This window comes from Methanosphaera sp. BMS, from assembly GCF_003268005.1.
GTDB lineage: Archaea > Methanobacteriota > Methanobacteria > Methanobacteriales > Methanobacteriaceae > Methanosphaera.
Map to the genome: position 1 here is coordinate 2018494 of NZ_CP014213.1, position 44007 is coordinate 2062500.

At 33.1% G+C, this 44007-nt stretch carries 39 protein-coding genes and 1 tRNA gene (1 of these 40 only partly in view); 30 read left to right on the top strand and 10 right to left on the bottom strand.

Features of this window, described 5'->3' with window-relative positions; translation table 11 throughout:
* From AW729_RS07375 to pyrB, 8 genes are all read left to right on the top strand, one after another.
* Positions 1-385 carry the 3' portion of an XTP/dITP diphosphatase gene (locus AW729_RS07375; protein WP_112124505.1) on the top strand. The gene continues 167 nt to the left of window position 1, outside the view, so 385 of the gene's 552 nt are visible here — the last part of the coding sequence; its start codon lies beyond the left edge, outside the window; the stop codon is at positions 383-385.
* A gap of 109 nt (positions 386-494) precedes the next feature.
* Entirely contained in the window at positions 495-896 is a 402-nt protein-coding gene (locus AW729_RS07380; RefSeq protein WP_112124506.1) for a 30S ribosomal protein S15, read from the top strand.
* A complete protein-coding gene (locus tag AW729_RS07385) occupies positions 862-2229 on the top strand; it encodes a DHH family phosphoesterase (protein ID WP_112124507.1) in 1368 nt (455 codons plus the stop codon). Before AW729_RS07380 ends, AW729_RS07385 begins: the two co-directional genes overlap by 35 nt.
* Before the next feature lie 12 nt (positions 2230-2241).
* Entirely contained in the window at positions 2242-3444 is a 1203-nt protein-coding gene (locus AW729_RS07390) for an aconitase X catalytic domain-containing protein (protein WP_335645348.1), read from the top strand.
* Between the two features lie 74 nt (positions 3445-3518).
* Positions 3519-3767 carry a DUF5654 family protein gene (locus AW729_RS07395; protein WP_112124509.1) on the top strand — a complete coding sequence of 83 codons (249 nt, stop codon included), beginning with the start codon at positions 3519-3521 and terminating at the stop codon, positions 3765-3767.
* 308 nt (positions 3768-4075) lie between these two features.
* The gene (locus tag AW729_RS07400) at positions 4076-6319 is read left to right on the top strand and encodes a DEAD/DEAH box helicase (RefSeq protein WP_112124510.1); all 2244 of its coding nucleotides are present in this window, start codon (positions 4076-4078) and stop codon (positions 6317-6319) included.
* A 43-nt stretch (positions 6320-6362) separates the two neighbouring features.
* Positions 6363-7097, top strand: coding sequence for a tRNA (adenine-N1)-methyltransferase (locus AW729_RS07405; RefSeq protein ID WP_112124511.1), 735 nt, complete (start codon positions 6363-6365; stop codon positions 7095-7097).
* 20 nt (positions 7098-7117) lie between these two features.
* Positions 7118-8032, top strand: a complete 915-nt coding sequence (pyrB, locus tag AW729_RS07410) for an aspartate carbamoyltransferase (protein ID WP_112124512.1) — start codon at positions 7118-7120, stop codon at positions 8030-8032.
* A 123-nt stretch (positions 8033-8155) separates the two neighbouring features.
* Here the strand turns inward: pyrB and AW729_RS07415 are convergent, their stop codons facing one another.
* The gene (locus AW729_RS07415) at positions 8156-9307 is read right to left on the bottom strand and encodes a Cdc6/Cdc18 family protein (RefSeq protein WP_112124513.1); all 1152 of its coding nucleotides are present in this window, start codon (positions 9305-9307) and stop codon (positions 8156-8158) included.
* 841 nt (positions 9308-10148) lie between these two features.
* Between AW729_RS07415 and AW729_RS07420 the strand changes: the two genes are divergently transcribed.
* The 3 genes from AW729_RS07420 to AW729_RS07430 all read left to right on the top strand — a co-directional run bounded on the left by AW729_RS07420 (position 10149) and on the right by AW729_RS07430 (position 13271).
* Entirely contained in the window at positions 10149-11111 is a 963-nt protein-coding gene (locus AW729_RS07420; protein WP_112124514.1) for a cobalamin biosynthesis protein, read from the top strand.
* A 183-nt stretch (positions 11112-11294) separates the two neighbouring features.
* Positions 11295-12281: a cobalt-precorrin 5A hydrolase gene (locus AW729_RS07425; RefSeq protein ID WP_112124515.1), complete on the top strand. Its 987-nt coding sequence runs from the start codon at positions 11295-11297 to the stop codon at positions 12279-12281.
* Between the two features lie 735 nt (positions 12282-13016).
* Complete coding sequence (locus AW729_RS07430) at positions 13017-13271, top strand: UPF0147 family protein (RefSeq protein WP_112125259.1); 255 nt, start codon at positions 13017-13019, stop codon at positions 13269-13271.
* Here the strand turns inward: AW729_RS07430 and AW729_RS07435 are convergent.
* Both AW729_RS07435 and AW729_RS07440 read right to left on the bottom strand, forming a co-directional pair.
* A complete protein-coding gene (locus AW729_RS07435; RefSeq protein ID WP_162685844.1) occupies positions 13261-13833 on the bottom strand; it encodes a class II aldolase/adducin family protein in 573 nt (190 codons plus the stop codon). The genes AW729_RS07430 and AW729_RS07435 overlap by 11 nt on opposite strands.
* A gap of 13 nt (positions 13834-13846) precedes the next feature.
* A complete protein-coding gene (locus tag AW729_RS07440; protein ID WP_112124517.1) occupies positions 13847-15313 on the bottom strand; it encodes a DNA-directed DNA polymerase II small subunit in 1467 nt (488 codons plus the stop codon).
* A 143-nt stretch (positions 15314-15456) separates the two neighbouring features.
* Between AW729_RS07440 and AW729_RS07445 the strand changes: the two genes are divergently transcribed.
* Together AW729_RS07445 and cobJ are read left to right on the top strand one after the other, a co-directional pair.
* The gene (locus AW729_RS07445) at positions 15457-16059 is read left to right on the top strand and encodes a hypothetical protein (RefSeq protein ID WP_112124518.1); all 603 of its coding nucleotides are present in this window, start codon (positions 15457-15459) and stop codon (positions 16057-16059) included.
* 197 nt (positions 16060-16256) lie between these two features.
* Positions 16257-17354: a precorrin-3B C(17)-methyltransferase gene (gene cobJ, locus AW729_RS07450; protein ID WP_112124519.1), complete on the top strand. Its 1098-nt coding sequence runs from the start codon at positions 16257-16259 to the stop codon at positions 17352-17354.
* A 181-nt stretch (positions 17355-17535) separates the two neighbouring features.
* Here the strand turns inward: cobJ and AW729_RS07455 are convergent, their stop codons facing one another.
* The 4 genes from AW729_RS07455 to AW729_RS07470 form a co-directional block, all read right to left on the bottom strand.
* Positions 17536-18318 carry a DUF362 domain-containing protein gene (locus AW729_RS07455; protein WP_236951216.1) on the bottom strand — a complete coding sequence of 261 codons (783 nt, stop codon included), beginning with the start codon at positions 18316-18318 and terminating at the stop codon, positions 17536-17538.
* 201 nt (positions 18319-18519) lie between these two features.
* On the bottom strand, positions 18520-19398 hold the full coding sequence (gene dapF / locus AW729_RS07460) for a diaminopimelate epimerase (RefSeq protein ID WP_204355175.1): 879 nt from the start codon (positions 19396-19398) through the stop codon (positions 18520-18522).
* Positions 19395-20684 carry a diaminopimelate decarboxylase gene (gene lysA / locus AW729_RS07465; RefSeq protein WP_112124521.1) on the bottom strand — a complete coding sequence of 430 codons (1290 nt, stop codon included), beginning with the start codon at positions 20682-20684 and terminating at the stop codon, positions 19395-19397. The genes dapF and lysA overlap by 4 nt, the downstream gene beginning before the upstream one ends.
* Before the next feature lie 159 nt (positions 20685-20843).
* Positions 20844-20919 (bottom strand) — tRNA-Arg (locus AW729_RS07470).
* A 575-nt stretch (positions 20920-21494) separates the two neighbouring features.
* Here AW729_RS07470 and AW729_RS07475 point away from each other — a divergent pair.
* The 10 genes from AW729_RS07475 (at position 21495) to AW729_RS07515 (ending at position 32933) form a co-directional block, all read left to right on the top strand.
* Complete coding sequence (locus tag AW729_RS07475; protein ID WP_112124522.1) at positions 21495-21938, top strand: hypothetical protein; 444 nt, start codon at positions 21495-21497, stop codon at positions 21936-21938.
* Positions 21926-22069: a hypothetical protein gene (locus AW729_RS11300; RefSeq protein ID WP_162685845.1), complete on the top strand. Its 144-nt coding sequence runs from the start codon at positions 21926-21928 to the stop codon at positions 22067-22069. Before AW729_RS07475 ends, AW729_RS11300 begins: the two co-directional genes overlap by 13 nt.
* 10 nt (positions 22070-22079) lie before the next feature.
* Positions 22080-22535 carry a hypothetical protein gene (locus tag AW729_RS07480; protein ID WP_112124523.1) on the top strand — a complete coding sequence of 152 codons (456 nt, stop codon included), beginning with the start codon at positions 22080-22082 and terminating at the stop codon, positions 22533-22535.
* 170 nt (positions 22536-22705) lie between these two features.
* Positions 22706-24355: a dihydroxy-acid dehydratase gene (ilvD, locus tag AW729_RS07485; protein WP_112124524.1), complete on the top strand. Its 1650-nt coding sequence runs from the start codon at positions 22706-22708 to the stop codon at positions 24353-24355.
* 135 nt (positions 24356-24490) lie between these two features.
* The gene (locus tag AW729_RS07490) at positions 24491-24898 is read left to right on the top strand and encodes a signal peptidase I (RefSeq protein ID WP_236951276.1); all 408 of its coding nucleotides are present in this window, start codon (positions 24491-24493) and stop codon (positions 24896-24898) included.
* Between the two features lie 17 nt (positions 24899-24915).
* Positions 24916-26598, top strand: coding sequence for an arginine--tRNA ligase (gene argS / locus AW729_RS07495; protein WP_112124526.1), 1683 nt, complete (start codon positions 24916-24918; stop codon positions 26596-26598).
* Positions 26599-26931: 333 nt separating this feature from the next.
* Positions 26932-29565, top strand: a complete 2634-nt coding sequence (locus tag AW729_RS07500; RefSeq protein ID WP_112124527.1) for a PEP/pyruvate-binding domain-containing protein — start codon at positions 26932-26934, stop codon at positions 29563-29565.
* 247 nt (positions 29566-29812) lie between these two features.
* Positions 29813-31654: a threonine--tRNA ligase gene (locus AW729_RS07505; RefSeq protein ID WP_112124528.1), complete on the top strand. Its 1842-nt coding sequence runs from the start codon at positions 29813-29815 to the stop codon at positions 31652-31654.
* A 170-nt stretch (positions 31655-31824) separates the two neighbouring features.
* On the top strand, positions 31825-32601 hold the full coding sequence (locus tag AW729_RS07510) for a ParA family protein (RefSeq protein WP_112124529.1): 777 nt from the start codon (positions 31825-31827) through the stop codon (positions 32599-32601).
* The gene (locus tag AW729_RS07515; RefSeq protein WP_112124530.1) at positions 32601-32933 is read left to right on the top strand and encodes a hypothetical protein; all 333 of its coding nucleotides are present in this window, start codon (positions 32601-32603) and stop codon (positions 32931-32933) included. The genes AW729_RS07510 and AW729_RS07515 overlap by 1 nt, the downstream gene beginning before the upstream one ends.
* Before the next feature lie 68 nt (positions 32934-33001).
* On the opposite strand, the gene AW729_RS07520 is transcribed toward AW729_RS07515, so the two are convergent.
* Entirely contained in the window at positions 33002-34129 is a 1128-nt protein-coding gene (locus AW729_RS07520) for a radical SAM protein (RefSeq protein WP_112124531.1), read from the bottom strand.
* Between the two features lie 108 nt (positions 34130-34237).
* Here AW729_RS07520 and AW729_RS07525 point away from each other — a divergent pair, with 108 nt between their 5' ends.
* From AW729_RS07525 to AW729_RS07540, 4 genes are all read left to right on the top strand, one after another.
* Positions 34238-34795, top strand: coding sequence for a LemA family protein (locus AW729_RS07525; protein ID WP_112124532.1), 558 nt, complete (start codon positions 34238-34240; stop codon positions 34793-34795).
* Positions 34796-35013: 218 nt separating this feature from the next.
* Entirely contained in the window at positions 35014-36690 is a 1677-nt protein-coding gene (locus AW729_RS07530; RefSeq protein WP_162685846.1) for a DUF2207 domain-containing protein, read from the top strand.
* 132 nt (positions 36691-36822) lie between these two features.
* Complete coding sequence (locus AW729_RS07535) at positions 36823-38577, top strand: DUF2207 domain-containing protein (protein WP_112124534.1); 1755 nt, start codon at positions 36823-36825, stop codon at positions 38575-38577.
* A gap of 329 nt (positions 38578-38906) precedes the next feature.
* Positions 38907-40682, top strand: a complete 1776-nt coding sequence (locus AW729_RS07540; RefSeq protein ID WP_112124535.1) for a DUF2207 domain-containing protein — start codon at positions 38907-38909, stop codon at positions 40680-40682.
* Between the two features lie 67 nt (positions 40683-40749).
* On the opposite strand, the gene amrS is transcribed toward AW729_RS07540, so the two are convergent.
* Positions 40750-41703, bottom strand: coding sequence for an AmmeMemoRadiSam system radical SAM enzyme (gene amrS / locus AW729_RS07545; protein ID WP_162685847.1), 954 nt, complete (start codon positions 41701-41703; stop codon positions 40750-40752).
* A 27-nt stretch (positions 41704-41730) separates the two neighbouring features.
* On the bottom strand, positions 41731-42741 hold the full coding sequence (gene thiL / locus AW729_RS07550) for a thiamine-phosphate kinase (RefSeq protein WP_112124537.1): 1011 nt from the start codon (positions 42739-42741) through the stop codon (positions 41731-41733).
* Positions 42742-43321: 580 nt separating this feature from the next.
* On the opposite strand from thiL, the gene AW729_RS07560 reads away from it, so the two are divergent.
* The 3 genes from AW729_RS07560 to AW729_RS11305 are packed head-to-tail and all read left to right on the top strand — an operon-like array spanning position 43322 to position 43984.
* Positions 43322-43627, top strand: coding sequence for a nucleotidyltransferase domain-containing protein (locus AW729_RS07560; RefSeq protein WP_162685848.1), 306 nt, complete (start codon positions 43322-43324; stop codon positions 43625-43627).
* Positions 43620-43823, top strand: coding sequence for a HEPN domain-containing protein (locus AW729_RS07565; protein ID WP_162685849.1), 204 nt, complete (start codon positions 43620-43622; stop codon positions 43821-43823). Before AW729_RS07560 ends, AW729_RS07565 begins: the two co-directional genes overlap by 8 nt.
* Positions 43820-43984: a hypothetical protein gene (locus AW729_RS11305; RefSeq protein ID WP_162685850.1), complete on the top strand. Its 165-nt coding sequence runs from the start codon at positions 43820-43822 to the stop codon at positions 43982-43984. The genes AW729_RS07565 and AW729_RS11305 overlap by 4 nt, the downstream gene beginning before the upstream one ends.
* The last annotated feature ends 23 nt before the right edge of the window (positions 43985-44007 follow it).

Consider the following 44007-nt stretch of genomic DNA (forward strand, 5'->3'; position numbering starts at 1 on the left):
TGATAAACCGGTTATAGTAGATGATACTGGCCTATTTATACGTGCCCTTAATGATTTTCCAGGTACATATTCATCATATGTCCAGGATACTATAACAAATAAGGGTATAATAAAATTACTTGAAGACAAACAGGACAGATACGCCGAATTCAGGTCATGTATTGGTTATTGTGCACCCAATTGTGAACCCGAGACTTTTTTAGGCACTGTTTCTGGAGAAATTTTATCAGAAGAAAAAGGTAACAATGGATTTGCATATGATCCACTCTTCTATGTCAAAAAATACGATAAGACATTCGGAGAGCTTACTACTGATGAAAAGAATGAATGTTCACATAGAAGAATATCAATGGAGAAGTTTGCCAAATGGTATTCTGATAGATAGAACGTTTAAAATAGAATAAATTGTTATATTATATGCTAATAAGGTTATTTAAACTGATTTTTTAATGTATAATATAAAATACTCAAATAAACTAATGGAGATAAAAAACATGGCAGAAGCACCAAATTGGGTAGAACAAAGCCCTGAAGAAATTGAAGAAATCATTACAAAATTATACAAAGAAGGACAAAGTACCAGTCAAATAGGTATTACATTAAGAGACCAATATGGTATTCCAAGTACAAAAGTAGTAGTTGGAGAAAAAATTACAGACATATTAAAAAGAAATGGTGAAGACTTCGAATATCCTGAAGACTTGCTTAACTTAATTAAAAGAGCTGTAAACATAAGAGAACACATGGAAGAAAACCCTAAAGATCTTCACTCAAGAAGAGGTTTAATGAAAATTGAATCTAAAATCAGAAGACTTGTAAAATACTACACCAAAAACAATGTTCTTCCTGAAGGATGGAGATATGATCCAAAAACAGCAGCACTCCTTGTTAAATAGGGCTGATGATGCTTGTGATCTTATAAGATCACATATTGAAAAACAGCACGTTGTGAGAATTATCTCTCACAATGATGCTGATGGACTGACATCTGCCGGAATACTGGCTAATGCCATTACAAAGGCAGGTGGTAGATTCCATGTTACGATATTACCACGTCTTAGAAACAGTAACGTTAAGGAACTTACTAAGTCAAGGTATAAATTATTTATTTTCTCAGATATGGGTAGTGGATGCTTAGATAGTATATCAAAGTTAAAGGGTGATGTTGTAGTAGCAGATCATCATCAGGTTCCTGATGGTGGTGACTATGAGATAGAATCCGAGAATAATACTATGATTCATGTAAATCCGCATATTTTTAACATAGATGGAACCAAGGATGTTAGTGGTTCAGGACTATCCTACTTATCGGTACATGGCTTTGAATATTATGAATTAGCCGGTCTTGCACTAACAGGTGCATATGGTGATATGCAATTTAAGAATGGTCCAACAGGTATTAATAAACTTATTTTAGATGAAGCCGTCGAACATGATACGATGACTGTTAAGGATGACTTGAAATTGGCATATGCTAATAGTCAGAATTTACAGAAATCTCTTTGTTATACATATACGCCTGTTTTAAATGAATTATCAGGTGATATGGACAAGTGTGGTGAATTTTTAGATAATTTGAATATTCCTAGGGATAAACTGTTAAGTCAATTATCACAGGATGAATATGATAAACTTAAGAGTGAATTAACCAATATCAACGAGGACATCTATGGCAAAGTGTACCATATTCCCAACATAAGGAAAGAACTATCAAATATTGAAGAATACTCTAATTTATTAAACGCTTGCGGTAAGAACAAGGAGTATACCGCTGCCATAAGTATTGAATTGTCCAAGTATAATCAGATGGATTATGCACTTAGGTTACTATCCGATTATGCAAATACCATGCAAAAGGGTATTGAGTGGATTAAGCGTGAAGGAAGTGTTGAAAAAAGTCATATTCAATACATCTACACAGAGGACAAACAGCAAAAGCAGGTGGCAAGTGCCGTTAGCAGCATAGGTATTGAATTGGGTATACTGCCGGATAAGCCTATTCTAAGCTTGATGAAAATGGATAATTTAGTTAAAGTTTCATCCAGAACTACTGACAATATGGTCAACAAGGGAGTTAATTTAGGTCAAATAATGAACCAAGCATCAAATAACTTTAACGGTTCAGGTGGAGGTCATAACATAGCCGCCGGTGCAACTATACCATTTGACCAGATGGATAATTTCATTAACCTGGTTAATGAAATGGTTGAATATCAAATAAAACAATAACAAGTGATTATTATGCAACTTACTAAGTATGAAGAAGATATGATAAATGGTGAATATGGAGAAGCTAAAGCAGAGTGTATGGAAATTCTTGTAAGTTTAGGAAAGATTTATGATGCTGAAAAAATGATTCCGATTACATCAGCTCAGGTATCAGGAGTAAGCTATAAGACAATTGGAGATGCAGGTCTTGATTTTGTAGTGGATTTAGGAAAAAAGGCTGATATCTGCCTTGAATGTATGCTAAACCCTGCAGGTGTAGACATTGAAAACTGGAAGGAACTGGGCTTTAGTGAAGAATTTACTAAAAAACAGATTGAAATTATAAAAGGATATGAAAGCATAGGAGTTATGAGCACCTGTACATGTACACCATACCTTATAGGAAATACACCTATGTTAAACGATCATATAGCATGGAGTGAATCATCCGCAGTATGTTACGCCAATAGTGTTATTGGTGCACGAACAAACCGTGAAGGTGGACCAAGTGCACTTCTTGCCGCTATAGTAGGCAGAACACCATATTACTCCAATCATATCAAGGATAACCGTAAGGCGGACATGATATTTAATGTAGATTATGATTTTAAGAATGAATCTGAAATCGGTGCATTGGGCTATTATGTAGGTCAAATTGTCAATGATAAAAAACCATACTTTAAATTAAACAATAATCCGGGCAGAAATAACCTTAAATTATTAGGTGCAGCACTTGCATCCAGTGGTGCAGTGAGCATGTATCATGCAGAAAACATTACCCCTGAATATGAGTTTGCCAAAAATCATGATAACTTTGATGAACTGGAAGTATTTGAAGTTGATGAAAAAATCATCAAGGACAACATTGAACAGTTGACCACTACCGATAAGACACCTGACCTGGTTTGTCTAGGTTGTCCTCATGCATCCATCACCGAAATACAGAAGGTTGCAAAACTTCTTAAAGGTAAAAAATTATCCAAGGATTTATGGATATGTACATCAAAGGCCATCAAATCAATAGCACAGCAATGCGGATACCTTGACATTATTGAAGAAGCAGGTGGAAGGATAGTATCTGATACATGTATGGTTGTTGCACCTGTTGAGGATTTAGACTATGAGGTTATCGGAGTAAATTCTGCAAAGGCTGCAAATTATGTCCCAAACATGTGCAAATTGGATGTTGTCTATGACACATGCGAAAATTTAATTGATAAAATTATCAAACAATAATTATTCTAAAATTATGCAAAATATAAAAGTAATAAAAGATATATCTATAAATATCAATTTTGGGAGGTAAGCATATGGCTGATGAAGTACATAAAGAAATTCTAAAAACTATATCTGTCCTTATGACTACTGCATTTGCTTTTGTAGCTGGTTCTGCTTGGAATGGAGCTATTGAAGCATTAATTACACAAGTTATTGGAGAATCAGGTTCTGCAGTTACAGGAATGTTAATTTATGCTGTTGTTGTAACTATAGTTGCAGTTGTAGTAACCTTATTCATAGGTAGATTAGTTGGTAAAGCAGGAATCGATATAGACGAATAAGTCTATTCAATTCTTTTTTTATTTTACAAATGAGTATGCAACAACCAGGAATATATGCATACTTGTATTTTTAAGCTATTTTATTATTTTAGTATCAGATTCTATTTTTTTTTAAGTTAAACTAGTACTATTTTATTTTTTACTCCATTTAATACATTTTATCATATTTTATTCCGTTATCAGTGCTTGTTGTATTTTAGTATTTTTATAATTCATTATGATATTTCCTGCATTTGTTTGTATTTGTTTATATGTATGCAATTTCATAACATCAAATTAATTAAGTATTTACAACAAAGAAATTAATAATGAATAACTGGATTGAACATAAATACATAAACAAAAATACTATAGAAGGCAGACGCTATCAGCAAAATTTAGCTATGAGTGTGCTTAAAAAAGGAAATACGATGATTATAGCACCTACAGCTATGGGAAAAACTGTTGTAGCTGCACTTATAAGTGCTGAAAGATTAAAAAACTATGAAAATAGTAAAATACTAATTTTAGCTCCGAGCAAACCATTGACATTACAACATGAAAAAAGCTTTAAAACTTTTTTAAACACATCAGTTGTAAGCCTGACAGGAAATGATAAGCCCAACGACAGAAAACAGTTATGGAATGACAATCAGGTAATATGTGCAACCCCACAGACAATAGAGTCAGACATCATCTCCAGATTATATGACTTCAAGGATGTATCGTTAATAATATTCGATGAATGTCACCATGCGGTAGGATCATATTCATATGTTTATTTAGCACAGAAATATGTTCAACAGGCAAAAAATCAGCTGATTTTAGGTTTAACAGCTTCTCCAGGCTGGGAAGAAAAGAAGATAAAGGAAGTATCCCACAACATCTATGTAAATGAGATAATAATCAAGAGTGAAGATGACCCTGATGTTGCCCCATACTTTAACCAGATAGAGACAAAATGGATTAAAGTAAAACTGACGCCTGAATTACAAGAAGTTAAAAAGTTAATGGATGAAAGTCTTAAGTTAAGATTACAAACGCTAAAAAAGTTAGGCATAATAGATTCCATTGCAAAGCCATCCAAAAGGGAAATACTAGTAGAGCAGTCAAGACTTCAGCAGAAAATTGCATCAGAAAGCATGCCTAAAAAAGAATATTTTACAGGTATTTCACTTTTAACAGAAGTAATTAATATAATGCATTCAAAAGAGCTTCTTGAGACCCAAACATTGAAAACATTAAATAATTACTTTAAAAGACTTGAAAAGAAAAAGACGAAGGCTTCAAGATCACTTAAAAATGATTTCAAATTTAATAAGGCTGTTATGCTGGTCCGTCGTTATATCGATGAGGGCAAAGACCATCCAAAGATAATCAGATTAATCCAACTGATAAATCAGATAATGAAAGAGGACAAGACAAACAAGATAATAGTCTTCAGTCAATTCAGAGATACGACAAAAACGATACATGAATACTGTAAGGAAAATGATATTAAATCATTACGTTTCTATGGTCAGGCTTCCCATGATAATGATAAGGGATTAAGCCAGAAAAAGCAGATAGAAACTATTGAAGCATTCAAACATGAGGATTATAACGTATTGATATCAACCAGTGTAGCAGAGGAAGGTATAGACATACCATCGGTAGACTATGTCATATTATATGAACCAGTACCGTCGGAAATCAGGATGATACAAAGAAAGGGTAGAACCGGACGTAAACATGAGGGTGAAATGTTCATCCTGATGACTAAGGGTACTCTTGATGAATCATACTACTGGTCCAGTCAAAGAAAAGAACGGGCAATGAAAAACAATGTATACAATTCATACAGAAAAAATAATATTACACTTGAAAATCATGTTGCAGATAAAGAGGACGTGACTCCATACAAGCAGGAATTTACAACAGAAGATGACGCTGAAGTTGTAATCTATGTTGACTACAGGGAAAAGAATTCAAACATGATGAGGGAATTGGATAAGATTAAATGTGAAATCCGTGTAAAGAATATGGGTGTAGGTGACTATCAGATAACCGATGACATAATAATAGAAAGAAAGACTGTTGAGGACTTCTCAAAATCAATAACGGATAAACGATTATACCAGCAGGCAAAGGAATTAGTATCAAATTGCAATCATCCGTTAATGATAATAGAGGGAGAAAACATTTATCATACATTCCTACATCCAAACGCAATCAGAGGTGCATTGGCGGCTATAACAATAGACTTTAAGATTCCTGTAATACAGACACAGAATGAGACGGACACTGCATTCATGTTAAAAAGAATAGCTCTGCGTCAGCAGGACAAAGATTCTAAAAAAGAGGTCAGTGTAAGAACAAGTACCAAACCGGTTATGCTTCCGGAACAGCAATTGTTTATCGTGGAAAGCTTCCCATCAATAGGACCTGTCAATGCCAAGAATTTGCTAAGACACTTTAAAAGCATAAAGAATATGATAAACGCCAATAAGAAAGAGCTGAAAGAAGTTGAAGGCATAGGTGAAAAGACTGCAAAGAGTATCATCGAAATATCACAAAAAGAATTTAATGAATAAAGTATTAAAAATTTAAAGAATAAATTTATTAGTAGGTCATAGCATGAAGATGATTATAGATAAAAAAAATAGAAAATACATAATTCAGGATGAGGAATTTCATTGTGAAAAGGGAGTAATACCTAAAGAGGATATAGTCAATGCTGATGTGGGAGACGTACTCCAAACGCATATGGGTAAGAAGTATAGGGTTATTAATCCAAACATCAATGATTATATTGACTTGATGAAAAGAAACTGTTCAATATTGTTACCACAGGACTTGGGATTGATTGTGGGATTTACAGGGGTTGGTTACTCATCAAAAATTGTTGAATCAGGAACAGGTGCAGGTAGTAGCTTATTGTTTTTTGCAAATATAGTCGGACCGGAAGGACATGTCTACAGCTATGAAATAAGGGAGGACTTCGTTAAGATAATACGGGAAAACATTGACGGAACTGATTTTGATAATATAACATTAAATCATCAGGATGTAACTGAAGGATTTAATGAAGAGGATGAAAGCATTGATTTGGTATTTCTGGATCTGCCAAGTCCTCATGAAGTCATTAAGGATGCATATAGAATTTTAAAGGTCGGCTCTTTTATTGCCGTTTACACCCCATATGTCGAACAGTTCCAAAGGGTGTTTAAGGAATTGGAAAGGGCAGGATTTAAGGATATTAAAATAAGAGAAGGTAATGTAAGAGAATTGGAAATCAAAAAGGGCAGAACAAGACCTAACAGTAGAATGGCTGGTCATACGGGTTATATTACATTTGCAAGAAAGATATAAACATAGAAGGTTGTGTTATTATGAGTTTTAATTTGAAAGATATTATATCAATCAGAGATTTTAAGAAAAGTGATGTTGACTATATATTAAATTTGGCCGAGGACATGGAACCTATAGCTAAAAGTCAAAAAGTAAGCCATTTGAAAGAGGGAAAACTATTGGGTGTTATGTTCTATGAGCCATCAACACGTACAAGATTATCATTTGAAACTGCTATGAAAAGATTGGGTGGTGATGTTGTTGGATTTAATCAGAAACAGGGAACAAGCGTTCAAAAGGGTGAGGTATTATATGATACCGCACAGATAGTATCACAGTACTCCGATGCACTTGTATTAAGACATGACATGGAAGGGGCTGCCAGGTTTGTAGCAGATAATGTGGATGTTCCTGTTGTTAACGCCGGTGATGGTGCCGGTCAGCATCCAAGCCAGACATTGCTTGACTTATATACCATTAAAAAATCATTAGGTAAACTGAATGATATCAAAATTGCCATTGTTGGTGATTTGAAATATGGTAGAACTGTTCATAGTTTAGTATATGCCCTTGCGATGTATAACGTTGAGATAATTTTCATATCTCCGGATCAACTTAGAATGCCTGATGAGATATTGGATGACTTGAAAAAATTAAACTGCAAATTCAGTATTGAATCATCATTAATTGAGAATATTGACAATGTTGACGTTATTTATATGACCAGAATTCAGAAGGAAAGATTCCCTGATCATAAGGAATACATGAAAGTAAAAGGTCAATATACGATAAATAAAAAGAATTTGGAAAATACTGATACGATAGTTATGCATCCACTTCCAAGAGTTGACGAAATAGATTTCAATGTGGATCAGTTAGATAATGCGATGTACTTTAAACAGGCATTCAATGGTGTACCTGTTAGAATGGCATTACTTGATTCTATTATAAAATAAACCCACATTTAACTTTTTTTAAAATGATAATTAATTTATGAGTAATTATAATGAAGCATAAGATAATATTATAAATAATTAGAAATAAATCTTGATTAACAGTATTTAAAAAAAGGAGGGAATTTAAGTTCTGTAACTTAAAGCATTGTCGATCAAGTCAGTATCACATTGTAATGTGATGACATTGGTTCTTCCACGTCCCCTTCCACGTGAAACGGTATTTGCAGAGATTAAGCCTAATAATTCCAGTTCATTGATAAAGTCAAATAGTCTTCTATAGGATACTTTGTCATTTTTAGCCAAATCCTGATATTTTTCATATAATTTACCAGATGTTATTTCTTCTCTTGACTTTGTTAAATCAGTTATGGCTTCCAGTACTTTTTGTTGCTGTAAAGGCAATGTCATTATAACATCAATGATTTTATTATGTTCGATACGGTCTTTAGCTTCCTTAACATAACTTTCTTCAATTATATCAGATTCCTTTTCATCAGCGATTTCACCAGAAGTCTTAAGTAAATCAAGAGCGTATCTAGCATCACCCTCTTCTTTAGCAGCTAATGCTGAACACAATGCTATTACTCCATCAGAGACTGTTCCTTCATTAAAAGACAACTCAGAACGTTCTTTCAGGATATCTATTAATTGTTGTGCATTATATGGTGGGAATACTATTTCACGGTCACGTAAGCTGCTTTTAACTCTAGGCTTTATGAATTTTTTGAAATCAACGTAGTTACTTATGGATGTGATTGATACATTATCAGTACGTGTTAACGTGTATAGAATGTTGTCACCATCATTTTTGAGAATAACATCTATTTCGTCTAATATTACAATTAAAATTAAGTTTTCACCAAGTATGTTCTTTTTAAACAATGCTCTGAATGTGTTTACGACTTCTGCTTTCGTCCATCCGCGATATGGTACCGGTTTTCCTAATTGTTGACATAATCTTGCCAGTATCTGATATTCTGTGTTGTAGTCTGTGCAACGTATGTATTCTATTTTTATGTTAAGGTTTTCTTGTGCTGCTATTTCTTCAAGTTGATTTTTAACGTAGCTTACAACGGCTGTTTTACCAGTTCCTGTTTTTCCGTATATTGTAACATCTGGTGGTGTTATTTTTTTTAATGCTTCAACCCAATATTGTGCTATTAATTCAAATTTTTCTTCTCTGTGCGGTAGTTTTTCTGGTACAAAACGATGATCAAGAAATTCTTTCGTTTTGAAAACTGATTTTTTATTGCTTAATTCTACAAATATGTTCATTGCTGTCATCTCAATAGTTTTTTGTTGTATTTCAAGTAAAAAATTAATTGTAATATTAATAATTCAAGTGAAAAAATTCGATAATATTATATTATATTTCATAGTATAAAAAGCTTTAGAGAGAGGGACGTCTATTTCAAGTGTAAAATATATTAGGGTACCCCTGGAATTTTTTGGATAATACGAAAAATTATTTTTATAAACACAATTAAATTAAAAAATAAATGTTTATTAATCGTAAAATAATTAAATAAAGAATGTTATTTGATATAATATATAAATAATAAATATATAATAATATAATAATTAAATAATAATAATAAATAAATATAATAATAAATAAATAAATATAATATAATAATAATATAAAATAATAAATATAACTAATTGTTTTTAATTTTTAATTAATTTAATTAATTTTAAAAATTAATATAAAAAGTAATACAAAAATAACTTAACATATTATTTTATTACTTTTTCAATTATTATCTATACATTTTACACTTGAAATTTATGTCTATACTTTAAATTGTAATTGTAAGTTCAAAATTTTACACTTGAAATTAATGTCTTATTTTTTTCGATGTGATATATTTTATTTTTACACTTGCAATATACCTCTCATACTAAAAATTTTCCACATACTTTTTGGTTACACTTGCAATATACCTCTCACTATTTGATTTTTTAAACGACTTAAACGTTTACACTTGCAATATACCTCTCACTGTTTATGATTAAATTAAAAAACAGTATTTACACTTGCAATATATGTCTTACTATTTCATTTAATAATATTATTGAAAAAATTTTAATATTTAAAAAATCAAAGATAACATTAATGATATCTGAAACTTTAATATACATACTGTCTATTATTGTAATTTCTGTAATTATTGATATGATAATTGGAGAAGTACCCGATAAAATTCACCCAGTAATATTCATGGGCAACATGATTTCAAAACTCAAGGATATACTTCCTCCAACAAAATTTTCAGGACTGCTAATTGTTTTAACGACAATATTTACATTTTCCGCAATTACAGTAATTATATTAATGATAACATCAATGATAAACACTCTGCTATTTATTGTAGTAGCATCAATAATACTATCCACGACATTTTCAATCAATTACTTAATACAAACTGTCAAAGGAATACAAAATGACTTAAAAGAAGATATAAATAAAGCCAGAAAATCAATGTCATATCTGGTAAGTAGAAATACCGAAGAATTAACTGAATCCAGGATAACCTCTGCAGCTATAGAAACTTTAACCGAAAATATAACTGACAGTGTGGTCAGCCCATTATTCTACACATCTATATTTGGACTATTTCCCTATGGATTAATAACATCCATAGTTGTGGCTGTAATATATAGAGTATCAAATACCATGGATGCAATGTTAGGCTACAAAACAAAGGAATTGGCTCAGATTGGTTATATTCCGGCGATGTTGGATGACATTTTAAATTATATTCCCGCTAGAATAACAGGCTTATATGTGATATTGGCAGCATTCATTTTAAGATATGATTATAAACAATCATTTGATGTCATGAAAAAGTATGCTAGAAAAACGCCAAGTCCAAATAGTGGTTATTCAATGTCAGCAGCTGCAGGTGCATTGAATATTACACTAGTTAAAGAAGGAGTTTATAAGTTAGGTTACGGTGATGATGAATTAACCAGTGATAAAATAACAGAAGCAATATCATTGACTAAAGTTACTTCATTACTATTTATATTGACAATAGTATTCGTTTATATAATATTGATCTTTTTATTGTTATAATAAACAGGATACTGTTTTTCTTTTTTTATTGTTTTCAGAGTCAATATTTAATTTTAATCATGTAACAGACACCCAAAAAAAGGTTTAATTAATTACCCCTATCCATCAATACATTTATACAGTATTTTAAAATAAATATCAAACATCAATACGTTTTACAATTTTACATAACGAGGTTTAACAATGAATATAGCAATAATATCCGTTACAAATCAAGGAAAAGAAATATCCGATAAATTATGTGAAGAATTATCTGAAAATCCGACGATATTATCAGTTACACAATATCATAAAAATGTTTTCAAGTCAGTTGATGAAACATTCGACAAATGTGATTGTATCATCGGCATTATGGCATCAGGAATCATGATAAGGGCAATAGCTTCACATGTAGAATCTAAACTGTCCGATCCTGCGGTACTTCTTGTTGATGATAATGCCAATTTTGTAATCAGTTTACTTTCAGGCCATATGGGTGGAGCAAATGATCTGACACAATACATATCATCCATTCTTGATTCGACTCCTGTCATAACCACATCCACCGATGTCAATAATAGAGTTGGTATAGATTCTATAGCTAAACGATATTATTTCAACCTTGAAAATCCCAAAAACATCAAGTTTATAAATAAAGCATTGGTAAACAATCGTTTGGTAAATTTAACACTACCCCATTCATTGGATTATATCATTGATGATAATTTAAGAAAGTCATATAACATAATACTTGATAATGATATTAATTATGTCATTGCAGAAATTGACGGTCATGAAGTTATATTACGTCCAAAAAAGCTTGTCATGGGAATAGGTGCCAGACGTGACATACCAACACAAAAGGTATATTACGCTATAATACAGGCATGTGAAATATTGAAAATACCACCAAATAGGATTGACTTTTTTGCTACTGCTGATATTAAATCAAATGAAAAAGGCATTTTGGATAATGTGGATAGATTTAACAAGGAACTTATTATAATAGATATGGATAGGATTAAGAATTTTGACAATAATGAATGTTCCCATTCTGATTTTGTCATGAAACAATTTGGAGTAAAAGGTGTATGTGAACCCGCATCACTTTTGGCAAATGATAACAATTCGCATTTAATCTTTAGAAAAACGGCTTATAATGGTGTTACAATAGCGGTATCAAGTAATTAATTATTTCTTTTTCATTATTTTTGTTTGAGGTGGAAATAATATAAAATAGTTAACAAAATAAGTCAAAAACTTTAAATTATACATAGAATAATCAAACATCTTCATTTCCATCAAACTTAATAGCATTGATTTATTAACTAATAATGTTATAACAAATGAATACACAAACCAGACCTTAAACTATCTAAGTAATTACCGTACCTATGGTAATATATCAAGTACTCTAATCAGAACATATCCCCAAGACAGGACAATTCTCACTACATTAATAACATTGGCAAGCTGATCAATATGCGAATTACCTGACATATGCATATAATTTAACAACCATTAGAAGTGAGGAAACATTAATCATTGTTGGAATAAACTATGACATGATTAACCACATACAATATAATGATTTGGAAATGATTATTAAACACTGAAAACACGTCAAATAAATACTTATTTAATATCCAATCCTGACAAAATTACCAGAAATGGCAAGAATATGCTTAAACGAAAAGAATGAAAGAAACAAAAAACGAAGAAGGTTTACTTGAAAACCTCATCTCCCACAATTTTTTAAACTGTCTTTTTATCAAATAGTAAAAATATATAACATATTTCAAATAAATATATGTATACTATTAAATAAATTTACGAATAAATAATTTTCACATTTAATGGAAAATCAAATCATATTTATCATTTTAACAGAAAAATAAGGGAAGTGGGATTATGGCAAATGAGATTATGAGTAACCAACAAATATTTGATAATTGTAAGGAAATATTATCACAGATAATTAATGATAATAGTGTACCACGTAACATTAGAAAGGCCGCTGAAAATTCAAGTGCATTACTTGATAAGGATGAAGAAGACACCATCAAGGCAAGTACTGTAATATCCATATTGGATGATATAAGTAATGATCCAAACATACCAATTCATGCAAGAATTTTAATTTGGAACATACTTAGTGAACTTGAAAGCGTTAAAGATTAAGTACATGAGTAATATATTGTGTTTTAGCTATTCCTTCTATATATTCACATAGAAGTGTAGCTTCATCAATATTTTTTCCAACACATATGACTCCATGGTCTTTCAACAGGACTGCATCCTCATTTTTAAGCATATTGCTGGCATTATCAGCTAATTTTTTACTACCAGGTGGGTAATAATCAACTTCTTCTATGTATTCACTTGTTATTTCACCAAATCCTTCCAGTCTAATCAATCTTTTATTGCTGAAAGCGAATGCTGTTGCATATGGTGAATGTACATGAACGACACTTTTTATGTCATCTCTTTTTTTATATATTTCGGTATGTAATGTTGTCTCCATTGATGGCTTCTTGTCATCATTTGTAGTATATGACAAATCTTCAATCTTTACCTTTATTATGTCCTCATAGCATAATGATTTAAAATCGGTTCCTGAAGCCGTGATATAAATGTAATCCCCATCCATGATGCTTATGTTTCCGGCTTTTCCTATTATCATATCCTTATCATAGATATGATGTGCGGTATTTACTATATCTTCAATTATTTCATTGTTCATTTTTATCAAACTCCTATTCATTAAAATCTAACAGTTGCAGTGCTCCATGATTTATCACGGGTATTTGTCCACATGTCGGTACAATGTTATATATCTTCTGGAACTCGGTTTGCTTCTGGAATGTTCCGGAGTTAATCATGTGAACTCCCTTATATTTTGTATGTGAATTTATATGAACATGACCTGTATGTAATATGTCAGGAACATCTTCAATTACCATATAATCCTCAAATTCACTTGCAAGTGGTGTTCTTTCACCATATATAGGTGCAAGATGTCTTTTTTCCAGCAATAGTTTCATTATCTTATCCGTATCTGCATGTGTATATCCGTTGAGTGCCATTACAATGTCGTCAAAACTTCTTCCATGGTATACCTGTACTTTAATGTTATCCAAATTCATGATACATGGATTGCTTACCATTTCAATGTTTTTCTGATTACATAAATCTTTAGCATACTTTTCTGTTATAGCAGGCTGCGGTTCTGCAAGTCTGGTAGCATCATGGTTTCCCGGCGATAATATTATGGGTATGTCACTTACGTCTCCAAGTAATCTTGCGGCTTCTTCATATTGCTCATATATGTCTTTTATTTTCAATTCCTTTTCCTGGTTAGGATAAACTCCTATTCCATCCACTAAGTCTCCACCGATTACCAGGTATTTGACGTCATTAGCTAAATCCTGTTGTTTTTCATCACCATAATTACCGTTTATCCATTTTATGAATCTGTTAAATGCCTTTTCATCAAACATTTTACTTCCAATGTGTACATCTGATATGAATACTATTGAAAAGTCCATTGGCTTATCCACTATTCTTCTTTGTATGCTTGGATGAACTATTTCATCAGCCCTTATCAGGGAACCGTTACTGCTTCCTGATACGCCAATGACTTCATCTTTAACCAGTGTTGATGAACTTTCATACAAATCTTCCATATCCTTAAGTATTAAAACCGTACCTGTACCTGTTGGGTCTTCTATTTCAAGTATTCTATGTCCGTTTTTTGTATTGTTTATATTGTTTATTATTCCTATTGAATTCAGGTTTTCTATATTTGCCTTTGCATTTTTCAAGTCAGTTATCTGTTTGAATTCTGGATTTTCCTGTATTATTTTCTTTAGTTTTGTAAATCTGTCGTTGAAGTACTTGTTTAAGTCGTTGATGTCTCCGTCGGTGTATGATTTATTACTCACATCCAATAATATTTCGTAAGGGGTTTCTTGATTGGCTCTTATTTCTCTTGTTTTGGGATTTTCTTTAATCTCTTCATGTATACGTTGTTTTTCATTATCCTGGTAGTCACGTATCGTTTGTGTTGTAATCACATACTGATCGTTTTCATTCTCTTCAACATATTCAATCAATTCGCTAATAAGATAATCATAATCATTATTACCTTTTATTTCTGAAAATGCATTGTTATTTATTAGTAATTCGGCTTCCTGAAATTTTTTTATTATTTCGTTTGACATAAAGATAACCCCTATTTTTTTAGTATATTATTTTGTTTATACTTAATCATTATTAATTATATATTAATATATTATGTTAAACTTAAATTAATATAGGATAAAAAAAATTTAACGATAAAATTATTTATATAGTTGGTGAAGTAATGAGTAGAATATTAAAAATACTTCTTTTTATTATAGCTATCTTAGCGTTCTTTGAAGTAGGATTGTTTGTTTCATATACTGTTATTGCATCTGAACCGGTTAATCCTGTTGATATAATATCCATGCAACTTGATCAGGGTTCTCGTTTTATCAATTCGTTAACTGGTGAAAAAAATTTGAATCAACAGGATACATTAAACATAACTAATAAGGAAAATGTTGCATTGATTTTAAATAATCAAACTGGTTTAAGTGTTAATTTGGATTCGTTAACTGCTAAGGTTTCAACTAGTCAAACAGGTAATCAGACAGTTACAATTAATGCTATAGCTTCAAAGGATTCTCAAAGTACTGGTGGAGGTGCAATAGTTATACTTCCTGAACAGACTTACAGTATATCTGCGATTGCTACAGGTGAGGTTTATTCCAATGGAAAAGTTAAAATAAACACCACTACCATTGAATTAAAAGAAAGAATTGTATTGTATAATCAAAACAATGTAACATCATCAAAAAATCAGTCAATTGAATCTTTGGTTAATTATACTAATAATTTAACTAACAACACTACAACTAGTAACCAATCAAATAATAGTCGATAAGACTATTTTTAAATTTTTTTTAATCAATAATTAAATTTTAATTTACTATTTTTACAGATTTTTAAAATGAATTTTAGATAATTAATAAATATTATTAGCAATACATATTTATTAAGGAATAAAATAACTCAATATTAATTTTTTCGTTTATATGTAATAAATCATAATAAAATATCTTTAACATAAGGGGAAATAGCATGATAAGTTTAATAGGAATAGGTTCAAAAAGAGAACACATAACATTAAAAGCAGTAGATAAAATAAAGGAAGCTGATGTAATCATATCATATCATCCATATTTGGAAAACATACAGGACTTGCTTGAAGGAAAAGAAGTATTAAGTCGTGGTATGGGGGATGAAATGGAAAGAGTGGAATTGGCTATAGAAATGGAAAAGGAAGGAAAAAAAGTAGCAATAATAAGTTCAGGAGACCCTGGAATATATGGAATGGCCAATGTATATTTCCAAATAATAGACAAATACAGCGACCTGGAATTTGAGGTTGTCCCAGGTGTAACAGCGGCAACATATTCAGCCAGTGCACTAGGAGCACCATTACATGACTTGGCAATAATAAGCCTAAGTAATTTATTAACTCCACTTGAAGAAATCCAGCGTAAAATAAAACATGCAGCCATAGCCGATTTGGTAATAGCATTCTACAACCCAAAAAGTAAAACACGTACTGTTCCATTTGAAACTGCATGTGACATATTGGTTGAAAACAGAAACCCTGAGACACCCGTAGGTATAGTAAAAACGGAAGGAACCGATACAATAACACAGATATGCAAACTTAAAGACTTAAAGGATCAGGATATACACATGTCCACAACGATAATCGTAGGTAACTCAATGACCTATGTCAAAAAGGGAAAAATGATAACTCCACGCGGATATAAAATGAATGCAAAGTTACCTGAACAAACAGAAGCCTTCTATGAAAGATTCTTCAATGGTGACATTCAGATAGGTAAAAACCTGGACTGTGAATACTTCCCATGTCATGAAGACCAGGAAAACTGTACATTCTGTTACTGTCCATTCTATCCATGTGCCGATGGATCAACAGGTGGAAAATGGATTGAAGACAAAAACATATGGAACTGTAAGGATTGTAACTGGATTCACAAGGATGACGTAGTCGATTTAACACTTGACTACATTAAAGAAAACGTAAAGTCAATGGACGACTTTGATAAAAAGAAAAAGCAATTATTAAAATTCCGCAGAGCAACAATCTACAAAACAAGAAATTTGGATTTCCAACGTAATTATGATCTGGAAGAATAATCCTTCCTTTCATAATCTATTTTTTTAGTCTTTGACAAAACATAAAACTATAAAAAATTATATTCGCTCATGACCCAACTGGTGGGTCTGAACAAAATTCAACCTTAAAAAATATTCAAAACCTATTTTCACAGACTCATTCTTTAAAAAATAATACACTTGAAATGTATGTTTGAAAAATTCATTTGTCATTGATTTTCACAAGACTGTCAATCTTATTCAAGACACTTTCAACATCTACATTTTCATAGTTTAATCTCAAAGCATTTGTAGGACATTTCAATGTGCACTGACCACAGCCAATACAGACATCATGATTGATACTTATTTTATTGGTATAACTTATGGCATTTGAAAAACAAACATCAATACATTTTTTGCATGATATACACTTATCGTAGTCCATTGATATTGATACGCCAGGAAGTTTATAGAAATCTTTCTGTATGCCATCACTTAAATTAGGATAGACCTTCCATAAGCAGCAACAAGGACAGCAGTTACATATCGTCAACAGCTCATCACCCGGTCTTACGTTCATCCATAAACTATCCATCTTATTTCTGCCGACAATATGGACAAGACCCTCTTCATCACATTTATCAATATGATCTATGGCTTCCTGTTGACTAACAGGCCTGCAATGTCTACGTGAAATCTTCCTGGTGGTCTTACCAATGAAAATACATCCCAAATCTATAGGATAATCCTCACAATTCGTACTACGTCTACATAGACACTTGTTCATAATCACAATGTCATCCGATTGTTTGATTATGTTTTTTATAATGTCCGTGGGTGTGATGACCTTATCCACTATCTGAATGTTCTTGTTAATTTCAATAGTACTGACGGTGGTCTTATTCTTATTTGATTCAATGTTTTCTTTAGTCATAGACTTATCGTTAGGCACAAAATATGTTCCGTCACCCTCAAAAACTACTTTTGAAATAATCTTATCCATAATTTTCGATTTTCTGGATAAAGCGGCTACCTTGAATCTGAGACCGAAAATATATTTCACGACAAATATACTAACATCTATAAACCTGATTTTCATAGTTATCCTTAATATTTTTTTAATACAAGTGCATTCTTAGTTTACTATATTTATTTCAATATAAATGTATTTTATCTTTTAAAAAATAAAAAAAATTATTGGAGGTTATAATTCAACATTCATCTTTGCTTCATAAACTGTTATGGCTTCTCCTTTCATAACGGCCGTTAAATAATCTCCACAATCCGTTACCGTAATATCCAAGTCACCGCCTGATAGGTGAGCATGTACATGTTCGTTGAGCAATCCCTGTTTATATCCTAGAAGTACACAACTGGTTGTACCTGTACCACATGCATAGGTAAATCCTGCTCCACGTTCCCATGTCAATATGTCAATCTCTTCAGGACTTAAAATATTTACAAAGTGAACATTAACCTTTTCAGGAAATGCTTCATGACATTCTATACGTGGACCATAAAAGTCAAGGTTAATATCATCAATATTTGTATCTGTAAAACATACTGCATGAGGGTTTCCAACACTTACCGCACTCATTCTTATCTTTTCACCCTCAACATCAACCTCTTCATCTATAAATTCCGTAGTATTACCGCTAGGTGCAACGGCAGGTATTTCTTCAGGTATGAAAAATCCTTTTCCCATGTCTATTTCAATGTCTTTGACAGTATCATCTACAACGGTTAATCTTGCCTCTTTTATATCTTCCATTGTCTCTATTTTCATTACATCCTTTTTAACAATGTCCTTGTCATATACAAATTTGGCAAGACATCTGATACCATTTCCGCACATTTGTGCTTCACTACCGTCACTGTTGAATATGCGGAATCTTATGTCGGCCTTGTCTGACTTACATGCAAATACCACTCCATCTGCACCGACGTTAAATCTTCTTGTACAGATAACTTCACTTAACTTATTTTTTGATTCTTCAGGTATAACCTCATCAATGCTTTCGTCAATTACTATATAATCATTACCCAAAGCATGCATTTTTGTAAATTCTATTTCTTTAATCATTTTAATAACCTTGTTGGTACTTCCTGTCCTATTAATAGGTCGTTGAAGTTTTCTCTTCTTCTTATTATATCTGATTGATCTTTATTTACCAGTACTTCTGCCGGTCTTGGCCTTGAATTGTATTGTGATGCCATACTGTAAGCGTATGCTCCTGCATTTAATATTGCAAGCAAGTCTCCTTCTTCAAGTTTAGGCATAGGCCTGTCTCTTGCAAACAGATCTCCACTTTCACATAGGTTTCCGGCGATGTCTATTTCTTCGGAGTTTTCTTCGTTCATTTTATTGGCTACAACTATGTGGTGGTATGATCCATACATTGTTGGTCTAAGTAGCGTTCCGAATCCACAGTCTACCCCTGCAAATTTACGGTAGCTTTCTTTTATGTTGTTTACCCTTGTAAGTAACACTTCACTGTTTCCCACTAGGAATCTTCCAGGTTCAATGTAGAATGATGGACTTCCCATATCATATTCATCTAATTTTGCTTTGAATAATTTGATGATGTCAGTGGTAAACGTTTCAAGGTCCAGCTCGTTTTCTGTAGGTTCATATGGTATACCAAATCCTCCACCGAAATCTAGGAATTTAAAGTCAATACCAACTTCCTGGTGTACACGACCGGCTATGTCCATCATGGTTTCTACTGCTAACATGAAGGGTTCTGATTCAAGTATTTCTGATCCTATGTGTGAATGCATACCTATAGGTTTAAATCCTAAATCTATAGCTTTTTGATATACTTCCACGGCTTCATCTTCCCTTATACCAAATTTACTTTTTGGTCCACCTGTGATACAGTGTTCATGATGGCCTGCTTCAACCATAGGATTTACTCTTATTGATATTTCTTTACCTTCGCTTCCTTCAATTTTACTTAATCTTTCCAGGGCTGAAATACTATCTAGGTTTATTGTAACACCGGTTTCATGTGCATATTTTAATTCTTCGTTTGTTATGTTATTTCCTGTATAAACAATTCTGTCCGGTGTAAATCCTGCAAGTAATGCGGTGTATATTTCACCAGGACTTACTGCATCAATGTAGCTTCCCTCATCGAGTAATATTTTTAAAACGGCTAATGATGTATTTGCTTTAGCTGCATAACACATGTGTAGATTTTCATATTTGCTGCTGAATGCCTGGTATAATTTTTTGTAATTATCCCTAATTTTTTGTTCATCAATCACATATAATGGTGTATTATATTTTTCTGCTAAATCATTAGCATCAATATCACCTATCATAAGATGATTGTCTTTTGTTTTTAAATTAAAATCGTATGTCATAATATTGATTCCTTAATTAGTTGATTATTATATTAGTTTAAAAAAAATAGTATTCACATACTCAAAAAAAGTTCTTTTTTAATAATATGATTTTTATCTTTAATATAGTTTTTCTTATTTTTTTTCATTTTAAAAAAATGATGTTTGAAAATGATATTACGAGCCCGGGGGGATTTGAACCCCCGACCTTGGGATCCGAAGTCCCACGTCATAATCCTGGCTAGACTACGAGCCCAATTTAAAAATAGTATTCTTATATAACAATATATGTCATAGCTTATATAATTATTTTATTGATTTATTATTTTGACTAATTCACCATATTATTGTTTATAAACTTATTATTTAGATATATGTCCTTGATTTAATAAATAACATTATTAACACTATTGTTTTTTCAAAAGTTTCATATGTATCATGCATTGTCTTATTTAAGTAAATTAAGTCATTTAATCATTTTTCCTATGAATGTTATCTTGACTGGATAGTGTCAACATCTGTGGGTATGAATTTCATATTACAATTTAGTTATAAAAGTATGAAGTTAGGTTTGATGTTATAAATTTCTTTTTTATCGCCCCTCGCGGGCGTACTTAAAAAAAATAGCTCATAAATAGGTTTATATAGTAAAAAGGAGAGATATTATATTATGAAATTCGAAAATAACTCTCCTATTAATATTTATGAATTACAACAATATAAACTTGACGGTTATTTTGATGAACTACATGAACAGAGTAGCCGAAAAGAATATATAGAAGATAAAATTGAGAAATTAGATTCTAATTTAATAGTCTGGAAAGTAATAATATGTATCATTTGAAACAGAAACGGGTTTATTGTCCTGAATGTTATTCTAAATATATAAATGAAAAAGGATACTACTCTAGAAGTTTATTACTTATGGATTATGGTCTTGTTGATTGTAAAATTAAAAGATATAAGTGCAAACATTGTAGAAAAGATTTTTCAGCAGACATTTCTTCTATTGTAAAACCTAATTTTACCGTGTCAAATGAAGTAATGAACATTGTAGAAGAATATTACTCAATTGACTTTACAAGTGTTAGAAAAATCAGAGAATTCTTTGAAAAAGTACATGGGATCAATATTTCCCATCAAGAAATTCAAGACATTCTAGTTGATTATCATATCCATTTTAATCCAAATATCAAAGAATACTCAGGATATTATGCATTTGATGCGTTATGGATAAAAATAAAAGAGATAATGATAAATACGTGTTTTTATTAGCATTAGTAGATGTATGTCACGATACTATTGTAGCTTATAAAGTTGTAGAACATGAAACGGAAGAAGAAGTACTGAATTTTCTCAAAGAAGCCACATCAAATCAAGATCGAATAGCCATTACAACAGACTAAACCAGAATATATGTCCCCCATCAATGCTTTAGGATTTAAACATCAATTTTGTAAATTCCATTTTAAACAAAATAACAATAAAATTATTAGAAAATACGTTAAAGATAACAATCTACCTATTGAAAAAATAAAAGAATGTAAAAAGTTTTTACCAGAATTATATGAAATATATGAAGTAGAAACTCAAACAGAAGTAGAAAAAATCGTGAAAAATCTTAAAAAGAAAATAAATGAGTTTCCAGAAGTTATTCAATATATTATTAATGAAAAATTAGCACCTTATTTTAAAAACTTAACATATTTCCTTGAAAATACAAAAATCGAAAGCACAAGTAATATTATTGAAAGAATTTTTGAAGATCTTGCTCAAAAGCATGTGAAGAAATATTATAAAACTTTAAATGGATTTTTATCAAGATTTAACTTAAAATTAAAGCGATGGGATGAGAGAAATGCGATTTACTAAAATGATGTGAAAATATCCACACATCTTGACACCACCCTTGACTGAAGTAAATATATTTTAACTTAAAATGACAGATAATATATAGTGTAATGTTATAATTTAATTATTATTAAAATTACAAAGCATTAGAATTATATGATAATCGATAAATTTACAGGACATGATTTTTAATGAGAAGTGACAATATTAAAAAAGGAATAAACAGAACTTCCCACAGGTCTTTACTTAGAGCTTGTGGACTAGATGATGATGACATGAAAAAACCATTTATCGGAATAGCAAACAGTTATACTGATATAGTACCGGGACATATCCATTTAAGGGGATTGGTTGATGTTGTTAAGGAAACAATCCGGGCCGAAGGTGGAGTTCCATTTGAATTCAGTACAATGGCCGTATGTGATGGAATTGCAATGAACCATGAAGGTATGTATTTTTCCCTTCCGTCAAGGGAAATAATAGCAAACACGGTTGAAAGTATGACGATGGCACATCAATTTGATGCGTTAATCTTAATGCCTACCTGTGATAAGGTCGTACCTGGTATGCTTATGGCAGCTGCCAGATTAAACATACCTGCAATTGTAATTACCGGTGGACCAATGATGCCCGGTAAATTCCATGGGGAAATAGTTGACTTCATCAACGTAACAGAAGCGGTAGGTGCAACCCAATCTGGTAAAATGTCAGAAGAAGATTTGTACGAACTGGAAAGATGTGCTTGTCCGGGTGCAGGTTCATGTGCAGGATTATTCACGGCAAATACCATGGCATGTCTTACGGAAACATTAGGTATGAGTCTTCCTGGATGTGCAACGGCTCACGCAGTTAGTGATAGAAAAGTTGAAATAGCTAAACAATCCGCCAAGGCCATATTCAAGTTATTAGAAAAGGATATTAAACCACAGGATATAATGACACAGCAAGCTTTTGAAAATGCAATCATTGTAGACTTGGCATTGGGAGGGTCAACCAATACAACCCTACACATACCGGCAATAGCTCATGAAATAGCCGATCTTGATGTAAGCATTGACTTATTCGATAAGTTAAGCCATGAAGTACCATACATTTGCAGTATACGTCCTGGTGGAAACAATCATATGATTGATGTTGAAAACGCCGGTGGTATTCCTGCGGTAATGAAAAACTTGGAATCCAAACTACACACAGATTGTGTTACATCAACTTCAAAAACCATACGAGAAAATCTTGAAGAAGTAGGTGACATAAACTATGATGTCATTCACACGATTGATGACCCTGTACGTACTGAAGGGGGAATAGCAGTTTTATATGGTAACATAGCACCAAACGGCTGTGTAATAAAACAGGGAGCCGTTAACAAGGACATGCTTGTACATTCAGGTCCATGTAAGGTATATAACTCCGAAGAGGAATGTGTAACTGCAATAGAAAACGATGAAATAGTCGACGGCGATGTGGTTGTTATAAGATATGAAGGTCCTAAGGGTGGTCCTGGTATGCGTGAGATGTTAAATCCTACAGCAGCCATAATGGGACGTGAATTATATCATGTGGCACTAATTACCGATGGAAGATTCTCCGGTGGTAGCCGTGGACCATGTGTAGGTCATATATCACCTGAAGCAGCAGAATTCGGACCAATTGCAGCCATAGAAAATGGTGACGTGGTATCAATAAACGTACCGGAAAGAAGCATAACACTTGAATTGACTGATGAAGAAATAGAAAAACGTTTAGCTGACGTAAAACCGGCAGAACGTAACTTAAAAGGATGGTTAAGACAGTATCAACAATTGGCTACATCCGCTGACAAGGGTGGAGTACTAAAATAGATGGAATAATATTATTCCATATATTAATATTTTGGGGGTGTGTTCTTGTCAAAAAAACGTAAAAACAGGGAAAAAAGGCAGAAAAAACAAAAGCAACAAGAGGCAAATAAAGACAATACTAGTTTAGCAAGGGAGATAGCTAGTTATGCAATTATAGTAATAATAGCGGTATTGCTAGCGGCACATTTAAATGTAGTTGTTTCAGGTAGTATGGAACCGTCATTTTATAGGGGAGATATAGTAGCTACAGTTAATACAAATACCTATGGAATACAAGAATTCAACCCGGAAACTGATGTGAATGAAGGCGATGTTGTAGTGTATAATGCAACGTGGTATAAGGAACCTGTAATACATAGAGTGATAGATGTCCAGATGATTAACGGATCGAAATATTTCACAATAAAGGGAGATAACAACAATAAAGAGGACCCGTACCTTGTTCAGCCAAGTCAGATACGTTCAAAGGTAATAACTGTGGGGGGACATCTTGTTGTAATTCCAAAGATAGGATATGTTACTTTGTTATTTAGAGGTCTATAATTTCATGGAGGTAAAAGATGTATTCAAAATTAAAATTAGAAATAATAGAGTGTATAGAAGAAGCTTTAGTAAAGATGAAGATTAAATTGGATGATGAATTAGTATTGGAACAGCCACCATCACCTGATATGGGTGATATATCAAGTAACGTGGCATTCTTATTGGCACGTAAACTTAAGAAGTCACCGGTTGAAATAGCTGCAGAAATAAAGGATAATATACAATTGCCGTTATATTTCAAGAAAGTTGAATGTCAGGGTCCATACTTGAATTTCTTTATTGACTACACGTTATTTACCACTAAAATTCTTAATTACATAGATAAGGGTTATGGTGAATTACCTGAAAAGGATGAGACGATACTGCTTGAACATACCTCGGCGAATCCTAACGGTCCGTTACATGTAGGACACCTGAGAAATGCCATTCTTGGTGATTCATTAAAAAGGGTGCTTCAGCATGCCGGTTATAAGGTTGAATCACAGTACTACGTTAATGATATGGGTAGACAGATTGCCATTATAGTATGGGGTATGGATAAGTTCCATTTCAAATTGGATGAGGATAAGAAAATAGATCATGCCATAGGTGAAGTATACTATAAAAGCAATAAAAAGCTGGAGGAAAACCCTGATTATAACAGTCAAATCGATAATATACTAAGAAAATATGAGGAAGGTACTGATCAAAAGTTGATTGACTCCTTTGAATCTGTCGTTGAACATTGTCTTGATGGTATTAAACAGACATTAAAAGAGTTAAACATTAAAATGTCATTATATAAATGGGAAAGTACATTCCTAAGAAACGGTTCTGTGGACGATGTGCTTGAAAAGCTACAGCCATTTACCATCAAAAAGGACGTATTGTACCTGCCCCTTGAAAATTATGGCATAGACAAGGAGTTGATTCTAAGACGTTCAAACGGTACAAGCTTATATGCTACAAGGGACTTGGCATATCATCAATATAAAACAAAAAACAGCGACATTACTCTTGACATATTAGGTGCTGACCATAAGCTGGCTGCCAGTCAATTAAGTCAAGCATTAATATTAAGCGGTAACCGGGCACCTGAAGTGGTATTCTATGAATTCATAGATTTACCTGAAGGTTCAATGTCCACAAGGCGCGGAGTATTCATATCGGTTGATGAATTTATAGAAGAATCAATCAATCATGCCAAGGATGAATTAATCAGTCGTGATTTGGGCTTAACCGATAAACAGATTGATGAGGTATCAGAAAAAATTGGTGTTGGTTCAATAAGATTCTATATCAATCAGATATCACCTGAAAAAAGCATCACATTCAAGTGGGAAGAGGCATTGAGCTTTGAAAGGGGTTGTGCATCCATTCAATATGCCCATGCAAGAGCATGTAAATTACTCAATAAATCTGATTATGATGAGTATGAGGATGTAAGATGTGATTATAAATTGGAGGCTGAGGAACAGGAATTGGTACGTGAATTGGCAAGATTCACGGAAGTTATCAGACAATCGGCTAAGGAATACAGGGTACATCATTTAACCGAATATACCTTATCATTATCCAAGGCATTTAATAAGTTCTACAAATCACAGCAGGTTATTGGTTCAGATCATGAAAAGGTTAGGTTAAAACTTGTCGACGCTAGTAGAATAACACTCAAAAACTCCTTGAAATTACTTGGAATTAAAGCTCCTGAATACATGTAGTGATATTATAATCATTTACATCATCCTTTTTTTATTTTTTGTCATTTTTTTTATTTTTTATTTTTTTCTCGGAATCATTTTATTTTTCATTATACGTCGGAAGTATACTTCCGTTATATATAAAACAATATATATTATTTTCACATTTTTATTTAACTTTTTTTAGAATTTTTTAATTTCCACTATATGATTTCACACACTTTTAAAAATAATATTGTATATTTTTAATCATTATTATTAAAAATTATTCAATAACTATTTATATTAAATTAAACAAAAACACAAAATAACTTATAAAATTGTATAATAAATGAACAATATGGAGTTAATATCATGGTAGCATTTGAAAGAACAAAATGTGGTATTGAACAACTGGACGAAACCTTGGATAACATACGATTAGGAGACAATGTAGTTTGGCAGGTATCCAACCTAAAGGAGTTTTCATACTTTGTAAATCCATTTATCAAACAAGCATTAAATGATAAAAGAAATCTCATATACATCCACTTCGGAAAACATGAACCTATTATACCAATGACAGAGGATGATATAAATAAACTAAAACAGGAAAAAATCAATTCAACCACTGAATTTACAATGATAAAACGAAACGGGATAAAAATTTACGATGTAGACCCGAAACAATTCGAATCATTCACCTTGGAAGTACACAACATCATCAAAAAAGAGGGATGGGATGCATTCTACGTATTTGACTGCTTATCGGACTTGCAGGAAATATGGTCAACAGACTTGATGATGGGAAACTTCTTCAGAGTAACATGTCCATACCTATTTTCACTCGATACAATAGCATACTTTCCAGTAATACGAGGAAAACACTCATTTGAAGCAATAGCAAAAATACGAGAAACAACACAGTTATTCTTAGACATATATTCAAATAATAATGATGTATATATCCATCCAATAAAGGTATGGAACAGATACTCAAAGGAAATGTTTTTGGGACACAAATATGATCTTAGAACAAAAGAGGTAACAGCACTAACCGATGGAATGGAAGTAAGTAAATTTTACAAGGTAATCAACTCATCCAACATGAATGAACAAAATACGGATAGTTGGGAAAGATTTTTTACAAAAACAGAACTTCTGCATGAGAGTGGAGTAGACATATCTGACAAATGTGACATGATGTGTAGCATGATGATGGCCAAAGACAAAAAGATGTCGGACAAAATCAAGGAATACTTTGACTATGAGGACTACATGGCCATATACAATAGACTCGTCGGAAGTGGGATGATAGGTGGAAAGGCATGTGGAATGCTACTTGCCAGAAAGATAATAGAAAAACAGAAACCGGAAATATTTGCTAACTTTGAACCTGACGATTCATTCTACATCGGCTCAGACTTGTTCTACACATACATAGTATCCAATGATTTGTGGAATATACGCGTAAAACAAAGAAGTAAGGAAGGATACTATGAAGCAGGTAAAAAATTGGAAGAAGGACTTAAAAACGGAACATTTTCAGATGATATAAAGGATAAGTTCATAAGAATACTTGATTATTATGGACAAAGTCCTATAATAGTCAGATCAAGCAGTTTTCTTGAAGATGGATTTGGAAATGCATTCGCTGGAAAATATGAGTCAGTGTTTTGTGTAAACCAGGGAACACTGGAGGAAAGATTAGCGGCATTTGAAGATGCTGTAAAAACAGTATATGCCAGTACAATGAACATATCCGCACTTGAATATAGAATATTAAACGATTTGGATGATAAGGATGAACAGATGGCATTGCTTGTTCAAAGAGTATCCGGATCATATTATGGCGATTATTTCTTCCCAACAATAGCGGGTGTAGGATTTTCATATAGCCCATACTCTCCAACGCCCGGAACAAATCAAAATGATGGAATGCTTAGATTGGTAATGGGATTGGGAACAAAAGCGGTTGACAGAACACAAAAGGATTATCCGAGAATAATAAACCTGAATAAGCCGCATGCAATAGACCGCCCCGATATTGCCGAAAGACACAGGTACTCACAACATTACTTGGACGTGCTTGACATAAAAGACATTTCAATACATGAAATTGCAGTTGATGAGGGATTAGAGGTACTGCCAAGATATGGAAAAAACACGGTTATAGAACATGACTGGGATGCTGAAAGTAGACTAAAGGAAAGAGGCCAGTACAGGGATGTTGTATTTGTAAACTGTAACGGAATAGTAAACAATGACGAATTTATCAAAACGATGAAGATAATACTCAAAACACTGGAAACGGCCTATGACTATCCTGTTGACATTGAATACACGGTAAATATAGGTCAGGATAAGTCATTTGTAATAAATCTGTTGCAGTGCAGACCACTACAGATTTCTACCACGAATGAAACTATTGAAATTCCATCTGATAGGGGAAAAACGTTCTTCCATATAGAATCAGCATCCATGGGTCGATCCAGGATGGAAAACATAGAGACACTGGTATATGTCAATCCACATGACTACTACCAGTACCCATATGCTAAAAAAAGTTCAATAGCAAGAATAATCGGTCAAATCAATGAATACTGTAAAGAAGGTAATAAAAAATCAATGTTGATAGTACCCGGACGAATAGGTACATCATCACCTGAGCTGGGAATACCGGTGGCATTTGCAGAGATAAGTCAGTTTTCTGCAATATTGGAGGAATCATATAGTCAGGTAGGATATGTGCCTGAATTATCCTTTGGAAGTCACATGTTCCAGGATTTAGTCGAGGCAGATATCTATTATGGAGCATTATTCGAGGATGAAAAAACTTTATCCTATAATAAGAATCTTCTCGATGATTTTGCAAATAAATTACCTGAAATCAACACAGAATTGGACGATGAAATCTATGACATGATTAAGGTAATTGAATTTGATGACGAAGACCTTGAATTCTATCACGACATGAAAAAAGATGAAAGTAAATGTATACTACTTTAATTAACCTCCTCTTGTTATTTTTTTCTAAGGATATCCTATAGCTTCTCATGCTATTTGAATAATACTATGATTTTTACAATTATGATTTATTTTTTTTGCAAGTCTCTTATTTATAAAGAAGTTAATATATTATTAACTACATAATATAAATTACTAGATAAAATATTTTTTATAAAGTAATTTTTTATTAATCATTGTATTTTATTTATAATGGAATTATCTACTAAATAAATGGAGGAAAATTTAAATGCGAACGTTAATGATACATTCTGATTATTTACGTTACAAAACTAGAAGTAAAACTAAAATAGCCGAAGATATCGACGATGAAAAAAGAGACACTGGTGTAGATGATGCATTAGTAGCATTTATTGCCGTGGAAAAAGAAGATGAAGAAAATCCAGAAATCATCATAAAAAAATCCGTAAAAGAAATACTAAATGTTCAAAATAAGGTTAATGCTAAGAATATAGTTGTATATCCATATGCACACCTAAGTTCTTCATTATCCAATCCGGATGTAGCTCAATTGATATTAAAAGGTATTGAAGCAGAACTAATATCTAATAATGAAGCAGTAATGAGAGTACCGTTCGGATGGTATAAGTCATTTGAATTATCATGTAAAGGACATCCATTATCAGAGTTATCAAGAACAATCACAACGGAAGTTGATGAAGAAGAAGATGAAGTTGAAGAAGAAAAACAGCCATCCAAATTCTACATATTGGAAGAAGACGGTAAACAATATGATGTCGATGACTATAACTATCAAAACAAAACGTTAAAACAGTTAGTTCATCATGAACAGGGTCTATCACATGAAGATTCAGGTAAACAACCTCCACACGTAAAGCTGATGAAGGAAAAAGAATTGGCCAGCAATGAACCATCAGCTGATGTGGGACATATCAGATGGTATCCTAAAGGAAAACTCGTTAAGGATTTACTGGGTGACTACGTATATAACCTCGTAACAGAAAGAGGAGCTATGCCTGTAGATACACCTGTAATGTATGACTTGGCAGATCCCGCTATAAGAGAACATGCAGCTAAGTTTGGTGAAAGACAATACAGGTTAAAAACAAAACATAAGGAATTGATGTTAAGATTCGCATGTTGTTTTGGAGCATTCAGAATAATGGCGGATTCATTTTTAACATGGAAAAACATGCCTGTAGGTATATATGAATTATCACAACTAAGTTTCAGATTTGAAAGACAGGGAGAAGTGGTTGGTCTTAAAAGACTAAGGGCATTTACAATGCCTGACTTCCACAGTGTATGTTTGGATGACAATCACGCCAAAGAAGTCTTTGAAGGACAAGTCGACATGTGTGCACAGACTGAAACAGACTTAAACGTACATTATGAAGTAGCCTTCCGTGTAACGGAAGAATTCTATGCTGAAAATGAGGACTGGGTTAAAAAAGTCGTTAAGCAAAACATTAAAAAACCAGTACTTCTTGAAGTTATTCCTAAGATGAAACACTACTGGAATGCAAAAGTCGACTTTGCAGCTATTGATGATTTGGGCAGACCTATAGAAAATCCTACTGTACAGATGGATATTCAAAGTGCCAGAAGATTCGGAATCACATACCTTGATGAAAACGAGCAACAACAGTACCCTACCATATTACATTGCAGTCCAACAGGCAGTTTGGAAAGAGTAATCTGTAGTCTACTCGAAAAGACATCCACAGATAAGGGAAATAAACCATCACTTCCATTATGGTTATCACCTACACAGGTTAGAATAATACCTGTTACAGATAATCACTTGGAATATGCTGAGGATGTATATTGTAAATTAAGAAGATTAAACGTCCGTGTGGATGTTGATGACACTGCAGAAAGATTAGGTAAGAAAATCAGAAATGCCGGTAAGGAATGGATTCCATACACCATAGTTGTAGGTGACAATGAGGTGGAAAACAATTCCATAACAGTCAACAGACGTGACGATGACAGTAAACAAGAAGTCACAGTCGAAGAATTGGCCAATGAAATACACACAAAAACTGATGGAATGCCATTTAGACAATTACCTTTACCTTACAAAGTATCTAAACGTGTAAAATTCTAGGATTATTAATTTATTCCTCTATTTTTAATTTTTTTTGCTTCGTTTGCTTATTCATTTATTCTATTCTCTACTGTTTTTATTATAACTTTTAACTTATAACTTTAAATATTAGTTTCATGATAAATATTAATAATCAACAATTATTTTAATACTAATTTAGGAGATATTCAATGACAGAAGTTATTACAATATTAAATCAAAAGGGTGGTTGTGGAAAAACCACTACAGCAGTAAATCTTGGAGCTAGCTTAGCAAAACTTGGTAAAATGGTATTGGTTATCGATATGGATCCACAGGGTAATGCAACTACCAGTATGGGAATTGAAAAAAATCAGATTGAGACTACAATATATGACCTTATAACAGGCAAGTGTACATTAAACGAATGCATATATCAGACGGAATTGGAAAATTTACACAGCCTACCAAGTAACATATCATTAAGCGGGGCTGAAGTGGAGCTTAGTAAGGAAATAGGTTATCCATACATCTTGAATGAAAAACTGGAAAACCATGTAGATGCATATGATTACATATTCATCGATGCCCCTCCATCCTTGGGAATATTAACATTAAATGCCCTGGTGGCATCAGACAGTGTTATTATACCAATACAGGCAGAATTCTATGCTTTAGAGGGAATGCTTGACCTATTGCAAACAATCAAGTTGGTCGAGACAAGACTTAAAAGTCCATGTCCTATAAAGGGTATATTAATCACCTTATATGATGGCAGAACCAGACTGGCACGTGACGTTGTTTTCAGTGTCAAAGACTTCTTTAAAGATGAAGAACACATATTCAACACTAGAATTCCTAGAAATGTTAAATTGGCCGAAGCACCAAGTTATGCTCAGCCTTGTATCTTATATGATCCAGACTGCAGCGGAACAAAAGCATACCTGAAATTGGCTAAGGAGATTATTAAATTGGAAGGTGAACAGTAATGGCTGAAAGTGCATTAGGCAGAGGATTGGATGCTTTAATTCAAAATCAGGATGATAAGAAAACAACCAGAAAGGCAAAAAAGGCAAGTAGAAAAAACAAAACATCTAATGATTCATTCATGGTTTTGAGTCAGGAAAAGATTGATGAAATCAAACAGGAAGTATCTGATAATCCTAGAATAAGTTTATGGTCTGTTAAATCAGCATCAACATTAAGATACCTTAAAAAAACAGTTCCAGAATTTAGTATTAGTAACGAAGCTTCAATATTACTGGAAGAAGCTATCAGTAAGAAATATCCGGAAATATGGGAATTATTTGATGAAGAATAACTCTCATTTAAATTTTTTTTAAAAATCCACTATTTTTTTTTAATTTAATGATTAAACACATTTTAGGATTATATTAACGTGCTTTGATAGGCTTTTCCCGTTTTTACGAATATTTTGCATTTGTTTATGTTGGCTCCCAGGTCTTGGAGCTGTTTGAGGCTTGTAATCTTTTTGTTTTCTTTTTGCATGTGTGTTATTCTTCTTGCCGACTTCAGTCCAATGCCGGGTACTCTTATCAATTCCTTGTATTTGGCGGTGTTAACGTCTATTGGATATAGGTCCATATTCTCGAGTGCCGCCATGTATTTTGGATCTTCGTTCAGGTTCAGGAATCCATCGTCGTCAAGTATCAAATCATCCAGTTTATAGTTGTACTGTGTAAAGAGATATTCTGCCTGATATAATCTTCCCGTTCTACGTATGTCCGGTTGCTCGTGATTTTCCAGCGGTGTACCTTCCAGTGGCTTGAAGCTACTGAAGTAATTATACAAGGTGTCATATTTATTGGATAGTTTATAAACCTGTTTTAATATGTCTTCATCGCTTTCCTCATTTGCACCTACAATTATCTGGGTGGTATGTCCACTGCTTGCAAGGTTATGGTCACGTCTATGCAAGTTACTTATCCAGTCAAGCCTTTTCAAAATATCCTTGTCATAATTTTTTGTACTTGACAAGTCACCCAGACCATCCTTCGTTGCGGCCTCAAGGTTTATGCTGACTCTGTCGGCCAACTGCATTGCATGTTTTATATGATCCTTGCTTGAGCCGGGTATGATTTTCAAGTGAACATAACCCTTGTATGAATACTTGTTTCTTAGAATGTGCACGGCTTCAATCATTTCTTCCATTGTGGTGTCGGCATCCTTAATGATGCCGGAGCTTAAAAACAATCCTTCCACACTATTTTTATTGTAGAAGTCCATGTATATTCTTGCCAGTGCATCCGGACTTAGCCTTGCCCGCTGATAGTTATGTGCCTTGCAATTGGTACAGTATGCACAGTCATTGTTGCATTGATTTGTAAGCAGCACCTTAAAAAGGGGTACCTCCTGGCTGCCACGCTTTGCATAGTATATCCCATTTTTGATTTTATCTGTTTCTTTGAGTACATTGTCAACGTTATAGTTGACATAGTTACACCTGTCATAGTATGCCGCGTCGGATAACAATTGCAAATCCCTATATGTACTCATACAAAATCACTTCTTATAAATTTGGATAAAGTTTTTATACTAATATAATGTATAATATTAATTAATTATTTAATTTATTACTTTATAAAAATTATGGAGGTATAAAATATGAGCATGATTTTAATCATAATAATAGTGGTAATAATTCTTATCATTGTGGGAATTATCATTAAATTCTATAATAACCTTGTAAATGCTAGAAATAGGGTTAAAAATGCTTGGAGTCAAATTGATGTACAACTCAAAAGACGTAATGATTTAATTCCAAACATTGTGGAAACTGTTAAGGGTTATGCCGGACATGAAAAATCAACATTTGAAGAAGTCACAAAGGCAAGATCAAGTATCGCCAATGCTACAACTGTTGAAGAGGTAGCACAAGCAGATAACCAATTAACAGGTGCATTAAAAAGCTTATTTGCAGTAGCAGAAGCTTATCCTGAACTTAAGGCTAACCAGAACTTTATAGAATTACAGCAGGAGTTATCTGATACTGAAGATAAAATATCCTATTCAAGACAATTCTATAATGACACGGTACTAAAATACAATAACCTATGTGAACAATTCCCAAGCAATATAATTGCAGGATTATTCGGATTCAAACAGTCCGAGTTCTTTGAAGCACATGAAAGTGATAGGGCTGTACCTAACGTACAATTCTAGATATTCTTTCAAACAATTTTCCTTTTTTTGTTTTTTATTATTTTTGATATTTTTACTTATGACTGTCGTTAATTTTAGCTTTTAAGTAAGCAAGGATGATTTCAACACATATTCAATAGCATTCTTTTTTTGATAACTTTCCATGCAATATCTCTTCTTCATTAACTATAATTAATTATTCATATAAAGATAATATTATCGCTTTAAGGATGTTAATCATGAGTACTTTTAAATTAAATACCATCATTAAATTGTCAAGTATATTCATCATACTTCTGTTATTATTAACACCCATATATTCTATTGGAGAAAATGATGAAGTACATGCATATACAGTCCCCGTCGTGGTGAACTTTATAAACATCAGTGATGATGGACAATGCTTTTATAGTGATGAAGTGACATACACCCTGGATGAATCCGGCAACGTGGTATATTACACAATCGACAAGTCATCAAATGAGGTCATAGACAACATATCACTTGAATGTGAAGGCATTTACTATGATATCAACATAAACGATACTAAAAATCATACCAATATTAAACTATCATTATATACGGATGAATCCAAGAAAAATAAGCTCACCAACAGAAGCGTAAAAATAATATATCATTATACTAGCATAAACGCAGTAGATTTATACAATGACGTCGCGGTATTCAACTATACTCCATGGGCTGATTCAACAAGCACGGTCTCAAAGCTTGAAACATACATAACATATCCTGCCACACGTGATGACATAAAAATCTATGACAACCCTCCATACCTGATAAGCAGCCATTCATGGGTAAATAAGCATAGGTATGAGACAAGATATAAGCAAATATCACCGGATTCCAATCTAACTCAAGTAGTGCTAATGCCAAATGATGCATTCAAGTCAAACGAATACACCAACAATATAAATCAACTGCAGAAAGAGGAAATAACAAAAAATCAGGATGATTATGCAAAAGACGTGGCATTCAATAACACTATGGGATACTTGCTCATAGCGATATCTGTACTGTTAATGCTGACGCCACTTGCCATATCAATCAACTACTTCAAAAAATCTGGCGTAGATGATGCCGGTCATGATGCTATCTTTGATTTAAATGATAGCTATATTAAGGCCAACATGATATTGAATGATAAAAAGGATACGGTTAATGCTGATGCATTATATGCAACGATATTGGAGCTAGTAAACAAGAAATTAATCAACGTGACACACAGTGATGATGAATTATTCATACGAATAGCCAAAGATAAAGACAATAACCTTGAAGATCATGAAAAAATCTTATACGATGCATTGTCCGAACACATTAACAAGCAAAAAGCACTTAATGAAATATACAATGGCATTGATAAAACGGAAGTAAACAATCTCTATGAAAAATTCAAACAGGTATGCAAAAAAAGTTATTCAATAACAGAATATTTCACCGATAAAACATCCAAATTATTGAAATACTATTCATTTACGACAATAATATATGTATTGATAGCATTCATCTTGATAAACATGTTAAAACCTGATGTTCCAATATTTACGTGGACATTCAGATGTCTGATAGTTCTTATTCCAATAATAATATTTGCCTATGTAATTTCATCAAAAATAAGCAATAACTGGAACAAAAATGGCCGGATTCAGCACCAACATTGGAAGCAATTCGAATCTTATTTGAATGATTACAGTAAAATAGAGAACAATCCCCCTGAAACAGTTTCAAATTGGGCTGATTATATAGTATATTCGGCTACATGTGGGGTTGACCTGTCATTCAGACAGAACATGATTAGATACATCGACAAACACAATAGGAAAGAACTGCTTGATAATGATTTGATAAAGTTATTCTACCATGATGCAAACAGAAGCCTGTATCTGGTAGATTAAACCATACTATTTTTTTCAATTAATATTTTTGATTTTACATTACTGATTCATCATATAATTTTTAGAAAAGATTATATATTTATATAATTATAGTATCTTATTATATGATAATAATCCAATTGGGGGTATTTTATGAATAATAAAATAAGGAAGCTTTCGGTACTTCTTGTAATCTCATTATTTCTACTGTTGCCGGTGGCATTTGCAGATGATGGTGATTATACCATACCAGAGGCTACTGTCAACGTATACCTATCTGATAATGGAACGACAATCTTTACAGAAAGCATTACACAGGATATAGAAGGTAGCGTTAATGGGGTATACAGGGAAATACCATTAGCATCCGGTCAAAGCATAAGTGATGTTGAAGTGGAAACTCCGGGCTATTATAACACGCCCGAGATAATTACAAACAATGACAATGTAAGAATAAAGGTATGGCTGTATAAGGACGCGGCCAAGACACAGAAAATCTATGATGAGAAGGTAACGGTTATCTACAAGTATAAGTTCAATAAAGGAGTTAAGATGCATAATGATGTTGTTGAGTTACAATTTAAGCCATGGGGAAAACAGTGGGATAGCAGGGTGGATAAACTAACCACATACATAACAGTTCCAAACAGGGAAGGTGTTCAATATTGGAACAATCCATCTGATTATGTTGAAGAATCCACATGGATAAACGACACAACACTTAAGACGCAGCTAAGTGACATACCCTCACACACTGAATATGAACAAAGACTGATAATGCCGAAGTCATACTTCAAGCCGGGTGATAACTTCATAACAACCGGCCTGGATGCCAAAGATCAAATAATAAAGGATCAAAACAAGTACGCCTCTGATAGGGAGTTTCAAAAGACTCTGGGCTCAATTGTAAATTCAATACTTGGATTATTGTTATTTGTACCCCTTGGTATTTACGCATTGTTCGGCAGAGAACCAAAGATTGACTATAAAGCCGAGTATGAATATGACACGCCAACAGATGACTCGCCATTATTTGTAAATAACGTGGTGGTGGGTGATGTAGGTGAATTTGATGTAAACGCATACAATGCCACCATACTGAATCTGATTGAAAACAAGTATTATAAGATTATAGCAAGCAATAATGATGACACGATAATAAGAAGAACAGATAAGGACATAACAGGTCTTAAAAAGTATGAATTGGACATAATCAATTTCCTTAAGAAATTTGAAAGAAACGGGGATATCTCATTCAATCACATCAAGGACAGCTGTGATCCTACGGAGTATACTGCTTTCATATCCGGCTGGAAGGAAACGGCCAAAAGTGAAATATCCCAGCAGAAAGTGGACTCCTACTTTGAAGATAAAGGCTCGGACATTCTTAATCTTATAAGCGGATTCATGGTAGTGTTGGCCATAATACTGTTTATATACACAATGTTTACGGATTCATCATTCTTCAATATAATTATCGTCATACTGCTGTTTGTTGTTGGGGTAATGTCATTTTCAATACCTAACACATTCGCTGGAAGATGGACACCTGAAGGAAAGACATTCCATGACAAGTGGAAAGCATTTGAAAATTACGTAACCGATTACAGTATGATTAAGGATTATCCTCCCGCATCCATACAGGTATGGGGCAGATACCTTGTTTATGCAACAGCCCTGGGTTGTGCTAAGGAAGTATCGGACAACATGTTCAAGTACTTTGAAAGCGTTAATGTAAATGAGGATTACCTATATCAATCAGATATAGTCTGGTTTACGTATTATGGCGGATTAAACAACATGACCTCGTCATTTTCACATCTGGAATCGGAAGCTAACTCATCATCATCTGGTGGAATATCATCAGTAGGCGGAGGATTCGGTGGAGGTGGAGGTGGAACCTTCTAAAATCCACCCATATTTCCATTTTTTTGTTACTATTTTTATTTAATTCTATTCGTATTTAAACAGTCTTTTTAATCATATTTTCATAAATGGGAGTATGTGTAATTTAGTTTAATCTGATGCTATTTATTTTTCCATAACTAGCCTAACAAATTCTTCAACGTATCTTTCAAGGTGAACAATGAAATATCACTGCTTTGAAAATGACAACATCTGTAAACAATTTTATAAACATAGACACAATACACAACATAATTATTTATTTTCAGAAGTGAATATATTAAATCAACAAGTATATCTTTACTTAATAAACAGGAAACGGAGGGCTTACGATGAATAATCATATTAAAAAATCTATATTGCTATTGTTAATCATATTGTTCATTACAATTCCACTATCCTATTCATCAAGTTCACAGTACTCCTTGGATAACGTTAACAAGGACATAGTGATAAAGGATGATGGTGCATGTGTTATAACGGAGGATATATCATACAATATACATGATAATATAAACGGTGTCTATAGGACTATACTACTATCCGGTGCTCAAAGCATTGACAATATATCAGTAGAGACACCCGGCTACTATAACACCTTGGAAGTAGTCAATTCAACAAACAACGTCACATTGAAGGTATGGCTATACTCCGATGAGGCCAAGACCAGACAGGTAAATCCAGGCCTTGTAAGGGTAATCTATCATTATAACTTCAACAAGGCAGTTAAAGTATATAATGACGTAGCTGAATTCCAGTACATGTCATGGGATAAGTACTGGGATACGGACGTTGATAATCTAACCGAAAGTATTCACATACCCGGCAGTAATCGGGAGGTTGAGTACTGGAACAATCCGCCACACAGCGTAAATGAAAGTACATGGACAACCGACAACACGCTTACAATCAAATTCAATAAGATGGACTCAAATCAGCAATCCGAACAAAGAATACTAATGCCAAAGGATTACATAAAAAGTACACAAAACGCTGATGTAATAAACAAGGATGCTAAAAGTCAGATTGAACAGGATCAGCAGTCATACTTATTCAAGGAGTCTATCGGTGATAACTTCGGCTACATCGCCGCTATAATTTCAACAGTACTAATGGCCATACCATTGGCCATATATCTAAGGTTTGGCAGAAACAAGAATTCAATATATCATAATCAGGAAGAAAGTCAGATACCAACAGATGATAAGCCATTGCTTGTAAACATGCTTCTAAACGGTCAGGTCGGCGAGGTCAACGCTGACGGATACAACGCCACACTACTTGACTTGATAGACAAAAAATACTTTAAGCTAATACACTCGGACCAAACAGATACGATAATACGGCCAACAGATAAGGACTTGTCCGGTCTAAGAAGATATGAACTTGACGTATACGACTATGTATTATCCTTTGGGGATGAAAATAATCATATCTCATTCAAGAATATGCTAGCTGATTCCTCGTCATTTTCAAAGTTTATGAACGCTTGGATTATCGATACATCTCATGAATTCTCAAGCCTTGATATAAGAAGATATTATGATGACAAGGCCTCAACATATACTGCATATTGTAGTTATGCATCATTTGTAATAGCTATAATACTGTTGTTCTTGGCAATATTCGTCTTCAAGGGAGGACTTACCAATCTGATAGCAATAGTCTTTGCCGGATTGTTGCTTGTAGTCTCTGTAGTGCTCTTTATTATGCCTAACACTATAATGGGATGTTGGACAAAAGAGGGAAGCATATTCCATGACCGTTGGACTAACTTCAAGAAGTACCTCCTGGATTACAGTCTTATAAGGGAGCGTCCACCGGCATCCATTCAGGTATGGGGTAAGTATCTGGTCTATGCCACAGCCCTCGGATGTGCAGATGAGGTACGTCAGAACATGATAAAGCACTTTAACCAGACGAATGTGTCAAGTGAGATGCTGACAGATTTACCTGTACTGTATCTTGCCAACAACTATGGATTTGGACACATGTTCTATTATGGAATACCCGGTCATATTGACACGCCCGATATCGGCGGATCATTCGGTGACATCGGAGGTCCAGGCTCCGGCGGATTCGGTGGAGGTGGAGGTGGAGTATTCTAGACTCCACTAAAAATACTTCAATCCCCAATTTCTTTTTTTAAAAATAAAATCATAATCATTTATTGCATTATTCGAGTATGATATCCGTTTTATGATTGCAGTTTCTGCATGCATTCTGTCTGCTTATGTTTACTTTAACGTTGTAACCTTCACGCTGTACAAGAAGGTGTCTGCAGTTTCTGCAGTATGTATTGTCCTTATATGATGGAGATGTATTTCCAGGATAAACGTATTTCAAGCCCAGATACTTTGCCAAGTCCAATGCCTTATCAATTGTCCTGTCCGGTGTTATTTCAACGTCCTGCATCTTAAACTGCGGATAGAATCGTGTAAAGTGCAGTGGAATATATGTTGATACTCCTTTGACATAGTTAATAAGTTCTCGTATACTGCTTAAGTCGTCATTGTATCCGGGAATAAGCAGGTTTGTTATCTCCACGTGGACTTGATGTGAATGGTAGAATTCAATGGCATTCAAGACATGTTCGACTCTGCCATGACAGATTTTCTTATAGAAGTCATCATCAATACCCTTAAGGTCAATATTAACGGCGTCAACATACTCGACCAGATTGTCCAGGGTTTCTTGGCTGTTGTATCCGTTTGATACGAGTATTGTTTTAAGATTGTTTTGTCTGGCTATTTCAGCGGTTTTAATTATCCACTTTGGATGTATTGTTGGCTCGTTGTATGTCCATGATATGCTGGGGGTTTTCTTGTACTTTGCCTGTCCCACTATGTCGGATGGTGAGTATTTCTGTGTAAATACGCTTTTAACATCACTTGGCTGAGCTATGTGGTGATTTTGACAGTTTAAACATTGGAGGTTACAGCCCACTGTGCCCACGGACAATGTTTGTGTACCCGGTAAAAAGTGGTATAACGGCTTTTTTTCTATTGGATCTACCGCTACGCCACTGGTGTAAATCATGTTTTCGTTATCAAGTGTTGGTTTTTGTCCACATATTGTATTGTTGTTTATGTTGCAGTGATTTGGACATATATTGCAAATGTTACTCATAGTCATTCCTTCTATTGTTAGATTTTTTTATAATTCTTTCAGGTGTTCATATCCTTTTGGTGTTATGGAAATCTTTTCAGAGTCCTTGGTCATGGTAATTTTGCCGGTATCATCGCATTTACCTATGATAAAGAGTTTGTCTGTGAATATTTCCTTGTATTCATTGTATTTGTCGGAGTCTAATGTCATAAGTAATTCAAATTCTTCGCCGAAGTGTAGAATGTAGTCAAGAATACTTTTTCTGTTGTGTTCTGCTATTATTCCCAAATATTTCTCATGGGGTATGTCATTATAATTTAAGTCAAAACCCATATTATAATTTTTTTCTCTTAGCGTATAAAGTTCCAATGCCAGACCATCTGTTATATCGGTCATGCTGGTTATCATATCGGGATAGCTGTTGAGTAATTTAAATGTATTCATGGGTAATGCAGGCTCCACTATGCTGTTTATTAACTTTTCTTTAACATCATATGGAATGTCCATGTCATCATATATCAAATCCAAACCTGCAGCCGGACTTCCAAGTTCACCTGTAACTGCTATAAGATCTCCTTTTTTAGCACCTGATAATAACTTTAGCTTATCGTCAACTACTCCAACAGCCGTGGCCGATAGTATTATTTCACTGTTTTCATTTATGTCTCCGCCTATCAACTTGACATCATACTCTCGGCACTTGTCAAGTATTCCGTCGGTCAGTTGATCAAATTCATCCAGGCTCATGGAGCTAGGCAGTGCCATTGATATTAGTATGCTGTTACAAATGGCGTTATTTGCCATTATGTCACTTACATTCACGGTCACTATTTTTTCTCCCATCTGATAGTGTGTCATATTGTGTGGAAAGTGTGTGTGCTGTATTAGCATGTCACTGGACAACACGGTATATTTGCCAGTATTTTCTATTAAAGCGGCATCATCATGGTAGCTTTTGTATATGATTGAATCAGTATCATTTAATGACTTATCCCTTTTTTTAAGAAAGAATTTAATCAATTCCCTTTCACCAATTTGGGATATCTTTTTATTGTTCATATTATTATTTATTAAAATTAGTTTTAAAAAATGTTTTGGGGGGTGAGTTACTTATTTGGGATTAGAGGTTAGGATTTACCCTTTCGGCTATAATCTCAACTATTGCATCATCAGCACCGATAGGTTCTGTGTATATTATTTCACCATCAAATTCAACTTTTTCCACAGACATAATACCTATCTTAGTTCACCTCCATATATTCACTGAATAAACATAATCCATAATATCTAACAAAATGTTCGAAAAATAAACATTCATAACAGTCCCCTATTATAAAGACATAAAATATGATGTAATTATATTATTATATTATTCATAGATACTATATAAATAAAATGCGAGCATCTATATAAGTATTCAAAGGGGAGTCATGATAAGTAATAATAATTATTTTAAAAGGATAACTAAAGCAGATACTAATAGATAGTAAGTTTATAAAAGTATTACTCAAGAGTGAAAAAACATAATTTATGCCAACACTCTAAATTTAAAAAAAATGATAATATATAAATATTGAATAATTCATAACATAATAACAATAATATAGAATTCATGTGTTAATATTCAAGTGGTGAGATTGTGAATGATAGGATTAAAATTGCAAATGATTTTGCTAAAAAAATTAAGTCGGATAACATCGATAAAATAATTCTATTTGGATCTGTAGCTCGTGGAGATGATACAGAAGATTCTGATATAGATATTTTAATAATATCTGATTATTATCACGAAATTGAGGATATTGTTGCAGATGAGGTAGTAAATACAATTCTGGAGTATTATGAATACATTTCAGCACAAATTATGAGTAATGAACATTTTGAAAAAACTAAAAATTTTTCATTTTTAACAAATGTATTAAATGAAGGTGTTATTCTTGGATGAATTGGAAGAATTTCATAAAAAAGCCGAAAGAAAATTAAAATCAAGCAAATTATTATATGATGCGGGTGATTTTGCAAATTCACTAAGTTTATCTTACTATGCAATGTTATTAATGTCAAAAGCGTTACTGGTAAAAATTGGTATTACTACAAATAAACATTTTGGAATTATCAAAGAACTAAGTAGAACTATGTGAAGACAGGTAAATTAGATAATAAGACTTATAAGTATTTAACCAAAACACAATCATTAAGAAATCAATCAGATTATGAAGCAATAGATGATATTACTGCAGAGATTGCTAAAGAAATTAATCAAGCACGCGAATTCATAGATGTAACCAAGGAATTATTATAAATTAGAGAATTAATCAAAATTCT

Coding starts and splice junctions, on each gene's coding strand:
- AW729_RS07380 (WP_112124506.1), top strand. CDS start 495: ATGGCAGAAGCACCAAATTGGGTAGAACAAAGCCCTGAAGAAATTGAA.
- AW729_RS07385 (WP_112124507.1), top strand. CDS start 862: ATGATCCAAAAACAGCAGCACTCCTTGTTAAATAGGGCTGATGATGCT.
- AW729_RS07390 (WP_335645348.1), top strand. CDS start 2,242: ATGCAACTTACTAAGTATGAAGAAGATATGATAAATGGTGAATATGGA.
- AW729_RS07395 (WP_112124509.1), top strand. CDS start 3,519: ATGGCTGATGAAGTACATAAAGAAATTCTAAAAACTATATCTGTCCTT.
- AW729_RS07400 (WP_112124510.1), top strand. CDS start 4,076: ATGAATAACTGGATTGAACATAAATACATAAACAAAAATACTATAGAA.
- AW729_RS07405 (WP_112124511.1), top strand. CDS start 6,363: ATGAAGATGATTATAGATAAAAAAAATAGAAAATACATAATTCAGGAT.
- pyrB (WP_112124512.1), top strand. CDS start 7,118: ATGAGTTTTAATTTGAAAGATATTATATCAATCAGAGATTTTAAGAAA.
- AW729_RS07415 (WP_112124513.1), bottom strand. CDS start 9,307: ATGAACATATTTGTAGAATTAAGCAATAAAAAATCAGTTTTCAAAACG.
- AW729_RS07420 (WP_112124514.1), top strand. CDS start 10,149: ATGATATCTGAAACTTTAATATACATACTGTCTATTATTGTAATTTCT.
- AW729_RS07425 (WP_112124515.1), top strand. CDS start 11,295: ATGAATATAGCAATAATATCCGTTACAAATCAAGGAAAAGAAATATCC.
- AW729_RS07430 (WP_112125259.1), top strand. CDS start 13,017: ATGAGTAACCAACAAATATTTGATAATTGTAAGGAAATATTATCACAG.
- AW729_RS07435 (WP_162685844.1), bottom strand. CDS start 13,833: ATGAACAATGAAATAATTGAAGATATAGTAAATACCGCACATCATATC.
- AW729_RS07440 (WP_112124517.1), bottom strand. CDS start 15,313: ATGTCAAACGAAATAATAAAAAAATTTCAGGAAGCCGAATTACTAATA.
- AW729_RS07445 (WP_112124518.1), top strand. CDS start 15,457: ATGAGTAGAATATTAAAAATACTTCTTTTTATTATAGCTATCTTAGCG.
- cobJ (WP_112124519.1), top strand. CDS start 16,257: ATGATAAGTTTAATAGGAATAGGTTCAAAAAGAGAACACATAACATTA.
- AW729_RS07455 (WP_236951216.1), bottom strand. CDS start 18,318: ATGGATAAGATTATTTCAAAAGTAGTTTTTGAGGGTGACGGAACATAT.
- dapF (WP_204355175.1), bottom strand. CDS start 19,398: ATGATTAAAGAAATAGAATTTACAAAAATGCATGCTTTGGGTAATGAT.
- lysA (WP_112124521.1), bottom strand. CDS start 20,684: ATGACATACGATTTTAATTTAAAAACAAAAGACAATCATCTTATGATA.
- AW729_RS07475 (WP_112124522.1), top strand. CDS start 21,495: ATGTATCATTTGAAACAGAAACGGGTTTATTGTCCTGAATGTTATTCT.
- AW729_RS07480 (WP_112124523.1), top strand. CDS start 22,080: ATGTCCCCCATCAATGCTTTAGGATTTAAACATCAATTTTGTAAATTC.
- ilvD (WP_112124524.1), top strand. CDS start 22,706: ATGAGAAGTGACAATATTAAAAAAGGAATAAACAGAACTTCCCACAGG.
- argS (WP_112124526.1), top strand. CDS start 24,916: ATGTATTCAAAATTAAAATTAGAAATAATAGAGTGTATAGAAGAAGCT.
- AW729_RS07500 (WP_112124527.1), top strand. CDS start 26,932: ATGGTAGCATTTGAAAGAACAAAATGTGGTATTGAACAACTGGACGAA.
- AW729_RS07505 (WP_112124528.1), top strand. CDS start 29,813: ATGCGAACGTTAATGATACATTCTGATTATTTACGTTACAAAACTAGA.
- AW729_RS07510 (WP_112124529.1), top strand. CDS start 31,825: ATGACAGAAGTTATTACAATATTAAATCAAAAGGGTGGTTGTGGAAAA.
- AW729_RS07515 (WP_112124530.1), top strand. CDS start 32,601: ATGGCTGAAAGTGCATTAGGCAGAGGATTGGATGCTTTAATTCAAAAT.
- AW729_RS07520 (WP_112124531.1), bottom strand. CDS start 34,129: ATGAGTACATATAGGGATTTGCAATTGTTATCCGACGCGGCATACTAT.
- AW729_RS07525 (WP_112124532.1), top strand. CDS start 34,238: ATGAGCATGATTTTAATCATAATAATAGTGGTAATAATTCTTATCATT.
- AW729_RS07530 (WP_162685846.1), top strand. CDS start 35,014: ATGAGTACTTTTAAATTAAATACCATCATTAAATTGTCAAGTATATTC.
- AW729_RS07535 (WP_112124534.1), top strand. CDS start 36,823: ATGAATAATAAAATAAGGAAGCTTTCGGTACTTCTTGTAATCTCATTA.
- AW729_RS07540 (WP_112124535.1), top strand. CDS start 38,907: ATGAATAATCATATTAAAAAATCTATATTGCTATTGTTAATCATATTG.
- amrS (WP_162685847.1), bottom strand. CDS start 41,703: ATGAGTAACATTTGCAATATATGTCCAAATCACTGCAACATAAACAAC.
- thiL (WP_112124537.1), bottom strand. CDS start 42,741: ATGAACAATAAAAAGATATCCCAAATTGGTGAAAGGGAATTGATTAAA.